This window comes from Pseudoalteromonas sp. 4NS20-0020 (assembly GCF_057554385.1).
Genome location: NZ_BAAJMI010000005.1, coordinates 115,344 through 173,014 on the forward strand (window position 1 = coordinate 115,344; position 57,671 = coordinate 173,014).

The window sequence follows — 57,671 nt, forward strand, 5'->3', positions numbered from 1 at the left end:
CTCAAGTTCGGTGGTGACTTAGCTTGGGTTGTTTTTATTTCCCTACAATTGCCACGCAATCTAAATCCAGAATCTTTATATTGTGTGTGAAGATGTTGTCAGTGTGAAAGGCAACTCAAGTTCGGTGGTGACTTAGCTTGGGTTGTTTTTATTTCCCTACAATTGCCACGCAATCTAAAACCAGAATCTTTATATTGTGTGTGAAGATGTTGTCAGTGTGAAAGGCAACTCAAGTTCGGTGGTGACTTAGCTTGGGTTGTTTTTATTTCCCTACAATTGCCACGCAGTCTAAAACCAGAATCTTTATATTGTGTGTGAAGATATTATTAGTGTGTAAACGGCTTAAATTCAATTATATTGAGTTTAAGCCGTTTTTATTTTTACTCTACCTATGCTTATTTCATCATAAAAACGCTGCAAAACGTGTAAATAATAAACTAAAACATATCAGCAATAGTATGCTTTTTGGCATTAACTAAACTTTTCTTAATTTCCATTCTTATACCTTCAGACTTGTTTTGGCTTAGTTTAAAATTACCGCTCCAATGAATAGGTTTAAAATTTATAAAGCATAGTTGCTGGTAAAGCTGTTCACGTAACTGGATTGGTATTTCATTTAGTTGCCATTTGGGCTCAAAACTTTCTTCAAAATGCGATGTTAGTCTCTGCATAATATGATGTTTTTGATTATTACACTCAACTATTTCAACCTTGGCAAGTACCTCTAATGAGCAGTAAAGCCAGCTTGGCAAAGTTTTATTATTACTATACGAAGGAGATAGATAACAGTTTTCACCGTTAAATAATAATTTTATAGACTGCCCAGCGCAGTACGTTAGCGGGTTACTTTTTGCGACGTGTGCAATAAATACATCGCGTGAGTGTTCATATAATACAGGCACTCGACATACATTATTTAAGTCACTTTGCGAGCAAGGCATTAAAATACTCGCTAGAGGGAACTGCTCAACTAAAGTCTGCAAACGTTTAATATTATGTTCTTGAAAATGCATCGGAGGGTACATTAAAGCCTCCTCTCTAGTTGTGATTTTATATCCGGCCATTGCTCATCGACTATGCTAAATTTTGCTGTGCTTCTAAAGCTACCATCACTTAGTAATCTATCTTTATGAGCCACACCTTCAAAACGTGCACCTAAGCGCGTAATTGCATTGCGTGATTTTTTATTATTTTCGTGGGTATTAAATAAAATACGCACTAAACCTAGCTTTTCAAATGCGTAATTAAGTAATAAGTATTTAGCATGTGAATTTATGTAAGTACGCTGCCAGTCATTACTAATAAATGTATGACCAATTTCAGCGCTTAAATTATGTGTATCTAACTTAAATAACCGTGTTGTGCCCACTACTTGCTGTGTGTTTTTATCAATAATGGCAAAAACAACTTGCTCGTTGTTATTAAATTGCGCCTGAGTTAAAAACCATTCTTTTAATATTTCAGGGCTTTTAGTGTAATTGCTTAATACCCACTGCCATACATCAGGGTGCTGGCCCGCTTTATATAATCCATTTAGGTGCTTATGGTTTAATGGCTCTAAAACGACCTTGTTTGTTTTATGTGTTTGCAGAGTAAACATTATTGGTTCCATTTTTGCAATTTGTGAGCAACAAATGTACGCTTATTTGGGTTGTTAAAAACAACCAGAATGTAACTTTTACCTATACCAGATTAAGGAAACATATGCAGCCGCTGAATATTGAGTTTAATGAGCAGCGCAAAGCAAAGTATTTGCAGCTAGCGCAAGCACTTCGTAGCGCAATTATTAAAGGCGATATTGCGGTAGGCACTAAGCTCAGCTCAGCCAGAAAAATGGCGCAAACCTACCAGCTAAACCGCCATACAATAATGAATGCTTTACAGCTATTAGTAGCTGAAGGCTGGGTTGAGTCTCATGAGCGCTCAGGATATAAGGTAACCCAAACCCTACCAATTCAAAGCAGTGCTAATACTAAGCAAGTACCTGTTGTAACGCCTAAACCCTATAAATTTGCCAAGGAGTTAGCAGTGCCTGGGCCTGCTATGAACCTAAATGATTTCAAATATAACTTTGCAGGTGGGCTTCCTGATCTTAATTGCTTTCCATATAAACAATTTAAACGCTCTTTAAGTTATGTCTTTAATCATGTAGATACCAGTAAGTTTCACTATGGTGATATAAGCGGAGTAAGTGAGCTAAAGCAGCAAGTAAGCAGCTATTTACACGAAGCACGTAACCTTAAAGTAACTGATTTACTAATATGTAATGGCTCTCAGGAAGCATTATTTTTAATTTCAAAGGTTTTTATAAATAAAGGTGATTTTGTTGCGGTTGAGACGTTAGGTTATCCGCCAGCTCGTAAAGCTTTTGCGGCATGCGGTGCACAATTAGTAGATATAAAACAAGATGAGCATGGTCTTTGTGTTGACGATTTAAAAGCACAACTTAGTCGATACTCAATTAAAATGTTGTACTTAACTCCACTGCATCAATATCCGACAACCGTAACTTTATCGCCTACACGGCGTATGCAAATTTATCAGCTGTGTTATAAGTATGGCGTGATGATCATAGAAGATGACTACGATCATGAGTTTCACTATAAATGTCAGCCACTACAGCCTATGGCGGCAGATGACCCTGCAGGTATCGTAATTTACCTCTCTACTTTTTCTAAAATTATGTTTTCTGCAGCTCGAATAGGCTACATTTGTGCACCGCCAGAGGTTATTGCGCAGCTAAGTGCTTGGAAACAGTTAATGAATCATAAAAACGATGTTGTTATGCAATTAGCTGTAGCGCACTTTATGAAGGAAGGGAGTTTTGAGACGCACTTAAAGCGAATGACCAAGCTCTACAAGAAAAGATTCGAGGCAATGGACAACGAGTTAAGCCTTATGCAATCAAAGGGTTTACCAATAGAATATGTAAAACCTGATGGTGGTATGGCTATGTGGGTTAATTTAAACAAACCAGTGCATGGCTTAAAAAGCGCATTGCAAATGCAGGGAGTTTATATTCAAGCAGAGCCTGAATTTTATTATCAAGAAGCCGCGCGTAGCCTAATACCAAAAAAGCAAAGTTATATACGGTTGGGATTTGCAGGGCAATCAACTCATGCCGCGCGAGAAGGGCTTGAGTTAATTGCTAAACATGTTTACTAGCTTATTTAAGTAAACTTTCGCCATCGTAAAAAAGAGGCTTTAAGGTTCCGCAGTTTATAAATTTATAAGTAAGTTCGTTTTCAGGAGGAACTCGTTTTGATGTGCGAACTTTCTGCATACAGGCATTAACCAAGTCCACAAAAATTAGGTGGTTGAAGCTTGGTGCTTTTTGAATTTTATGTACATAAATACGCTCTGTACCATTTAGTTCAATCATATCGTACTCATGCCATTGCGAAGATTCGCTTAGCTCATTGAGTTCTCTGGCGTACAGTTGCTTATCAAGCTCAAGTTGTTTAGCTTCATAAATTAAAGTGCCCCCTTGGCGGTAATCACCTTCGTAAATGTCGGCTGTAATTGTTATTTCATCCCCGCGCATTAAATGTTGAATATTAAACTTTTGCGGCTTAATAGTGATCATGTCGGCATTTTTCGCAAAGTTTAAAAAAGCAACGTTTGAATTTTTAACTTCGTAGACAATTTGCAAGTCATGTGGCGATCTATAAGAAGGAAGATTAATAGCAAAAATAGAAGACCCTCTATTCACAAGTGCCATTGGGTGAACTGCATTGTAGCTAGGGTCTAATGGTGGAAGTTCTACTTTTTCTTCTTCAGAAAACGCTGTAGTACTTAGCAAAAGCAACAATAAAGTAAATATTAAACGCATAATAACCCCAATTAATTTATGAGCTTAAATTGTAGTATAAAGTTTATATAACTCATATTTTAATGCGCATTAACTCCCTTAATTATTAAGCTATTTAGCTTTAATTGAGTTTAGTAGAGTGCGGGCTTTCAAATGTATATTTGCATTATCTGGGTTTGATGAATTGGTCACCCAAACAACATGCCCTTTTTCATTTATAAATAACGTAGTGGGTGTGCCGTGTATTCCTAGTTGTGTCGCAATTTTATCTGCTTGTATTGCGGTTTTAAATGTATAGCCTCTATTGGTTAATGCTTTGGCGGGAAAGGCGTTATCATCTTCTTTAAAACTTACAGCTATTACGTTTAAGCCCATGTCGTGTATTTTTTGAAGGGCGGGTTGTAACTTTTTGCAATAAGGGCACCATGTAGCCCAAAAGTGAAGAATATAAGGTTCGCCTAATAGGTTTTGTGTTTTTATACTTGTACCATCGGCCATGTTTAATGTTAAGGCGGGGAGTTCAGGATGGTTTGAGTCTTGAATAGATTGCTCTGCAAATACCGCAAAACTTAAAATGGTAAGTGTTATAACTATAAAAATGTGTTTCATTGTGGTGTCGTTTTTATTCTAGTTAGCAAATAAGAACGACAATATTAAGTTTTTATTTCATATTAAAAGCGTGCCGCTTGTTCAACTACAATGCCATGGCGCTGTGCAAGGCGAAGATGATCTTTATCGTAACCACCACCAATAACTGTTGCCACTGGTATGTTGTGCTCAAGGCAGCGTTTTAAAACCAAATGATCGCGTTTAGCTATCCCATCCCAACTTATATCTAATTTACCTAAGCCATCGTTTTGCCAAATATCTACACCGGCATCGTACAGTACTAAGCTTGGGTTCAGTTCTTTAAGTAAGTAGCTTAAGGTATCGTCAACAATGGCTAAGTATTCGGCATCTTGCATATGATTTGCTAAGCCAATATCTAAATCGCTAGCCGATTTCCTAAACGGGAAGTTTTTTTCGCAGTGTATTGAACAGGTATAAGCATAGGGCTGATGCGCAAGCATAGCAGCGGTGCCATCACCTTGATGTACGTCTAAATCAAAAATAAGCACGTTGGTTACTTCGCCGCTATTAATCAAGATCTGGGTGGTAAAGGCTAAGTCGTTCACCATGCAATATCCTGAGCCAAAATCAAAGTGCGCATGGTGCGTGCCTCCTGCTAGGTGACAGGCTATGCCGTGTTTTAGCGCTAAGCGAGCGGTTTGTAATGTGCCCTGCGGGGCAGTAAATGTGCGCGCCATTAATTGAGCTGACCAAGGTAATCCTATACGACGCATGGCTTTATCGTCTAAGCGATTGTTCCATAAATCGTGAATGTAGTTGTCGCAATGTACTAACTCTAAAGGCTCGGGAGAGCCTAAAACAGGTTGTGTGAGGTTATTACCAATTAAGCCTAGTTTTTTTACGTGTGCGTATAGATTAGCAAACTTACTCATTGCAAAGCGGTGCTTAGGATCAAAACTAAACGAGTAATTTGGGTGGTACACTAACGGTAAATGAGGGTTTAGAGTCATATTCACACAGGCTATAAAGTTTCCCCTATGGTAATCAACTCCCCTCAAAGTGTCTATTTTTGTGAGTCGTGAATAAGCATGGCTAATTCGCGGTGAAGTAATTCATCGTCCGCTAAGTTGAGTTCAATGAGTCTTTTTAGGTAGGTAATACTATCAATATCAATATGCTTACACTTTAAACCAATGTGATTGGCTTCTATATGGCAAATCGTTGTCTCCATTTTTATTTCAATTTCGCTGTCGGGTAAAATAAAACGCAGTATGGCATCATTCTCTATTTGATCATTTAACACATCACATTTACTAACTAGCGCGCCGTGCAATGAAATATCAAGCAAAGTACATGGGTACTCATTTTCTTGAAAAATTATATGCGCATCGGTTGAAAATAAAATACGTGAAAATTGACGACGTTCTTGCATGACTCTGCCTTATTGTTTTTTTAGTAATATCAATAGCATTAAATTAGTGTTCAGTAATAGTGCGAATAAAACAACTCATTAATAATCACTAAAATTACGGCATATGGTTGTTCTATGTGAATAATTTTTTATTTAGTTAGCGAGTGATTCAACATCAATCAAATGCATAATATTTTAAATAAAATTGGTATAAGCATAGCTTTAAATTACACAGTTGCTAGCTACAAACACAGATAGTTTATTTAAGGCATAAAAAACCCTGCGTAAAGCAGGGTTTTAAAGGTATTTCAGTTAATTTAGCGATTAACCAATTTTTTTGTATTTTATACGTTTTGGTTGAGCTGCTTCTGCGCCGTAGGTCTTTTTGAGCCACTCTTCGTATTCAGTATAGTTACCATCGAAAAAGTTAATTTGTCCTTCGTCGCGGTAATCTAAAATGTGTGTGGCAATACGGTCAAGGAACCAACGGTCATGCGATATACACATTACACAACCTGGGAATTCTAAAATAGCATTCTCAAGCGCACGAAGTGTTTCAACGTCCAAGTCATTGGTTGGCTCATCCAGTAGCACTACGTTACCACCGGCTTTTAATAATTTAGCAAGGTGTAAACGGTTACGCTCACCGCCCGATAAGTCTTTTACAAACTTTTGCTGATCGTTACCTTTAAAGTTAAAACGGCTAACGTAAGCACGGCTTGGGAATTCAAAGTTACCAATTTTTAAAACGTCTTGTCCGTCAGATATTTCTTGAAAAACTGTTTTGCTTTCGTCCATATCGTCGCGGAACTGATCAACCGTTGCTAGTTGTACGGTTTCACCAACGTTAACACTGCCGCTATCTGGCTGCTCTTCGCCACTTAACATTTTAAATAGTGTAGATTTACCCGCGCCGTTGGCACCAATAATGCCCACAATAGCGCCTTTAGGCATTGTAAAGCTTAAGTCGTCTATTAATACGCGGTCGCCAAAGCTTTTACGTAAGTTAGTAACTTCTAATACTTGGTCGCCTAAACGTGGGCCAGGTGGAATAAATAGCTCGTTTGTTTCGTTACGTTTTTGGTAATCTGATTGTTGTAGCTCGCTAAACTGCGCCATACGTGCTTTAGACTTAGCCTGACGACCTTTAGGGTTTGAACGCACCCATTCAAGTTCTTGCGCAATTGATTTTTGACGTGCTTTTTCAGATTTTTGTTCTTGCTGTAAGCGCGCGTCTTTTTGTTCTAGCCAAGAAGAGTAGTTACCTTCCCATGGAATACCTTCACCACGGTCAAGCTCTAATATCCAGCCAGCAACATTATCAAGGAAGTAACGGTCATGCGTTACTGCCACAACAGTGCCTTCGTAGTCATGTAAGAAGCGCTCTAACCATGCAACCGACTCAGCATCCAAGTGGTTAGTTGGTTCATCAAGAATAAGCATGTCTGGTTTTTCTAGTAACAAACGACAAATAGCAACACGGCGGCGTTCACCACCTGAAAGGTGCTCAATTTTAGCATCCCACTCAGGTAAGCGAAGTGCATCGGCAGCGCGCTCTAGTACGTTATCGATATTATGACCATCGTGCGCTTGAATAACTGCTTCTAATTCACCTTGTTCTTTAGCCAGTGCGTCAAAGTCAGCACCTTCCATTGCGTACTCATTGTACACCTCATCAAGGCGATTAAGGGCGTGTTTTACCTCGCCAACAGCTTCTTCAACTATTTCTCGTACTGTTTTGCTTTCGTCTAGTACTGGCTCTTGTGGTAAGTAACCAATTTTAGTACCAGGCTGAGGACGTGCCTCACCTTCAAAGTCTTGGTCAACACCGGCCATAATACGTAGCAATGATGATTTACCAGAACCATTTAAACCAAGCACACCAATTTTGGCGCCAGGAAAAAAGTGCAACGAAATATCTTTTAAAATTGTACGCTTAGGCGGCACAACTTTAGATACTCGACTCATCGAGAAAATAAACTTATCAGGTAAAACCATGGAGGAAAGCCTTCAAATAATAATAAAAATTTTAATGTTGTATTGTAGTTGTTGAGAGGTGAAACAGTCAACGAATGGCGGGTGGGAATATATCTTTATCGTTTTATCTCGTTAAATGTATAGTTTTATTTGGGTGTGCTAACGTATTTAAACCATAGTAAAAATAAGAAAAACCCATGACTATACAAAAAGTAATAACAATGTTGGCTTTACTTACGTTATTTACCACAAACCCCAAAGCTAACGCAGTCGATTCTCCTTGGCCCGAAATAAGAAAACAAAGAATAAATAAACTCCTGCCAAACGCTTTAAAAGCAGCTAAGGTAGATGCTTGGCTTATTGTTTGTAGAGAAAATAACAACGACCCATTGGCTGACCATATTGGCTGTGAAAACGCAGGTTCGCCAGCGGCATATTTATTTTATTTTAATAAAGGGGCGTTTCATTCGGTAGCCTACTCACCTTCAAGCGAAGCAAAAGCACTTGACGAGCTAAACATACATGAAAAAGTGATCTCGGTGCCACGCAGTGTGTCTGCGTTAAAATACGCGGCTGAGTTTATAAAAAAACAACCTTTTGAGCGTATAGCAATAAATGTATCTGACTTTAATGCACAGGCAGATGGGTTATCGCACTCGCAATACAAGCAATTAGCTAACTTATTAGGCGCAAAGCAAACAGCAAAGCTCGTATCGTCTGAAGAAGTTGTTTATCAATGGCTTTCAATTAAGTTACCTGCTGAAGTTGAAATAATGAAAGAGGCCGCAATGCTTTCAGCAACGTGGCAAATAGAGGCTTATAAAACTATTATTCCGGGTAAAACCACCGATGCCGATGTAGCTAAATTTTTAAAAGCTAAAATGAAAGCACGAGGTGTAACCGATGCATGGGCTGCCGACCAAAATCCTAACGTAAATTCAGGCCCTGACCGCGGGCATTCGCATTCTACAAATAAAGTCATTATGCCGGGCGACGTAATTCAAATTGATTTTGGCGTAAAGCTCTACAATCGCTGGGTAAGTGACATTCAGCGTTTTGCTTATGTACTTAAAGAAGGGGAAACCTCTGCACCAGCCAACATTCAGCAATATTGGGTTAATGCCCGAAATAGCGGTTTTGCCGCATTTAATGCAATGAAACCCGGCGTAAAGGGTATAGACGTGGATCAAGCTCAAACCGTATTAATGAATAAATACAACTCAGAGCCTGTGCCATGGAGTACCGGCCACCCAGTAGGGTATGTTGCACACGATACGGGGCCCAATTTAGGTGGCTCTCGCAGTGCCCAAGTAAGGCCTGCTGCTCATCGTAAACTTAAAGAAGGAATGGTGTTTGCTTTTGATGGTTTTTTTAGTTGGCCTTTAAACAACACCGAGTTTAAAACCATTTCGGTTGAAGAAATGGCTGTAATTACCAAAAACGGCGCTGAGTATTTAATTCCCCCTCAGCAAAATTTAATATTAGTGGGCAATAATTAGTTCATTATTTTAAATGCAGTGAGTTAAGCCTCTTTTTAAGGGGGTGACTCATTGCTTGCCACATACTTAAGTAATAATGAATAAATTTCATTTAGACATCTATACATCTAGAGGTTGATATTTTTTGCTTTCAGTTCATAATTAGCACAAGTTTTTATGAGTAGGAGTTAAAAATATGCCAATTACCGTAAAGGATGAGCTTCCAGCCATTGCACGTTTGCGCCAAGAAAACGTATTCGTAATGCCAAAAAGCCGTGCAAAAACGCAAGAAATCCGCCCAATGCGTTTGGCTATATTAAACTTAATGCCTAATAAAGTAGAAACCGAAGTACAGTTTATTCGTTTACTTGCAAATTCTCCTTTGCAAGTAAATGTAGAGCTGCTGCGCCTAGACACTCACCGCAGCAGTAATAACTCAGAAGAACACCTAGATACCTTTTATCGCTATTTTTCAGAGGTAAAAAATAACAACTACGATGCGCTTATTGTTACAGGCGCACCGCTTGCGCATTTAGAGTATGAAGATGTTGCCTACTGGGAAGAGCTTAAAGTCATTATTGATTGGGCAGAGCAACACGTTACCTCTACGATGTTTTCGTGTTGGGCGGCTCATGCAGCGCTATTCCATAGCTACAATTTAAAGCGCGACTTAAAACCCAATAAGCTGTGTGGCGTATTTACTCACCAATGCCATTTTAAACACGGGGCATTAACCCGCGGTTTTGATGATACCTTTTTAGTACCACACTCACGTTATGGGCACATTGATATAAAAAAAATAAATGCGTGTGATGATCTTGTTGTATTAGCAGGCTCTGAGCGAGTGGGTGCTTACTTATTAAAAAACAAATCGGGTAGCCAAGTATTTATAACAGGCCACCCAGAATACGATGCCGACACCCTAAAAGGGGAGTATGAGCGTGATTTACAAAAAAGCCCAGATGCGCCAAAACCTGAAAACTATTTTCCCGATGATGATGCAAGCAAGCAACCGTCAAAAACGTGGCAAAGCCATGCTTTTTTACTTTTTTCGAACTGGTTAAATTACTACGTGTATCAAACCACACCGTATGATATTAATTTAGTTAGCCAAGATGTGAGGACTAACAACTATGCCGAATAATACAGCCGCCAACAAACAAGCCGAACTAAGTGAAGCGCTTAAAGAGCGTATTTTAATTTTAGACGGCGCTATGGGTACTATGATCCAAACTCATAAACTTGAAGAAGAAGACTACCGAGGCGAGCGTTTTAAAGATTGGCACGTGCTAATTAAAGGTAATAACGATTTATTAAGCCTCACTAAGCCAGAGTTAATAACCGATATACACCGCGGCTTTTTAACTGCCGGTGCAGATATTATTGAAACCAATACCTTTAACTCAACCACCATTTCGATGGAAGATTACGACATGGCAAGTATAAGCCGTGAGGTAAACTTAGAGTCGGCAAAACTCGCGCGTGCTATATGTGACGAGTTCACCGCTAAAAATCCAGAAAAACCACGCTATGTAGCGGGGGTTTTAGGGCCAACATCTAAAACCTGTTCTATCTCGCCAGATGTAAACGACCCAGGTTACCGTAACGTAACGTTTGATAAGCTGGTTACTGCGTATGTAGAGTCTACCCTTGCATTAATGGAAGGCGGCGCTGATTTAATACTTATTGAAACCATATTCGACACCCTAAATGCAAAAGCAGCCTCATTCGCAGTAGAAGAAGCGTTTGAGCAAGCAGGGCGCACATTACCTGTAATGATCTCGGGCACTATCACCGATGCCTCTGGGCGTACGCTTTCGGGGCAAACAACCGAAGCATTTTATAATTCTATTCGCCATATTAAGCCTATTTCAATTGGCCTTAACTGTGCCCTTGGGCCAGATTTACTGCGCCAATACCTAGAAGAGCTTTCGCGCGTATGCGAAACATTTACCTCAGTACACCCTAATGCCGGTTTACCTAACGAATTTGGTGAGTATGACCTAGAGGCTCCTGAAATGGCAGCCGAGATTATAGATTGGGGCAAATCGGGCTTTATTAATATTGTGGGTGGTTGCTGTGGTACAACGCCTGAGCATATTCGTGCGTTTGCTAAAGGGCTTGAAGGGGTAAAACCTCGCGCATTGCCAGAGCTTGATGTTCGCATGCGTTTATCAGGCCTTGAAGCCTGTAACTTAAATTAAGGAGCCGCCAATGACCCAACAAATTGCAGTATTTACCAATGTCGGCGAGCGTACCAACGTAACCGGTTCTGCCATGTTTAAACGCTTAATCATGGAAGAAGATTACGAGACCGCCCTGAATGTTGCCCGCGAACAAGTAGAAAACGGCGCCCAAGTTATAGATATAAACATGGATGAAGCCATGTTGGACTCAAAAGCGGCCATGGTTAAGTTTTTAAACTTAATTGCCTCAGAGCCTGATATTTCTAAAGTGCCTATTATGGTCGACTCTTCTAAATGGGAAGTAATAGAAGCAGGCTTAAAGTGTATTCAAGGCAAGGCTATTGTTAACTCAATATCGCTTAAAGAAGGGGAGGAGCCGTTTAAACACCAAGCTAAAATTATTAAACGTTTTGGTGCAGCTGCTGTTGTTATGGCGTTTGATACCGACGGCCAAGCCGACACCGCAGACCGAAAATACGAAATATGTGCACGCAGCTACAAAATATTAGTAGAAGAGATTGGCTTCCCGCCAGAAGACATTATATTCGACCCTAACATATTTGCCGTAGCCACCGGTATAGAAGAGCACGATAACTACGCCGTAGAATTTATTGAAGGCACACGCCGCATTAAACAAAACTTACCGCACTGTAAAGTGTCGGGCGGGGTGTCTAATGTATCGTTTTCGTTTAGGGGTAATAACCCTGTACGCGAGGCCATTCACTCGGTGTTTTTATACCACGCAATAAAAGCGGGTATGGATATGGGTATTGTAAACGCAGGCCAGCTTGCAGTTTACGACGATATCCCCGAGGAACTTCGCAAAGCCGTAGAAGATGTAATCCTTAACACCGACCCCGGTGCAGGTGAGCGTTTAGTAGAGCTTGCACCTAAATATTCAGGTATGGCACAAGCTGAGCGGGTAGAAGATTTAGAATGGCGCACATGGCCTGTTGAAAAACGCCTAGAACACGCTCTAGTAAAAGGTATAACCACCTTTATAGATGAAGACACAGAAGAATGCCGCGCAGCTGCCGATAAACCTATTCACGTAATTGAAGGGCCATTAATGGATGGCATGAACGTGGTAGGGGATTTATTTGGCGCAGGTAAAATGTTTTTACCGCAAGTTGTTAAATCGGCCCGCGTTATGAAGCGCGCAGTGGCTTACCTAGACCCATTTATTGAAGCCGAAAAAGAAGAAGGCGCGACTAACGGTAAAGTGGTTATGGCCACCGTAAAAGGCGACGTGCACGACATAGGTAAAAACATTGTAGGCGTAGTACTGCAATGTAATAACTACGAAGTAATCGACTTAGGTGTAATGGTACCTGCCGAAAAAATACTGCAAACAGCCATTGACGAAAAAGCAGACATAATCGGCCTTTCGGGTTTAATTACCCCATCGCTTGACGAAATGGTACACGTAGCCAAAGAAATGACCCGCCGAGGCTTTGAGCTCCCACTTATGATTGGCGGCGCTACTACCTCTAAAGCGCATACTGCCGTTAAAATTGAGCCACAGTACGACAAAGGCGTAGTGTACGTAAATAACGCCAGCCGTGCAGTGGGCGTAGTATCGAGTTTATTATCAAAAGAGCTAAAACCAGCTTTTTTAGAAAAAACAAAAGCCGAGTACGTAAAAGTACGCGAGCAACAAGCGCGCAAAAAGCCGCGCTCAAAACCGGTTACCATACAGCGTGCCCGCGATAACGCAGCCCAGCTTGATTGGGATAACTACACGCCACCAGTGCCTAAAAAGCTGGGCGTGACTGAGTTTAAAAATGTACCAATCGCCACGTTGCGTAAGTATATAGATTGGACCCCATACTTTATGACGTGGTCAATCGCTGGTAAATACCCGCGCATAATGGATGACGAAGTCGTTGGCGAACAAGCACAAAGCTTATTTAAAGACGCTAACGACATGCTCGACGACCTCGAAAAGTCAGGTACTTTGCAACCTTTAGGTGTAATTGGTTTATTCCCTGCAAACCGTGTAGGTGATGACATAGAAATTTACACCGACGAAACCCGTAAAGAACTGTTAAACACCTCGTGCCATTTACGCCAGCAAACTGAAAAAACCGACTTTGCTAACTATTGTTTAGCCGACTACATTGCGCCAAAAGGCACACCTGATTACTTTGGTGCATTTGCAGTAACGGGCGGTCTTGAAGAAGACGACCTAGCCAATGCATTCGACGCGCAACAAGACGACTACAATAAAATAATGATTAAAGCGGTTGCCGATAGGCTCGCAGAAGCGTTTGCAGAATACCTGCACGAACAAGTGCGTAAAGAGTATTGGGGTTATGCACCCGATGAAAACCTCGGTAACGATGAGCTAATTCGCGAAAACTACCAAGGTATTCGCCCAGCGCCAGGTTACCCAGCCTGCCCTGAGCACACCGAGAAAAAGAAAATTTGGCAGTTACTCGATACCGAAAAACGCATTGGCATGCAGCTCACCAGCTCATATGCAATGTGGCCAGGAGCTGCTGTTTCGGGCTGGTATTTCTCACACCCAGAGGCAAAATACTACGCCGTAGCCGCTGTGCAAAAGGATCAGGTAGAAGACTACGCCAAGCGAACTAATATGACGCTCGCAGAGGCCGAAAGGTGGCTATCGCCGAACTTGGGGTATGAGCCGGAATCATAGCGAAGCGGTCAGTTTTTAGTTGTCAGCTATCAGTAAAAACAAAACGAGCCAAGTTGGCTCGTTTTTGTTTTTATTAAGAAAACTTATTTCTAAAGTATTATAAATAGTTAATATATCCATTATTTAAACATAAATTATAAGGAAGTATTTTGAGCTCTATTAAAGAATTTTTATTTGAAGAACAAAATAAGCAGGCTGAAAAGTGGGTACGTGAAAGGCTCAGCGATCAAGATTTAACAGTAGAATCGGATGAATGGCAAAGTTTACTCATTATGTATTCTGCTTATCAGGACCATTTAAATGATGAATATGAGTGGGTTTCAGAAATAAAATGGTTAAAGGAAAATGGCTCAGTTGATATTTATCAAAACTTTATGACAGAGTTAAGCAATGTAAAGGAGCTTGCAAAAAACTCACTCTCCCAACCAATTCCTCTAGATGAAAACTTAATAATTAAAATGTGTTATTCATACTCGGTAACACTTCTTGAAGCTTTTTTAGGGGACACAATAAAAGGCTTAATATCTGAAAACAATGTCTATCTAAATAATGCGATAGAGCGTTTGGAGCAAATAAGGAATACGAAATATTCATTGTTTGATTTATCTAAATCAGGAATAGATTTAAGTGGGTTGGCAATTAAGTCCGTTAGTGAAGTATTATTTCACAAAATTGATAAAGTCATGGAAATGTACGAAAAAGTACTTGGTTGTAAAATAAATATAGACACGACAAAAGTAAAATTAATTATCGATATAAGACATGATATTGTCCATAGAAATGGGTATACCAAGGACAACGAAGTAATAGTTATACTTCCAGATGACTTATATCAGGCAATTACTGAAATAAATCATTTAGCTAATCAATTGCAAAAAATAATTGAGGCAAAAGAAGTATCAAACTAATACGAACTGCTTCGATAAAAAAATGAGATAAAGGACTATTCATGAAGTATCTAAATTACATATTGCTTTGCCTATCCCTATTTTTCACATCGAACACATTTGCGCTTGAGCAGAAGTATCACGAGAGTGTTTTACCTGTTATTGCTGCTTTTAAAGCGCAGGATAAAACTGCGATTGCTGCGCATATTCGCTACCCTTTAAAAAGGCAATATCCATTGACTGACATTAAAAATGAAGCTGAGTTTATTAACCGCTTTGATGAAGTGTTTGACGACGAGCTAGTTGCCGTTATTGGCAGCTCTAATATTAATACCGATTGGGATAGCGTAGGTTGGCGTGGCATTATGCTAAATAACGGCGTGGTATGGGTTGATACCGACGGTAAAATTATCGGTATAAATCACCACACAGCCAAAGAGCAGGCATTTGCTATACGCTTAATAGAACAAGACAAGCAATCACTTAATTCAAGTATTAATACATTTGAAGAGCCAGTGCTTGATTGGAAAACGGCTAGCTACCATATTCGCGTTGATGATTTAGGTGATAGAAATTACCGTTATGTGGTGTGGAGTAGGGATAAAAGGCCAAAGGACAAGCCTGAACTGGTTTTATTTAACGGTGATATTACCTTTGAGGGTAGCGGCGGCAATCACCACTATACGTTTAAAAACGGACGTTATAGTTACATATTGCACGTTACTGTAATTGGCTGCGATACATCGCCACCTGGTTGGCTTGAAGTATATAAAAATGATGAGCAGTTATTAAAAGAGCGAGTTATAAGTGCTAAGTAGAGTCAACAAACCCTTCTTATTTATACCTAATAAAGCTGCTACTTAATAACAGCTATAAATTGGCGGTTCGCCGATAAAAATTTCAATAAACCAATCCTAAGTGGTAGGCTAAAAAAGTAGCAAGTATTCAAACCGTTCTCGCGCAACAAGGAATTCCTTTAAAGCGCTTTGCCAAGGAGTTAAATATGATCACGCTTACCGTTAATGGTAATAAACATGAGTTTACAGGCGATCCGTCAACGCCGGTGCTTTGGTATCTTCGAGATGAATTAAATTTAACAGGGCCTAAATTTGGCTGTGGTATGGCGCAGTGTGGTGCGTGCACCATACACATTGATGGCGTAGCGCAGCGCTCGTGCATATTACCTGTATCGGCTGTGGCTGGGCGTGCTATTACCTCTATTGAAGGGTTAAGCGAGCAAGGCGACCACCCTGTACAAAAAGCGTGGGTTGAGCATAAAGTGCCGCAGTGTGGGTTTTGTCAGTGCGGGCAAATAATGCAAGCGGCAAGCTTATTAGCCGCTAACCCCAACCCCACTGATGATGAAATAGTGAGTAATATGTCGGGCAATATTTGTCGTTGTGGCACGTATCCGCGTATTCATAAAGCAATTAAGTCGGCGGCTAAAACCATGGCGGGCGTTGAGTATTTTGACCCAAATGAACAAGGGGAAGAGGTATGAAAAACGACAATACGTACTTTGACCTAAACCGCCGCCAATTTTTAAAAACCAGCGCAATAGGCGCATTAGTATTAGGCACTTATTTTGTAGGCAGTGCACCACGAGCGTTTGCTGGCGTGTTAGAGCAACCCTCTGAGCAAGCAAAGCGCGCTAACTTATTTATAGCTCTGCGTCCCGATGGCATGGTTGAAATAACCTGCCACCGCTCTGAAATGGGCCAACAAATTCGTACCGCCATTGCTCAAATTGTGGCAGACGAAATGGAAGCTGCATGGGATAAAGTAGTGGTTATTCAAGGTAAGGGCGATCCTAAATACGGGGATCAAAATACCGATGGCTCGCGTAGTATTCGCTACAACATGCAGCGCCTGCGCGAAATGGGCGCAAGTGTACGCTACATGATGCAGCACGCAGCTGCTAAATATTGGAAAGTTGAGCCACAAACCTGTAAAGCTAATCAGCACGTGGTTACCCACAGCTCGGGTAAAACGCTGGCCTATAAAGATTTAATAGACCTAGCGCTTGGTATTACACCGCCAGAGCCTGATAAGCTAACACTTAAAACACGTAAAGAATGGCGTTATATAAATACCGGTATGGCGCACATAGATTTAACCGATTTAGTAACCGGTAAAGCCACATTTGCTGCCGATGTACGCGAACCAAAAGCGCTGGTGGCTATTATTGAGCGTCCGCCGGTAGTAGGTGGTGTGGTTAAATCGTTTGATGCCAGCGCCGCTAAAGCAATTAATGGCGTAGTTGATGTTATTGAAATGCCTGTACCAAAAGGTGCGCCGCAATTTCAGCCAAAAGGCGGTATTGCTATTGTTGCTAAAAATACGTGGGCTGCATGGCAGGCGCGTAAAGCACTAAACGTGGTGTGGGATGATGGTAAAAATGGCGATTATAATTCAGAGAGCTTTAAAAAGTCGTTACTGCAAACAGTGAATGAGCCGCAAGCGCATGTGCGCGAAAAAGGCGATACCACCAGCGTATTGGCTAAATCGAGCAATAAATTAGTAGCCGATTATTATGCGCCGCACCTAACTCAAGCACCTATGGAGCCACCTTGTGCCACTGCAATGTACAATAAAGACAGTGTAGATATTTGGGCTGCAACGCAAAACCCGCAAGCCGATATGAAAACTGTGGCCGCACTACTTGGTATGGACGAGAGTAAAATTAACGTACATGTCACCATGTTAGGTGGCGGATTTGGGCGTAAATCAAAACCTGATTTTTCGGCAGAAGCTGCTTACATTTCAATGAAAACTGGTAAACCTATTCGCGTTCAATGGACGCGAGAGGATGATATTCAGCACAGTTTTTATCATGCGGTATCGGCTCAACATATTGAAGCGTCACTCAATGAAAAAGGTAATATTGAGGCTTACTTGCATCGCACGGCGTTTTCGCCAATTATGTCTACCTTTCAAGAAGGGGCATCTGCACCTGGTGGCTTTGAGCTAGACCTAGGTTTTACTGATAATCCAATTTTAACACCCAATATGAAACTGGAACGAGGTGAAGCACCAGCAAAAGCTCGAATAGGCTGGATGCGCTCGGTCACAAATATTTTTCATGCGTTTGCCGTGCAGTCATTTATAAATGAGGCTGCCCACAAGGCGGGTAAAGACTCAAAAGATTATTTATTGGAAACCATTGGGCCAGCGCGTACTATCGATTTCGCAAGCCAGAACGCAAACTATAATAACTACGGTGGCGATAAAGCGGTTTATCCACTTGAAACAAGCCGTTTGCGTCATGTTATTGAAAAAGCAGCGAGTATGGCAAATTGGGGGAGAACACTTCCAAAAGGTCGCGGGTTAGGTATTGCTGCGCACCGCAGCTTTTTAACGTATGTGGCAACAGTGGTTGAGGTAGAGGTATCGGATACTGGTGATTTAAACGTGATTAAATCGTGGGTGGCTATTGATGCGGGTACGGTTGTAAACACCGATACCGTTAAAAACCAAACGCAAGGTGGCTCTATTTACGGTATTACCACTGCAATTAGCGACGGTATTACCTTTGATAAAGGCCGCGTGCAGCAAAGTAACTTTCATGATTACCGCGTGCCGCGTATGAGCGATTCACCTTTAGAGGTAGAAGTAGAAATAATACAAAGCGATGCACCACCTGCAGGTGTTGGGGAGCCCGCAACACCGGTTTATGCCCCTGCATTGTGTAACGCTATTTTTGCTGCCTGTGGTAAACGCATTAGGCAACTGCCTATAGGTAACCAATTAAAAGCGTAAATAACGTCCTTTTTTAGCCGTTAAACAAAAAAAACCGCCAAATGGCGGTTTTTTTAGAAGTTAGCGATTAGTGAGTTTTTTCAAACTCATCTACTTCACGCTCTGCTTCTTCTTTAGATTTACCATACTGCTGCTGGATTTTACCCACTAGTTCTGTACGGCTACCTTCAATTTTGTCTAAATCGTCGTCAGTAAGATCGCCCCATTTTTGTTGCGCCTTACCTTTAAGTTCGTTCCAATTACCTTTCATACGATCGCTGTTCATAAGTTTCTCCTTACTTAGATTTAATTAACGTTCGCTATAAAAGGAGCAAGGCGTGTACCAATAAGTTAAATTTAAATTTTGTATTTATAATCATGGTGTTATGTTTTTATTGAGGCAGTAGTAATTAATATAGCGCGCATGTCCTTAAAAAATGTACAGACCGGTCTGTAATTATTTCTGATTATGATGCCCTTTATAACCACAGAGCTTTAGCGGCGCGTTTATTTTTGGTTTTTGTTACAATGCATACAAAGCAATTTTGGGTAAATAGCAGTGCTGCCGGTTCAAAACATATATCAACAACTTCTAACTACATTACAAAGTAACCCCATAACGTTATTACAAGCACCGCCTGGTGCTGGTAAATCAACCTGGTTGCCGCTACAGCTTATGCGCGACGGCCATTTTAAACGTATTGTAATGCTTGAGCCGCGCCGCTTAGCAGCGCGCAATATTGCCAATTACCTAGCGCAGTGCCAAAACGAAAAAGTGGGGCAGAGTGTTGGTTTGCGAGTACGTGGTGAAAGCAAAGTAAGTAGTAATACGCGCCTTGAAATAGTCACCGAGGGTATGCTTACCCGCATGCTACAAAACGACCCTGAATTAAGTGATATAGATTTACTGATATTTGATGAATTTCATGAGCGCTCAATTGCAGCCGATACCTCACTGGCCTTTGCTTTAGAGACTCAAAGTGCACTGCGTGACGATTTAACCATACTACTTATGTCGGCCACCCTTGATACCGAGCGCTATACGCAATTTTTTGATTGCCCAGTTATACAATCAAGCGGGCGAAGCTACCCCATAGACGAAGTATATATACCCATAAAAGATGAAAGTCGCTGGCTTGATGCTATTGCACCTTTAATAAAACAAGCACTAAACGAGCAAAGCGGCAGTGCGCTGGTGTTTTTACCTGGGCAATTTGAAATATTACGCGTACAACAGGCCCTTAATGACTTGCCAAGTAACTGCCTAGTTGCCACGTTATTTGGCGAGCAAGATAAAGCCAATCAGCAGGCGGCGATTGCTCCTGCGCCTGAGGGCATGCGCAAAGTTGTGCTTACCACCAATGTAGCCGAAACCAGCTTAACCATTGAAGGCATTCGCATTGTTATTGATAGCGGTAAACGCCGCGCGGCCAGTTATAACTTAAAAACAGGCGTAACCGAGCTTACAACACAAAGTATATCGCGCTCCTCTGCCGTGCAGCGAGCAGGGCGAGCAGGGCGAATAGAGCCAGGTGTGGTGTACAGGCTTGGTTCAAAACAAACCTTTGAGCGACGTAACAGTCACGACAACCCCGAAATACTCACCTCAGACATAAGCCAACTTATGCTGGAGGCAAAACAGTGGGGCGCAAATATTAGCGAACTCACCTTGCTTGATACGCCAACAACGCAGCAATGCACACAAGCAATGAGCTTACTAACTATGCTTGAAGCCATCGACGGCAAAGGCAAGCTAACCAAGTTGGGCAGCAACATGCTGGGTTTTGGGGCGGATATTCGCTTAGCGCATATGCTTTTAAAAGCGCAGGCGCTTGAGACAGAACTCCCTGGTATTTATCGCTTAGCACTTTATTTAGTGGCGCTGCTTGAGAGCCGAATAAACAGCGCCAACGAGCTAAGCTTAGCGCTACATAGCCAACAGCAAAGGCCACACCCAGTATTTAAACAGCAGTTAAAATACTGGCAAAGCCGTTTAAAAGTAACCGACAGTAACAGCGAGCTAAACACCGAGTATTTAGGTTTGCTGGTGGCATTAGCTTACCCCGACCGCATTGCAAAAAAACGCGGCAATGGCTATTTAGTTGCCAATGGTGCGGGCGCTGATTTAAACACCGATTACTGGCATAACGATGACTATCTTGCTATTGCAAGCATGGGCGGCCATAAAGGCACGCGTATTTTTGCTGCCACCGCACTTAGCCCATTTGAGCTACAAGATTACTTACCGCATTTGTTTACTACGCTTACCCGCTGTGAGTTTGATGAAAAAACCGCGCGCTTTATTCATCAAGACGAAGTAAAGCTCGGCGCCATTACGCTTACAAGCCAACCGAGTAAACAAAAGCTTGATAAAACCGAGCGCGCCAAAGCGTGGCTTAATTTATTTACTAAGCATGGTTTTGCATTATTTAATGAACAACCCGATGCACAGCAATTATTAATACGCATGAGTTTAGCCAGTCAGTTTATGCCAGATACGTTCCCGGCAATAAGCGAGCAGCAACTTATAGAAACAGCTGATGATTGGTTAGGCGTATATTTACAGGATATAAAAACGCTGGAGCAGCTTAAAAAGTTTAACTACTTTGAAGCACTGCAAAATTGTTTTGACTGGACACAGCAAACAGCCCTAAAAACATTGTTACCGCTTAGGTTAACGGTACCGAGTGGCTCAAATATAAAAATTAATTACCAGTTAGATGGCCCCGCAAAACTTAGCGTGCGCATGCAAGAAGTGTATGGCTTAACAAGTACGCCAATGCTTGCAAATGGCAAGCTGCCACTGCTTATGGAATTACTCTCGCCAGGTAAGCGTTCTTTACAACTTACGCAAGATCTAGCGCACTTCTGGGCTAGTAGTTATCGCGATGTACAAAAAGAAATGAAGGGTCGTTACCCTAAACATTCTTGGCCCGACGACCCAGCCAACAGCGCGGCAACCAATAGAGTAAAAAGCAAAATGTAGGTTTATTAACTTAAAAATATTTGTTTTATTTTTGAGCATATGAATATAGTGTACCTATAAATAAATCAATACTTTTAACTACAAGGAAGAAGTGATGAAACGACTATTTACATTTGGTTTGCTATTAGTGAGTACCTTTTTGGTTGATGCTGAAGAGGCACTGGACTTAAACAAATTTGCACAGCATTACTACAGCGCCATGACCGCAACGCAAGCGCCTAACGCAAGTGAAAAAGAGCTTGAAGCCTACCTTAGCTTATTAACGGACGATGTTGGCAGTCAGCACATACCGTATCAAGTAGATGACTCTCGCACTGCCGATGGCAAAAAACTAATGCGCAAAGGCATGAGCTTTTACTTAGGCGCGCATACCCACTATGAAAGTGAGCTACTCAATACCTTTATATTTAACAATAGTGGCTTTGCGATTCGTTATAAAAATCATGCTAAGGGCATTCACCCACAAAGTAAGCAGCCAATAGAGTACACATCAGTAATGATGGAAGTAATAGAAGTTGAAAACGGTAAAGTGGCGATGATCCGTAAATATCATGAATAAAACCATGCATTTACTTTTTATTAATTAGCGCCTTTGAAAGTAGGGGTATTGATAAAAATATACTACGCTTTAATTATAAACTAGTACGTTATAGCTTTAGGTGTAGTAGATGCATGATTTAAAAATCAATATTCTTATTATTGATGACGACGAACTGCTGTTACGTGCGTTAATACGCACGCTTAACCGTTTATGCCCCAGTGCTCATGTGTGCACAGTTCAAGTTGCTACTCAATTTGAACAGCAAATAAATAACAATGCCTTACCTGATATTATTTTTTGTGATTCGATGATGCAACTTCCTACCGGGAAAAACGTTTTAGAACAAGCTAAAGAGCTCTGCCCATCTGCGCTTAGGTGTTTATTAACAGGTGATATGAGTGGAAATTACCAGCTACAATTAAATAATGTAATCCATTTTCACCTAGTTAAGCCTTTTGCTCAGTCTCATTTAGAGAGCGTAATAAATAGTGCTGTTGTTTTAAAAACACTACCTATTAGCTGTGAGCATCGCATTATTTTAGGGCAACTCTCTGAGCTTCCGTTTTTAGGTGAGGTAACGCAAAACCTACTCAATGAGCTCAATAAAAGCGAGCCTAATATTTCTATTTTAGAAAAAGATGTTAGGCACGACCCTTTACTGGCTGGTAAAGTTTTACAAATTGCTAACTCGGCTTTTATGGGGTTTGATAGTACTACCTCGAGTGTTAAAGAAGCGATTGTAAGGATTGGCTTAATAAACCTCAGAGCAATTGTGGTTTTTTCAGAGTTATCTCATCAGTTACTTATTAAAAATAAACAAAAAGCAATTAATCACTTAATAGACAAAGGCTATAAAAAAGCAGAGTTATCGCAATCGTTAGCAAAATATATAAAGCAAGATCGCCAAACTCAATTACTCGCATGTGCTGTAGGGTTATTAAGTGTTATAGGTGAGTTAATTATAACGAGTGATCCTCATGGCGACTTAGATAACGAAGTTGTACCTAAGTTTGTGTTAAGTGCTTATTTACTGGCGCTTTGGGGGTTTGAACAAAAAATAGTCGACGCGCAATTGATTGATGAATTACCCTCAAAAAAAAGCATATCATTAACCGTGATCCACATGATTGTTGAACATGTGTTTTGCAATAATGCGTTTAACTTTAATCTTGAAGAGTTTGATTTTATAGATGACTTAGCGCTATTTCCCGACATAGAGCAATGGTGGTTAAGTAATAAATAAGGATAAAACATGAAAGGCATAATTTTTAGAGGCTTAGAAGCACTGGTTATTGAAAAGTGCGGTATGGCGGCATGGGATGATTTACTTGAAAAAAATGCCCCTGATGGCCGTGTGTATATTTCTGCACAAAGTTACCCAGATGAAGAGATAATTGGTTTAGCCCAGGATGTAGCGACAGCCCTATCGATGACTATGCCCGAAGTATTAAAAGCATTTGGTGAGTATTTGTTTGGCCACTTAAACAGAAGCCACCCAACGGTTGCGAAAGGCTTTAATAGTTTTGCAGAGTTAATTATGGGGATTGATAAGGTCATTCATGTTGAAGTCGCTAAGCTATACCATGAACCAAACCTACCAGAAATAGAGTCTAAACTGATTGAAGATGGATTTATTTTAATGCATTACCGTTCTAAAAGGCAGTTATGTATGTGCGCAGAAGGGCTTATTTATGGTGCGGCTTCGCACTACGGTATTGATGTTTCTTTAAACCATGTTGAATGTATGCATGACGGCTGCGACAAGTGCGTTATTGAAGTGAAGTATGAGGCTTTAAATGGCTGAAGACGACTATAACTACAAAAAAGCGTATTTGCGTGAAAAAGCGGCAAGAGATCAGTTAGAAGTTTTACTTGAAGATAAAACACGTAAGTTATTTTGCGCTAATCAAGAGTTAAAAGAAAAGCTGAGCATGCTAAAAAGCCAGCAGGTAACCATAATGCAAACCGATAAAATGGCAACACTCGGTACGTTATCGGCAGGCGTAGCACATGAAATAAATAACCCGCTTGCTTATGTAATGAGTAATGTAGAAAGCATTAAGTACTTTAAACCAACACTTCATTCATTAATGCAGATATCTAAGCAGTTCATAGATAAGTCTATCTCGGCTTCAGAGCTTGAAGCACAATTGGTTAAGCTCGACCAAGAAACGAATATAGATTTTATTTTAGAAGATTTAGATGAACTGCTCGGCGACACTCATGAGGGACTTCAACGTATCGCTGCCATAGTAAATAATTTGCTTAACTTTGCCAGACCGAAAAATAACTTATTGGCTATGGCTGATATTACTGAGTCATTAAATGGTGCCATTAAGTTACTCGCCAATCAGCTAAAAAGTTGTCAGGTGGAATGTGATTATGAAGAGCTGCCATTGAGTTATTGTAATTTATCGGCAATTAACCAAGTGTTTGTAAATATACTGCTAAATGCAAAATATGCGTGTGATTTAGTTGATGGCAAGCAAGGTAAAATAGTCATCAAGTTATTTTCAGACGAAAAAAATATTTATATTGAAATTGCTGATAATGGCTGTGGAATGGACGAGCAAACTAAAAGCCATATTTTTGAACCATTCTATACAACAAAACCAGTAGGGAAGGGAACGGGGATGGGAATGGCCATCGTTTATAACGTGCTAAAAGAGCATAATGGTTCAATTGAGGTAGAAAGTGAGCTTGGCGAAGGTACGCTAATGCGCTGTACTATGCCAATAACATTAATGCCGGAATCATCATTAAACTAGTTATATTGGCGCAGAATAAACCCAAGCACACTTAAAAAACTATAGATAAGCGCTATTCAGAAAATGAATTAAGCTACTTCACACCCTAGGGCCTAATAATGACATTAAGATTTTTTGTAATAATAGGTACTTTAATTTTAATGTGCTTTGTAACTAGTTTATTGGTTAGCTATCGATACTTTTTTACGTTACCAACTATAAATGAAAACATTAAAGACTACCAAAATAGAGAGCTATTGAGCCTAGAAATTGCTTTAAACAGAGAGTTTGTTTTCTTAAAAACCCTAAATTACGATTATGCGGTGTGGGATGACTCTTACGATTACATGACGAGCTTTGATAAAGACTATATTGAGTCAAATTATGTGGACGATACCTTTAAATCACTCAAAATAGATGGTGTATTTATTTACGACATGAACTTTAAACAAGTTTATGGGCATACTTTTGATTACATTCAGGAGCAATCCTTTGAGCTGCCAGAATTTGATCTAAATACTCATTTACCTAACCGTACTATCCTACCTTATAAAAAAAATACGTCAGAACGCTTCGGCTTTTTAAGAACAGAGCATGGTCCTGTTATGTTTGCATCCCACGCAATTCAACGAACAAATAAAACAGGAGAGCCTGTTGGTAGTATTGTTTTTATTAAAAAAGTAAGGAAATCACAAGTTGCTATGATGGCAGAAGTAGCGCAAGTAAAACTTAGCTACTCAATAATAAATGACGATAGCGCAACACAAAATTTACTTGTTTTAAATGGTGGAATCCAAAATGAGGGAATAGCCACTGAGCGACAAAGAATATTGCTAGACATAAATGGTAACCCATTACTGACAATGAATATTGAGCATCACCATCAAAGGTTGCCTGTGTTATTTGACTTGTATTTAATTATTATTTTAATAATGTTTTTTGTAGCCTCTTTAATAGGTTTTTTTGTTGTTAATCGTTTTTTTATTACACCATTAATTAATGGTGCATCGGCAATCAATTTAATGTTACTTAAAAATGACCTTCAACCGCTTCATTTTAAAAATCAGTTTTTAGAAATGCGTGTACTTATAAATGGTTTTAATTCCTTAATAAAAGAGGTCAAAAAACAAAACGAACAACTTGAAAAAATAAGTAAAATAGACGAGTTAACGCAAATTTATAACCGACGTGCCTTTGAAGAAATTTACACATTACAGTGGCATGATGCCCACAATCAAAAAACAACGTTGGGATTAATGCTAATTGATGTTGATTACTTTAAGTTGTACAACGACTGTTATGGTCATCAAGAAGGAGATAGTGCCTTACAAGCACTATGTAGTGTTTTAAAAGAAACCGCCCAATCAAATAATGGTATAGCAGCACGCTATGGAGGTGAGGAATTTATACTGTTGTTTAACCAGCTTTCGTTTGAGCAATTTGAACTAATATCTCAACAATTACGAAAAAATGTAAATGCGCTTAAATTACCTCACAAAGGCTCTAAAGTAAGTGATGTTTTAACTATAAGTGTAGGCTGTGCTTTTGCAACGGCAAAGGCTATGGATAATGAAAGCATCACAGCCAAATCATTAATCAAAGATGCAGATGTTATGCTGTACGAGGCAAAAAACACCGGAAGAGACAGAGCCTTAATTAAATCAATATAATTAAACCACCATCGCGAATTGTTACTATTAATGCTAAAAAGTTTAATACATATTACGCTGCGCTAAACTTCTTTTCCTCCATGTTGCTCGGCTAGATCATCAAGTTCGGCAATGGTATAATCGAAGCCTGTTTCGTCGTAATCATAGCTTACTTTTACGCTATCACCTCCATTAAAAAGACGTGTTTTAACATCGTTCACTGGCCAGTTTTTTAACTCATGTAAAAAACGGTTGGCCACTTGCGATGATTCAAAACGATAACTAATTTCTGTTTTCATGTGTGAGTCTCTGGCTGTTTAACCCCCGTAGTTTGTGCAATTTTGAACGTTAGTCAAGTTTCGATTACAAAAAATAAAAGGAAAAAATGTAAATTTTGTGTTTCAATTAATGCATTAAACTAAGTAGGCAATTGCTTACTTAAACCAAAATATCATGGCGATTTAACATGCATTATAAATTAGTTTTGATAGTAAGCTCAGTCTTTTTTCTTAGTGCTTGCGGTGGTTCTGGCTCAGATGATACTCCAACCGTTAATGGTAACAAACTTCCTTCTTTAACCCTGTCGGGCTTACCCAGTGATATCATAAAAAGCCAAACTATTGAGCTAAAAGCAACAGCCAGCGATGCTGACGGCAGCATCGCAAGTGTAATTTGGCAACAAACTTCGGGGCCTACGGTGTTAAATGAGCCAGTAAACGCAAGCTCAGTTAGCGTTAAATTGGCTGATGCACTAACTTACACGCCTTCAGAGTATGCGTTTAATGTTACCGCGACCGATAACGAAGGGGCCACTACCGTTAAAACGGTCAATTTTTTTGCCCGCAATAGCATGGATGCATTTTCTGCAGCTCGGTTGTTGCATCAAGGAAGCATGGGGCCAACGCTAGTAGAAATACAAAACGCGCAAGGTCAAAGTGAGCTGCAATGGCTTGATGCCCAACTGGCATTGCCCATTAACTATCATCGTGACTATATGGTGTTTAGTAATGACGATGAAGATTTTAGGTATATAAGCCGAATAGACGCGTGGTGGAAAGCCGTAATGCAAAGCGACGATCAACTACGCCAGCGCGTGGCCTTTGCGCTGAGTGAAATACTTGTAGTGTCTGATCTCAATAACGATTTACGCTCTCAGCCAGAAGGCATGGTGACCTATTACGATTTACTGCTAACGCATGCATTTGGTAATTTTCGTGATTTACTTGAGGCGGTAACTTTATCGCCAATCATGGGCACTTATCTTAGCCATTTGGGTAACGAAAAGGCCGATGATGCACTTAATATTCGCCCCGATGAAAACTATGCCCGTGAGGTTATGCAGTTATTTACTATCGGGCTTGATGAGCTAAACCAAGACGGTACCGCTAAATTAGACGCTAACGGTAATACTATTGCAACGTATGGCCAAGCAGAAATAGAAGGGTTTGCTCGTGTATTTACAGGGTGGACATTTGCAGGCAGTGAAACATTTAAGCGCAAAAGTCGTGATTATGTTGCGCCTATGCAAGCATTTGAAGAGTACCATTCACAAAAGCAAAAAACGTTATTAAACGGCGACATTATTCCCCAAGGGTATAGTGCGCAAGAGTCGTTACAACTAGCGCTTGATAATTTATTTAACCATCAAAATGTAGCGCCTTTTATCAGTAAGCAGTTAATACAACGACTAATTACATCAAACCCTACACCGCAATATGTAGAGCGAATTGCCAGTGTGTTTAATGATAATGGCGAAGGCGTTCGAGGTGATCTAGCAGCAGTAGTAAAAGCTATATATTTAGATGATGAAGCTCGTCATTATGGCAGTGTATTAAGCTACCAAGGCAAAATAAAAGAACCGCTTCTTAAAACAGTCCAATTTTGGCGAAACCTAAACGCAAGGTCACCCGAAGGTTATTACAAAACATGGAATTTAGTTGACCGATACGGGCAAGGGCCTATGCAGTCGAGTTCGGTGTTTAACTTTTTTAGACCTGACTACCAGCCTGCTCAGTTGCGAATAAATTCATTAGTGGCTCCTGAGCTACAAATAGCCGGCGATGCAACGCTCATAGGCACTATGAACGAACACTTTGCCGATTTGGTGTGGAGCACTGCCGAGGCGCACACTGATTTAAACCCAAATGGCATTTATGTTTACATCATTAACGATATGAATACCTTGCAAAGCAATGGGGTTAACTACTTACTCGATCAATACAACGTATTGTATTTTGCAGGCTCTATGAGTAGTGACACACGCCAAGCATTATTAGATCTAGATGCCTATTTTGATGACGATCAATATCGCGAACGGGTATCGTATTTACTTTATATGATTGCTATTTCACCTGAATTTAATTTGCAGTACTAGGAGAGACATAATGAGCATTAATAGAAGACAATTTTTGTCGTTATGTTTAAAAGGCGGTGTATCGGCAGCCGCACTGACTAGTTTGCAACTACAAGCGCTTACAGGCTCTGTTAATGCAGTTGAACTAGGCGACTACAAAGCACTAGTATGCATTTTTTTATACGGCGGTAACGATTCACTCAACATGTTGGTACCCCTTGAAGGTGAGCAGCGTAGTTTGTACGAACAAAGCCGACAAAATTTAGCGGTTGCATCGCCAATTACTTTAAATACTGCAACCCAGTTTGCAGGTGGTGTAGGGTTGCATCCATCATTGTCGCCTATTCAACGTGTTTTTAATGAATCTAATTTAGCGTTTGTTGGTGGGGTGGGTACCTTGCTTGCGCCAACAAGTTATAACGATTACAAAAATAATGCAGTGGCATTACCTAAGCACTTATTTTCTCATAATGATCAGCAAGCATCTTGGATGTATGGCCGTGAAAAACAGTCGCTGAACAGTGGTTGGGGAGCACGTTTGTTAGAGCGCTTAAATCAGCAGGAGCAGTTTGCTGCCAATGTGTCGTTAGATGGAACTAATCTGTGGCAAACAGGCAGCCAAACAAAAGCGTTTGCACTAAATAAAAGTGGGATTAGTCGTATAAATGCATTTGGCGATTATCAACCACGCACAGACCACGTAACTAACATTATGAATCGTATAATGGGCAATACTCATCATCCGCTTAGTGATGCTTATGCAAAAAGCTTTAATTCGGCTATTAACAATACTCAAACTATGAACAATGCGTTAGAGACTGCCCCAGAGCTGATAACACCATTCACCGATTCTAGTGTTTCTCAGCAATTGGCCGCAGTGGCAAAAGCAATTAGTGTGCAGTCTACTTTAGCAACACAGCGCCAAGTGTTTTTTGTTTCAATGGGCGGGTTTGACACCCACGACAACCAATTAGAAACCCACCCGCTTTTGTTAAATTCATTAGCGCAAAGCTTGAGCGAATTTAATAGCGCAATGCAAGAGCTAAATATGGCAGACAAAGTAACGACCTTTACGATGTCGGACTTTGGCAGAACGCTGACCTCAAATGGTGATGGCACCGATCATGGTTGGGCTGGCAATCAACTAGTAATGGGAGGAGCGGTTAAAGGAGGCGATATCTATGGTGAATTTTTAACGCAGCATTTAGACGGCCCGCAAGACGTTGGCAGTGGCAGGCTCATCCCAAGCGTGGCAAATGAGCAATACTTTGCCTCATTGGCGCAATGGTTTGGCGTTTCATCATCTGAATTGAGCGATATATTTCCTAATCTGACTAACTTTGATCGCACAACATTGGACTTTTTTATGTAATTAGTTGCTAATGGTAAACCATAATCAAGCACGCGCAGTATAAGTGCTGTTTACAAAATAACAATTACACACAAAATGGAGCACAAGAATGAAGATTTTAGTCAGCTTGGTGAGTTTAATCGCCTTTTTACTGGTTGTATTACCAGGCCCTTTATACAAGTTTGGCGTGGTTGATTTAGGCCTTGCTTTTACAGGCTTTAGATACGGCGTGTATGTGGGTGGTGCAGCACTTGTTTTACTGCTAGTACAGTTAATATTTATGCGTAAAACCGCTTCATTTGGTAGTGCTATCGTTGCTGTAGTATTTTCTGTGGTTGCTATTGCTATGCCGCTTAACATGATGAATAAAGCCAAAAATGTGCCGCCAATTCATGATATTTCAACCGACTTGGTTAACCCGCCTAAATTTGTTGCTATTGCACCACTTCGCGCTGACGCACCAAATCCAGTTGAATACGCAGGGGAAGAAACCGCGGTACAACAACGTAAAGCTTACCCAGAACTAACAACCCTTAACTTTGCACAGTCGCAAAGTGATTTAATTGCAGCAACCGAGCAAGCAATTAAAAACTTAGGCTGGGAATTGGTAAGCGCTAATAAATCACTTGGTTTAATAGAAGCAACAGACACCACAACGTGGTTTGGCTTTAAAGACGATGTTGTTGTTCGTATTGTTGATGAAGGTACTGAGCGATTTGTTGATATAAGAAGTAAATCTCGTGTTGGTCGCAGCGATTTAGGTAAAAATGCCGAGCGCATTAATACTTTAATTGACGAAATTAACGCAGAGCTTACTAAGTAACACTACCTTAATTATTAGTATGTGATTGAGCCCAAATAATATTTGGGCTTTTTTGTGGCTGCTTTTCAGTTTGTATTCACTCCTCAAAGTACATACTCAATGCGTTTTAAATTTTTAAACAACTATGGAGTTATGATGAAAACAGTAGGATATGCAGCAAAAAGCCAAGGGTCTGAGCTTACAGAGTTTGAGTTTGAACGCCGCGATTTACGAAATAACGATGTAGAAATTGAAATTTTATACTGCGGAGTGTGCCATTCAGATTTACACGCCGTTAGAAACGATTGGGGCGGTGTAAAATACCCACTCGTGCCAGGCCATGAAATTGTTGGCAAAGTTAAGTCGGTTGGTAGCGATGTTAAAAAATACAAACAAGGTGATACCGTTGGCGTAGGCTGTATGGTTGATTCGTGTAAAAGCTGCGATCAGTGCGGCAATAATGAAGAGCAATTTTGCCGTGAGGGCATGGTTGGCACATATGCCGGTAAAGACAGAGAAACCGGAGAAATGACCCAAGGTGGGTATTCTAAGCATGTTGTAGTTCGTGAAGAGTTTGTACTTTCAATACCACAGAGTTTAGATCTCTCACGCGTAGCACCGTTGTTATGTGCAGGTATTACTACGTATTCTCCACTACATAAATGGGGCGTTAAAAAAGGCAGCCGTGTTGCAGTTGTAGGCCTGGGTGGCTTAGGTCATATGGCGGTAAAAAATGCCGTAGCAATGGGTGCTGAGGTAACTGTTGTAGGCCGAAGCGAATCTAAAAAAGAAGATGCTGTTAAACTTGGTGCCCAGCATTACTTAGTTTCAACAAATGATGACGAAATGAAAGAATCACAGTCAGCATTTGATGTGATCATTGATACAGTGCCAGTTAAACACGACCTATCAATTTATACACCGCTATTAGACATAGATGGAGCATTAATTATTGTTGGTCAAGTGGGGCCTGTTGAAGAGTTAAATACAGTGCCATTATTAATGGGACGACGTCAGGTTGCAGGTTCACTTATAGGTGGTATAGCAGAAACTCAGCAAATGCTCGATTTTTGTGGTGAAAACAATGTATTGCCTGAGTGTGAAATGATTAACATTGACGAAATTAACACCGCATACGAACGTATGGAAAATTCAGATGTACGTTATCGTTTTGTAATTGATATGGCGTCGTTAGATTCGTAAAAATTAATGATATGAAAGTAAAAGAGCGGCTTATCAGTCGCTCTTTTTGTGTTGTGATTAATTAACTGTGTTTAAATCGGGAGACTTATTAAGTTGTAAATAGCTCAGTAACCACATTCCTAAGCCACCTAAAAATAATGCCGCAGCGACATAGCCAGTTTGATTTGGCGCAGCCCCTTTGGCAATCGCGATTCCACCTACCCACGGGCCAATTGCGTTTGCTGTATTAAATGCACATTGAACTAATGCGCCTATCATCGCGTGACCCTCAGGTGCTACATCCATGAGTAGGCTTTGAATTAATGTCGCCAAACCGACACTACAACCGATGAAAAAAATAACCGCATAAAGCACCCAAATATTATAACTTGCCGTAACATAAGCAAATGCAAAAATAATGGTGCATACAAGCGCAAAGCCTGTCGTTTTTATTGCCGACTTATCTGCAGCTTTTCCTAAAACGTAATTACCCAGTGTACAGCCAATGCCAAACATTACCATTGCCACCGAGATAGTATAAGGCGCTGTATTTGTTACATCTAAAATGGTGTCAGCAATGTAGGTATAAATACAAAAAACACCACCAAAGCCAATAATAACAATGCCTAGAATTGACCATACGAGCTTGTTTTTGAGCACACCAAACTCGTTTAATAAGTTAGAGGGTTTAGCGTTGTCTATGTTGGGCACGACTTTATAAACTAAAATAAATGCAACAAAAGCAATCGCTGCAGCACCAGCTAAACAGTAACGCCAACTTAAATTTTGGCCTACCAATGTTACAACGGGCACACCAACAATAGTTGCAATGGTTAATCCCATAAATACTTTTGACATAAAGCTGGCTCGTTTACCTTGCGGCGCAATATCAGATGCAAGCAAAATGGCAGCACCAAAATAAGCGCCATGAGGCAATCCACTTAAAAACCTAAATATGATTAACTGCTCTAACGACGTAGCCAATGCACTAAGCCCATTAGATACACACATTAAACTTAAAAAAATCAGCAGTGCTTTTCGTTTTCGCATATTAGCCGTTGTAAGCATTAACACAGGTGCACCAACCACTACGCCTATAGCATACGCGCTTATAGCATAACCACTCTGAGAAGGTGTAGTACCAAATGTTTCGCTTATAAGGGGCAACATTGGCATCATCGAAAATTCAGATAAACCTAAAATAAAGGTGCCTAACGCCAGCACAATTAAAATAGCCGTTTTATTTAGCTGATTGGGTATAGATGTAACATCAGGTTTCATAAACCCCCTTTGAATTAGATGTTTAAATATAAAAAAGTAACGCCAGAGCAAAAAAGCACTATGGGTTATAAATGCAAAAATTTATGAAATGAATATAGAAAAACTTGAGGCAATTAGTTTAAGTGAAGCGGTAGGCTAAGTCATTAGATAGAGTTAAATAAATACGATTTATATTATTTAATGCTGGTGGGCATAACTTTTGGATGCTATTAAAAACAGTGGAAGCTAAGTAAAATTGTTTTTTAATGGAGCGGATGAAAGTGCCAGCATTTATGCTGGCACAATTTTATTGGCGTATTATTTTAGGCTCTCTGCAAAAAATTCAGCCATTTTTGTGTAGAAATCAGAGATGTTTTTAGGTTGATGAAACCCATGCCCTTCGTCTCTCACCATTGACTCATATGGATAGCCTATTTTATCAAGCGCTGATGTTAATGCTTCATATTGTTCCATAGGAACCCTTACATCGTCCTCGCCATGGGCAATAAATAGCTTAGCTTTGATTTTATCAACATTAAATGAAGGAGAGCGAGCTTGCATATCTTCCATGTCGGTACCATGAACCATGTCTAAATACTTTCGACCTGACTCTCTGGTGGGGATATCGCCGCTTTCTTTCATTTCTGGAATTGAATATACACCCACATAACCAATTGCACACTTGTACAGGTCTGGCTCCCTAATAACGCCCATTAACGTAGTGTAACCACCGTAGCTACCACCATAGATACATATTTTATCTTTATCTATTATTCCTTCATTAATAGCCCAGTAAGTGGCATCGGTGACGTCGTCTTGCATTTCGCGTCCCCATTTTTTATAACCACTCTTCTGAAATTCGCTGCCATAGCCACCAGACCCTCTAAAGTTTACTTGAAGCACAGCGTAACCTAATGAAGCCATGTACTGAGTTTCAGGGTTGTATTGCCATAAATCTCTAGGTCCATGTGGGCCGCCATGCAAGTATACAATTGCAGGTAAGTTTTTATCAGCAGCTCCTTTTGGTATGGTTAAATAGCCGTTTAATTCAACGCCATCTCTTGCTTTAATTTTAAAAGGTTCAGTCATAGAGAGGCTTTTTTTATCTATCTGAGGGGCGCTTGAGGCAATAAAAGTCGCTTTTTTATTTTTAGTATCGTACAAGTAAAAAGTAGTTGGCGAATTATCAGCTTCTACAGAAAACACAGAAAGACCTTTTTCTTTAGAGTGGCTTGTAAATTGTAATCGGTAATTTTTAAATGTGTCACTTAGCTCTTTAAATATTGCATTTTCACCCTTTGCATCAAAGTATTGATATTGAGGGTAATCAGGGTCAAACGTAGCCCCTATAACATCTCTGTTAGGGCCAAATATTGGCGTTGAAATATCAACACTGTCATTTGACGCTAAAAGTGTCAGTTCTTCACTTTCAAAGTTAAGGCTGTAAATAGCAGTAGTTTTTCTGCCCGAGTCACTCATTAAGAAGGCCTCGTTACCCTCTAGGTTCATACCTAAAAAACCTAATGCATCTCCTTTTTCGTAGCTTAGTTTAGCAAGATTTAAAGACTGCCAATCGCTGTTCACTTTTTTCTTAAAATAAACACTTAAATCGCCTTTGCCAAGCTCTTGCTCTTCATCTTCTTCATAATGAAATGCCAATCTAGGGTTACCCGAAATATCGGTAGTTATACCAAAGACATCGTCTTTGGGTTGGCCGCCTACATAATCCATTTTTCCGTTATAAATATTTAATTTATGAACATTAACGGCAAAGTCATCATTAAAGTGACCTTTGGCGACTAGAATATTTTCTTTATCATTTGGAAGGGTGCTAATGACTTCTAAAACGGACGTGTTTGAGAATAGAATTTCACGTCTTTTTGAACCATCGTAATTAGCAACAACATAATATGGGCGTCCGCCTTTGGTATCTAAAAAGCCAACTGTTTTAGCTACTGACATCATAAATCTTTCGTCATTTAACCAGGTAACATTACGTATTTTTTGATTTTCACCAAATGCAAATGCGGCCGTTGTTTTTCCTGATTCTCTTTCAAGGATGACCAGCTTTACTTCGGTATCCTCTCTGTAAGTGAGTGAATAATATTTCCCACTAGGTGAAATTTTAACTTGAACGTATCCGCTTTTATCAAAGAAATCTTCTAACGTATTTTTACTATATGAGTTAAAGCTTAATAACAATAAGCATAAAACTATAAGCCTTGTAATTAACATTTTATATCCTTAATTTTTTAGAGTATTTATTAAATATCATGGCTACTTGTTACTTAATATTTAATAACGTAATTCTATTGTTATTTTTATCTTTTTAGAAGTGCTGCTGGATACATTTTACTGGAGATTTGTAACACATTGTAATGTCAATAAAGCCAATCTTTATGTAAAGCTTATTTGACTTGCGGTTGTTTTTGTACAAGTATAGTAAAGTACACTTTACTTTTTGAGAGGGTTAAAAAATGCAAACACAATTAACGTTAAAGCAGCGTCAAAAAATAAACACGACTAATTTAGCTAAGTGGACGCTTATTTGGTTACTATCGCTAGCCATTTGCTCGTTTGGTCCGGTTTTAATTTGGGATCATAATAACGCAATGAGTGGCTTTTTTATTGTCGTAAATGTTGTTGTGGGCATTGCAATGATCATAGCTAATAAACGCAACTTACAGGGGCTTGATGAGTTACAGCAAAAAATACATTTAAGTGCAATGGGTTTTACGCTTGGGGCGGTTGTGGTTGGCGGGCTTGCATATAGTAATTTGCAGCTAAGTGGGATTATCGACGTGCGAGCTGACATACCAGACATAATGTTTTTAATGGGCGCGGTTTATTTAATTAGTACCTACATACTTAACAAACGCTACAGCTGTGATGAGGGCGACGAATGAAAAACCGCTTAAAAGTACTCAGGGCTGAACGAAATTTAACACAAGCCAAACTAGCAGAATTATTAGATGTATCACGCCAAACTATTAACGCAATAGAAAAAGGCAAGTTTGATCCCAGTTTACCTTTGGCGTTTAAAGCAGCGCGGTTATTTGAATTAAAAATAGAAGATATTTTTGATGATGAATAACGCCGTCGTATTTAAAATAAAATGAGTAAAGTGCGACAATTTGTCGCGCTTTTAATATGGCTACACGAATTATAATTAGTTCAACTATTACAGTGGCATAATTATAAAATGGCAGATTTAAGCACGACTCCAAACACACATTTATTAACTCCCTTGGCTTTATTTATAAGCAGTATATTTTCTCCTGTAGTTTTTGCAGACGACACCTCCTTAGAAATTATTGAAGTTCAGGGACATTCGCAAAATAAACATCTTGCACTTGGCTCTGCAGAATCATTACTAAATGATTTAGGTGTGGATTTTTCTGCTGCAGGTGGGGTGTCTAATTTGCCTATTTTAAATGGCTTGATGGGGGATAGAGTAAAAGTATTAGTCGATGGGGCTGATGTTACAGCGGCATGTGCTAATCATATGAACCCTCCGCTTTCGTATGTTTCTGCTAATCAAATTACGGCTTATCATGTCATTGCGGGTATATCAGCGGTGAGTGCCGGTGGCGATAATATTGCTGGGGTAATAAGCGTAAATACTATTTCACCACAGTATAGCCAAAGTAATGAGCTTCACTGGCACTCAGGCTATGTATCTGCTCAATATAATAGCGTAAACAATGCGCGAAAAATGGGGGTAGGAGCACGTATTGCGAGCAATACCCTGAGTTTTAATTACCAAGGTGCGTTTAGTGATGCCAAAAGTTACGACGACGGAAATGGAAATTTAGTATTTGATACTTTATATCGCGTTCAAAACCATGCGCTTTCTGCAGCAATACGAGACGAAAAACAACAGCTTGTTGTTAAGTTAACCCACCAAAAAATACCTTATCAGGGCTTTGCTAATCAGTATATGGATATGACTGATAATACAAGTTATGGCGCAACGGTCCAGTACAAGCGTGTATTGGAAAACAGTGAATTGGAAGCCCAACTTAATTGGCATGAGGTTAAACACGAAATGGGGTTTTTTAGCCCTGAAAAAACAGGCATGATGCCAATGAATACCGATGCGCGCGATATAAGCTCTCAAATTAAATGGCGTTTAAACCTAGATAGCAATAGCAGCCTATTACTTGGGCAAGCATTTTATGATTACCGAATTGATGATTGGTGGTCTGCTGTTGAAGGTTCCGCCATGATGGGCCCTAACGATTACATTAATATAAATAATGGTCAGCGTAAGCGTATTGCAGCATTTGCAGAATTTGAGAGCCAAATAAATACTAAGTTGTGGTTAAATTCAGGTATACGTGTTGAACATGTGAAAACACGTGCTGACGATGTTCAGCCTTACAATGAAGGCATGGCAATGATGAATATGAACGCCATGCCAATGCAGCCGAATAACGCAAATGCCGCTGCTGCTTTTAATGCCATTGAGCACAATAAATCAGATACGGTGGTTGATATAAGTGTATTACTTAATTATCAGCTCACTCATACTGACGAGCTACAGCTTGGTCTTGCTCGCAAAAACAGAGCACCTAATTTGTATGAGCGATACAGCTGGGGTGTGAGCAATATGGCAACCACCATGATTGGTTGGTACGGTGATGGCAATGGCTATATAGGCAACCAAAATTTAGAAGTAGAAACCGCGCATACAATAAGCTCTACTTATATTAAATCGGCTCAAAACGACGACTGGCAAGTAAGTGCTAACATTTGGTATACCAATGCATCTGACTACATTGATGCAGACCTCGTCAGGTCTTTTAATCGATTTGGCTTAGAAAACACAACACGTAACATACTTAAATTTACTAATACGGATGCCGTATTGTATGGGGTTAAGTTAGATTTAGCCGCTAATATTCATCAATCTAAAGCACTCGGTAATTGGCAATTAAATGCAAATATTACTAATACACGTGCAAAGCGAGATGATACCAACCAGCCGCTTTATCAAATAAAACCACTGCATACCAAGCTTGCAATTAACCATCAACTCGGCCGCTTTGAAAATACGCTATCGTGGCAATGGAATGATGCTAAAACCCGCGTCGATAACAACCGATTAGAAAACCAAACCGACAGCTACAATATTGTAAATTTAGGTTCAAAAGCGTCATGGGGCGACTTAACGTTAAGTGCACAAGTGAGTAATTTATTTGATGAGTACTATCAACTACCGCTTGGTGGGGTGAGTATTGCGCAGCTTAAAAAAGGCGAAAGTACTGGTTTTGAGCAGCTCGCAGGGCAGGGGCGTTCATTTAATATAGGGATGAGTGTCGCTTTTTAAGGTGATTTTATAACTATAACCAAGAGTCGGTTATTCCTGCTCTTGGTTATCATCGCTTTGAGTTATTGAATTTTGCTGCTCAAGCTTTTCTCGATCAGCTTTTGACACATACGCAGGCTTATTACTTTTATGTAATTTAGCGTTAGCGCGTTTGTCTTTCTTTTGAAATTTAGTGACTATTTTTTTACGACGATTCACACAAATCTACCCCAATTATTTTAAGCCACCTATTATACCGCTATCCATATTAAAGCTGCCATATAAATATTTACACTTAATAGTTTGTTAAATTACCGCAAAGCGCTATTTGTAATGCTGTGTGGGCGCTATAATTAAAGCCCTTAGTTATTAATTAAATGGAATAAGTTTTGAAAAAGTTAGCTTTAGCCAGTGCTCTTTTGTTCGCGTTTAGCGCGCACGCACAGTTACATAAAAATATTGATAATGTTGCCGATTACGCTGTAAATACCTACCAAAATGCGCAAGTACACACGCTAACTAACTTAGTTGCTTTTCCTACAGTAAATAAAGATTCAATACCCGCACCACAAAACCCAGATTTTATTAACTTTAAATCGGTATTAAAAATGAAAGCTGCAGAGCTTGGGTTCGACTACCAAGACCTTGGTTACACCGTGCTTATTGGCATGGGTAAACAAACAGACAAGGTAACAGTGGTAACACACGGTGATGTGCAGCCAGCTAATGCGAGTAAGTGGAAGCAAAACCCCTTTATTATTGATACCTCAGAGCCGGGTAAATTAGTTGGCCGTGGTACCGAAGATGACAAAGGCGCTATCGCTACTGCGCTTTACGCCATGAAAGCGATTAAAGATAAAGGCATAGAGCTTGATAACCGCATTGAGCTGATGATTTATCTGGCTGAGGAGTCTGATTGGGGCCCACTTACTGAGTTCATGAAAACATACGAGCAACCAAAGTATGCAGTAACCATTGATGCATCATACCCGGTTGTGGTTGCTGAAAAAGGTTGGAGCTTAATTTCTACTACATTTAATGCCATATCAGATCAAAAAGCAGTGTATGTAAGCGACCTTGCTGGTGGTGCTTTCAAAAGCCAAATACCAGAAGATGCAAGTTTAGTACTGCATAATGCTAATGAGAGCTTAATTGACTCACTAAAAGCGAAAGCTAAAACGCTTAGTGATGTTGAGTTTAATTTTGAAGAGCAAGGTAAAGGCTTAAAAATAAGTATAAAAGGAATGTCTGCGCACTCATCTGAGCCAGAATCGGGCGTTAATGCTATCGCACACTTGAGCGAGTTATTTAAAGACGTAGCGCTTGAAAACAACAGCGATGGACAGCTTATTAAATTTGTAAATCAACTGATAGGGTTAGATCTTCACGGTAAGCAGTTTGGCGACATTGCCTATAAACATGACTTTATGGGCCCAATGACCGTAGCTCCAACCGTCATTGAACGCAGCGGGAATAAACTAACGTTAGCTGTTAATGCTCGTCGCCCTGTTGGTAAAAGTGAAGATGTATTAAAGCAACAAATAGAGACAGCCGTTAATCAATGGCAAGCTAACAATAACGTTACACTCGAGAGTATAGATACAGTGATAGGTAAGCCTATGCTGTTAGACAATGCGCCGCATGCGCAAAAGCTACTAGATATATTTAAGCACTTTACCGGCGACGAAAAAGCCGATTTTGTATCAATTGGTGGAGGCACTAACGCAAAACTATTTGATAATGCAGTATCGTTTGGACCTTCAATGCCAGGAAAACGTTATACAGGCCACTCTGAGCATGAATTTATTACACTTGAGCAATTAGAGCTTAATTTACGCATGTATACCGCAATGATGATTGAGCTTGGTAATATGTAAGCTCATAAGTGTTTTAATATGAAAGCCGCCTTGCTTAACTAGTAAGGCGGCTTTTTTGTATCTGTTAAAGTTGGGCTACGAAGCGAATATTGTATTGATCGTCGTCATTATTATCGGTGTAACTTGCAGTGATATAGTAGCTAGCGTTAAAAAATTATAAGTGCAGATAGAACACTTCAATCTAAAAGTAAGTGAGCTAAATTGACCATTGAAAAATGCCTACAAATAGTGGGTTTATAATGAGGTAATTAAAATAGAGGTGAGCTATTTACAATTCTTTATAAACCACTGGCTAATTATTATAAAAAACTTAACAAACTCTCTTCAAAATGTTAAAAATCATACTGTGTAAATGTATTAATACAGATGGATAGCAGTAATATGGACTTTTTGAATTTAGCACTTACGTTTCCTACCATTATTTTCACGGCCCTGCTTTTGGTTGTAATCCTTTTTTGGGTGATCACTTTATTAGGCTTTGCTGACATTGATATGTTTGAATCTGATTTAGACATAGAGCCCAGTTCATCTAATTCAAATAGCGCCCATTCAGCGTCAAACTTTGGTTTTGGCAGTATTCCTATTACGGTATCAATTAGTTTAGTGGTTATGCTTAGCTGGCTAATTAGTATTTATGCACATAAGTTTTTTGCTTACCTACTTGGTGATGGTGTTTTATTTTATGTGTTTGGCTTTGTAATGCTGGTAGTAAGCGCGATTATTGCTTTACCAATTGCAGTTATTATTTCAAAACCATTACAACGCTTTTTCTCAAGTGTAGAAACTTCTCGCAGTAGCGACTTATTGGGTCTTGAATGCACCGTTGTTACTGGAAAGGTGACGCCAACGTTTGGTCAAGGCAGAGTTAATTTTCAAGGCACTGAGCAACTCATTGAAATTAGATCGCATGACGAATACCCCTTCAGCGCAGGTGATACGGTAATATTACTTGAGCATATAAAAAAGCAGCATTGTTATATTGTTACTGCCAAACCTTGGTAACACAACGCCGTTTTTTACTGTAAATAACACATAATAAATCGATAATTACGTTAGGACATAACATGGAATTTTTAGATAACTTACTACCTATATTAACGTTTGTAGGTATAGCGATAGCGGTCATTTTTGCTATTTTGTTAATTGTTGGCAAGTTTTATCGCAAAGTGGAACAAGGCCAAGCTCTCATTATAAATAAAATGAAAAGTGAGCCAGACGTTACCACTACCGGTGGCATTGTGTACCCTGTTATCCATAAAATGGAAGTGATGGATATTTCAACAAAGCGCATGGTACTTGAACGTAAAGACAAAGGCGGCTTGATTTGTAGAGACAATATACGTGCCGATATCGCCATTACGTTTTATATTCGTGTTAATGAAAACAAAGACGATATTTTACGTGTAGCAAAGCAAGTAGGTTGTGCACGTGCATCAGAGCATGAAACGCTGCAAGAATTATTTGAAGCTAAGTTTTCAGAGGCACTTAAAACGGTTGGTAAGCGAATGGATTTTGTTGAGTTATTTACTCACCGAAACGAATTTAGGGACAACATTAAAGAAGTGATAGGGCAGGACTTATCTGGCTATACACTTGAAGATGTTGCCATTGATTACCTAGAACAAACGTCGATTGAAAAGCTTGATTCACAAAATATTCTTGATGCAGAAGGTATTCGCCGTATTACCGAAATGACGGCAGCGCAAAATGTATTAACCAATCAGTTAAAATGTGATGAGCGCGCAAAAGTAGAAATACAAAACCAAGAAGCCACTGAGAAATCACTTGAAATAGAACGCCAAAAGCAAGATGCAATGTCGCGTCAAGTTCGTGAAATTGAAACCGTTAAAGCGCGTGAACACGCCGAAGCTGAAAAAGTACGCCACGAAGAGCGTTTAAAATCAGAGCAGGCGCGTATTCAATCTGAAGAATCAATTGGAATTAGCGAGCAAAATAAGCAGCGTGAACTTGATATTGCAGAGCAAAACCGACTGCGAGTACTAGGTATTGAAGAAGAAAAAGTTTTACGCTCTCGTGAAATAGAAGTGATTGAACGAGAAAGAGAAACTGAAATTTTACGTATTAACAAAGAAAAAGCACTTGAAGTAGAACGCAAAGAAATTGCTGATGTAGTGCGCGATCGCGTAATAGTAGAAAAATCGGTAGCTGAAGAGCAAGAGCGTATTAAAGATGTGCAGGTTTTAGCAGGTGCAGAACGTGAAAAAGACGCCATTATAATCCGAGCTAAAGCGGAGGCAGAAGAAGCACTAGTTAAAGATATTGAAGCCGCTAAAGCGCAAGAGCAAGCCGCTGAATTTAAAGCTCGTGAACTTGAAACAATGGCCAATGCAGAACTGCGCATTGCTAACCAGCAAGCAGAGTCTAAAAAAATACTTGCTCAAGCTCATCAAGTTGAAACCGCAGCACAGGGCTTAGCTGAAGCTGACGTTATAACAGCTAAAGCACAAGCAAACGCAATGCAGGGTGAAGTGGATGCCAAGGTACTTCGTCAAAAATTAGAAGCCGAAGCGCAAGGTAACCGTGAAATAGGGCTATCTCAAGCGCAAGTACAAACAGCGATGGCTGATGCGAATGAGAAACAAGGTGAAGTTGAAGCCATTAACCTTGAGCGTAAAATGCTTGCTGAGGCCAAAGGTCTTGAAGAAAAACTACAGGCGCTTAATGCGATGGATCAAGATGCCCGTGACTACGAAAGCTTTACACTCCAACTAAACCAGCAAAAAGAATTAGTGCTGGCTAAAATTGAGGCAGGTAAAGACATAGCAGAGCATCAAGCTCAAGTGATGAGCAAAGCGCTAGGCGATGCCGATATTAATATTATGGGTGGCGATGGCCAGTTCTTTAACCAGTTTATGAGTGCTATAAGCTTAGGTAAATCAATAGATGGTTTAGTAGATGAAAGCAAAACAGTACAAACTGTATTTAAAGATCACTTAAATGGAGATCGCAATTTAATTGAGGATTTGAAAGGAGTATTAGCGGGCGCTAACGGCTCAGCTGAAACCATGAAAAACCTTAATATGAGTAAATTATTAAAGCAATTGAGTAACACCACAGCGGCTGAAAAAAGCCAATTACTAAGTATGCTAGGGAGCAATATGGGCAGCGGCCTTGACGAGAAAATAAAACTCGACCCGCAAGACTAACTCCCTCTCAATCTATAGCCGTAATTTATAATTTACGGCTTTTTTGATCACACATACAAAAGTAATACTGCAGGAAAGGTTTAATGACGGACTCAACACAACATGCTTTAGAGCAGGGATCGTACGATTTAATCAAGCGTCGCTTAAATAATTTTGGCGCAACACTCAAAACGCAAACAGATAACGTTAATTCGCAGCGTATTAGCGAGTTTGGTAGTACAGAGCTTCAAGTTAAAGGGCGCGTGCGTGCGCGAACCGAGCAAAACTGTACGCCTCGCGATATTGTGATTGTAGGCGACAAGGTTATTTTTGCTTACAACGTGTTTTTGGGTCTGAAAAAAGAAACCTCAATTGATGATGTATTTAGTGTGCACAAATTGGTTCAGCAAGAGGACCACTTTGAGATTGAACCCTACCCAGAAAAAACCTTATTTTTAAACGATACTCGCTTTATTCGCGATTTTGAAGAGCTTTATACTTACTACAAGCAAACTAAGCTGCAGCACCTATATCAGCAAAACGGTAAGTTATTTGCGCTGTTTCAGATTGGTGAAAAGCTCTCTGACGTGCGAGTGTTTAGATGGGAGATACACCCAGATAACACTATTCATTATATTGATAATCGCGGTGAACGCGATATAAAGCATGCACACGATTATGATTTTGAATGGCAACAAACAGACCGCAGTGACCATGTTGAAGGGCGTCACGGTCATATAAATATTGCTGATACCGTATTTGTTGAAACCATTGGTGGCACACTCACCATAAAAATAGAAAACAGCACCGAAACCGGCGAAGGCATTCATCAAGAACCTGTTGAAGATAAAAACCAATCGCTTGCTGATAGCGAGGTTGAATACGCGCAAGTGGGTGACTTGATTTTACTTAAAATTTTGCCATACCGAGAAAAGCAGTGGCGCTATTTTATTTTTAACAGCCGCACTTTGCAGGTTACGCGTCAAGATGCCATTGGTAGCGCATGTGTTACGCTGCCTGAAGACCATGGTATTATTTTCCCCGGTGGTTACTATTTGCAGTCGGGACAGGCTCGCTCATTTGAAGAACAAATTGATGATTTAGAATTTCATCGCCAAGTTAAATCGCCCAATGGCGAAGATGTATTGTATGTATTTTATGAGCCAAGCGAAGGACGCTATGCTTTATTTGCTTACAATATTATTGATAAAAACTTACAAAACCCAATCTACTGTCACGGTTATGGTATTTACAACGATGGCATAGCGTTAACCTTCAAAGCCGATAACGAACAAGCTGAACGCGTACACCCGATCCAAATATGGCAAAGCCCATTTGTATCAGCTGAGTTTGCCGCCAATGCACCTGCTTTAACGAGTTTTTTTGGAAAAATTGGTAACCCCGATTTAGTACGCGGTATTTCAGATTTATATAGTGTATGCAAAGCGATTAACGAGCAAAGCCCAAGTTTGTTTCACTACGAAGATATGATATCGCTAAGTCGAAATATATTTGATCGCTATCATTGGCTTAATGAAAATGAGTTTGCTGACATAGCGCAAAGCTTGCACAGTATTTTTGAGACAGCAGAACAAGTACTTGATGAGTTTGAAAAAGTAACTGAAATACAGAACAAAGCTAAGCAAGCACTTGCAGATATAACTAAACAGTACACAGAAGTAACACGAGAGGTTCGCCCCGATAGCTTTAAAGCAGTGTCTGAATTTGTTACGGCAATAGACGCGTTAAAAGTACTGAAAGGGCAAATAATCAGCCTTGAAGATATTAAGTACATAGACACCGATGCACTTAACCAGTTACAAGCTGATGTAGATGAGCATTTGAGCGGTGTAAGCCAAGCTACTGCTGCTTTTTTACAGCAATCAACAGCACTTGAGCCGTATCATAAAAAGTTAAAAGAGCTCGAAGAGTTAAGTGCTAAGAGTGAAAGCGTAACCGAACTCAAAACCTATGTTGCCGAGCTTGATAAACAAAGTGTGGAACTTGATTTACTTAACCACACAATGCTTGATTTAGACATAGACGATAGCCGTATTCGCACTCAAATTTTAGAAGATATTAGCGGTGTATATGCGTTAGTTAATAGGGCAAAAGCAGGTATAGAAATACGTCAAAAAAGCTTAGGTAGTGTTGAGGCTAAAGCTGAGTTTGCCGCTCGTTTTAAACTATTTTCACAAAGTATTACTAATGCATTAAATAATGCAAAAACCCCTGAGGCGTGTGACGATCAATTATCGCGTTTGCTAATACAGCTAGAAGAGCTCGAGTCGCTATTTAGCGATTTTGATGAATACCTTAGTGAAATAATAGCCAAGCGAGACGACGTTTACGAAAGCTTTGAAGCGCATAAGCAAAGTTTAATAGACGCGCGTCAGCGCCGTGCACTTAATTTAGCGAATGCCGCAGAGCGTATTTTACAGGGTGTTAATCGACGATCGCAAAGTTTCACTGAGTTAGATGCGTTAAACACCTACTTTGCAGCTGATCCGATGATCAGTAAGTTGCGTGCACTTACGCAAGAGTTAAAAGATATTGGCGACGAAATACGTGCCGATGATATTCAGTCAAAACTAAAAGCAAGTAAAGATCAGGGCATTCGCTCATTACGTGACAAACAAGATATATTTACCGATGGCGGTAATACGGTAAGTATAGGTAAGCACGCATTTAGTGTTAATAAGCAATTACTTGATTTGACATTACTGCCTCGCGATGAGCAGCTAATGCTGCATTTAACAGGGACCGATTACTTTGAGCCGATTACCGACGCAAAAAGTGTTGAAACATTAGCGCAAAGCCGTCACTTGTGGCAGCAAGCGCTCGTGTCTGAAAACAGCACTATTTATCGTGGTGAATATTTAGCTGCGCAAATTTTATTAGCCTGCGAAAATAGTGAGCATACACTTACATTTACACAATTACAGCAAGCTAAAGACAACGGTACGCTTTTAAATGTAGTGCAAAAATTTGCAGAGCCCCGTTACCAAGAAGGTTACGAAAAGGGCATTCACGATCATGACGCAAGCGCAATAATAGAGTCTTTACTTAATCAAAAAAGCACCCTTGATTTACTCATTTACCCAGTGAGTTGTAGGGTAGTAGCGCAGCTTTACAGCGCACAATTGTCAGCAGAACAGTTGGCTACTTTTTATCACCAAGCAAAAAATGCATTGTTGATGGAAACGCACTTTGGCGCAATTAACTTTATTAGCGCTTTAACATCTCAACTGAGTGAATATATCAGCGAGTTTTTAAATACGATACCTCGTATGCTTGTGCACTTTAGTAATTTATCAAGTGAACTCAGCGCAGCATATTTAATTAAGCAATTAGCGCAGCAAAAAAGTGCAGATGAACCTCTGTTTATAGTATCTCAGCAAGCTAAAAACCTCGCCGAGCAGTTTAATAGTGATGCAAATAGTAAGGGGTTTAGCAAAGAGCTAACCCAAGCTAATACCACACTTAATAGCACAGATGAGCGCGGTCTACTTTATTTAAGTTGGCTAAATGCCTATTGTTTACAACACAGCAATATTAGCGCTGAAGTTCAAGCTGAAGCTGCGAATTACCTTCATTTAACAGCCTCTACTTCTTTCAAATACAGCGTTTTAGATGTAAATGCCGATTACACTGTTAGTGGATTAATGGGGCAGCATAAGCAAATAAGTGAGCAAACACTTCAAGTTGATTATGCGTCGTTTTATGCACGCACGCGAGAGTATATTACTGAACAAGTCCCTGCTTTTGAGCAATACCATTCTCTACGTAGTGAAATTTTAGCTAAACAAAAAGAGCGCTTACAATTAGATGAATTTAAAGCGCGGCCTTTGAGTTCATTTGTGCGAAACCAGCTTATTAATAAAGTGTACTTTCCAATTATTGGCGATAACTTAGCAAAACAAATTGGCTCAGCGGGTAAAAACAAACGCACCGATTTAATGGGGATGCTATTACTTATATCGCCGCCTGGTTATGGTAAAACCACGTTAGTTGAATACGTGGCTAACCGCCTAGGCTTAACATTTGTAAAAGTAAATTGCCCGTCAATAGGGCACGACCAAGTATCACTTGACCCATCTCAAGCCATTAACGCAACTGCCGAAAAAGAGATTGCTAAAATCAATCAAAGCTTTGAAATGGGCAATAACGTAATGCTTTATTTAGATGATATTCAGCATACAAACCCTGAATTTTTACAAAAGTTTATTTCGCTATGTGATGGCTCGCGCCGAATTGATGGCGTGTGGAATGGCAAAAGTAAAACGTATGATTTACGCGGTAAAAAGTTTGCTGTGGTTATGGCGGGTAACCCCTATACCGAATCGGGTGAGAGCTTTAAAATACCGGATATGCTTGCTAACAGGGCCGATATTTATAACTTAGGTGATACGTTAGCAGGGTGCGAGCAAGAGTTTGCAATGAGCTTTATAGAAAACGCCCTTACATCTAACTCCGTGCTTGCACCGCTGGCAAACAGAAATATGGACGATTTATACAAATTTGTGCGTATTTGCCAAGGTGAAGATATACCACTTAACGAGCTTGAGTATGGTTATTCACAAGCTGAGGCAAACGAAATTAAAGCGGTAATTAATAAACTGATCACTATTAGAGACACCGTATTAAAAGTAAATGCGCAATATATTGCTTCAGCTGCGCAAGATAACAACTACCGTACAGAGCCGCCGTTCAAGCTACAAGGTAGCTACCGTAATATGAATAAAATGGCTGAAAAAGTTGTAGCAGCTATGAATGACGAAGAGCTCGAGAATTTAATTTGCGATCATTACCGAGGTGAGGCTCAAACACTCAGTAAAGGCTCTGAAGAGAATCTACTTAAGTTAGGTGAACTGCGTGGTACCGCTACAGCGCAAGAACAAGCGCGCTATGAGCAAATTAAAGGTGACTTTGTTAGGTTAAATAAACTTGATGGTGCAGGTAGCCCGGTAATGATGGCGGTTGAGCAAATGGGATATTTGCATGAGGCGTTAGAGGGCATTGCAAGTAAGCTTAGTAAAAGTAACTTAAGTTATGATTACAATGCATCAATTGGCACGGTTGGCGAAGGTTTGGCCAATTTAGATAGCTCTCAGGGCTTTAATGTACTTAATGAAACACTTCAAAGCTTATTACACCAAGCGCCAGATAAAAGCAGTGTTGCAGAGCTAGTTAGTGTCATTGAGAAAAGTAGCGCACATTCTCATTTAAGCGAACTCAATAAAACACTCAATGCTAATAATGTTAATCAAACAATTACGATGTTTGGGCAGCAGTTAGGTGAGGTTATTGCACAAAATACTAATCAGGACGAAATTAAAGTGTTAACTGAAACCCTAAGTCAGGCAATTGCTAATAATGATATAAAACAGCAATTAACCCAATTAGTGCAGGCATGGTCAGGTAAGCAGTAGGTTAGACTTAACAGATTAATGCCGTTTTACAATGAGCGGCATTGATCAAGCTTTGTATAAATTTAAGGTGTGCGATTATTCTCTACTTTACAAATCAAGGTTCACATTGGGTAAGCACTCAAAGCCAGGCTTTGCAAATAAATACCCCTGCATGAGCTCAACCCCCGCGTGTTTAAGCCACACGTATTCTTCTACTGTTTCTATACCTTCAGCCAGTGCAGTAATATTTAAATCTTTAAACATATTTAAGCAATGGGTTACTATTAACTGGCGTTTTTTATCGCTGTTTATATCTCGTATAAGTGCCATATCTAGCTTAATGATATCTGTTTGAAAGTCAGCAAGTAGATTTAAGCCAGAGTAACCTGCACCAAAGTCGTCTGTGGCGGTTTTAAAGCCTAATGATTGATAATAATCAACTACACGCTTTATATGTGCAGTATCTTCTACTTTTTCTACCTCGGTAAATTCAAACATGATGTTTTGAATAGGAAAATTATACTTTTTAGCCGCCTCTAATGTAGTACGTATGCAGCGCTCAGGCTTATAAATAGCGTTGGGTAAAAAGTTAATGCTTAGCATTGAGGTAATGCCTAGTTTGGCAGCAAGTTCAATTGCTTTAATACGGCAAAGCTGGTCAAACGCATAGCGGTTACTTTCGTTTACCTTAGAAATAATAGAATAAGCAGATTCGCCGTTTAGTCCCCTCACTAATGCCTCGTAGCCAAAAATATTGTTGCTTTGGCAATTTATGATCGGTTGAAACGCCATTGAAAAATCAAACTCAAGTGCGTTTGCATCTTCACAGTTACTGCAGGTAACTTTTATGCAATTTGTTGATTTTTCATTCATTTAGTTCGGCCTTTTTAATATAAGCATTTAAGGTTAGTTTAAGTTCGATCTTAACACAAACAAGTTAAAGTATGAGTTTTTATATTTTAAGTAGTAAGAAGTAACTAATAAGTAAGCCCTAATTAATGACACTTGTCATAATATTGAGTGACTTTTAACAGCTGTATTTGTTTTGTTTATGCTTAAAAATAACCCTATACATAAAGAGGAGAGTAAATATGAATACATCAACATTTTTTGAAAATCTAAAGCGTTATTTAGCTGTATTAGCATTGTTAACAGTCATTAATTTAATTACCTCGCCAAATTATTTATGGGTAGTTTGGCCTGCGTTGGGTATGGGGATTGCACTACTTAACGATTTATTAGATTTAAACAACTCAAAAAGGGTTGGCTAATGAATGCAAAGCCAAGTAAAAAACTTACTTGGCTTAAGTTGCATATTATTGAAAATAACTATGGTTTGGTTATGAGGCGCTATCGAGTGTTGCTTTAAGTGAAATTTCGGTATTAAGCAGCTTTGAGATAGGGCAGCCTTTTTTAGTTTGCTCACATAAGGCCTGAAACTGCTCATTAGCTATGTCACTAATACGTGCTTTTACTTCAAGTGCTATATGCGTCACTGCAAAGCCATCGTCTACTTCATCAAGGCTTACCGTTGCTTTGGTATCAATTTTATCGGCTGTAAAACCAGCATCACCTAATGCAAGCGACAGCGCCATGCTAAAACAGGCACTGTGTGCGGCACCTACTAGCTCCTCAGGGTTTGAGCCTGGCTCATCTTCAAAACGGGTATTAAAGCCGTACGGCTGTTTATCAAGTGCACCACTTTGCGTTGAAATACTGCCTTTGCCTGTTTTAATATCGCCAGACCAGGTTGAGTTTGCCGTTTTTTTAATCGTCATCATCTTCTCCTTGTTTAAATGTAAGTTTTTCAGATTAGGTAAGCGTTATTTACAAAAAGCTTAAATAAAACCGAAAAAACATTAATTTCAGATGATGTTGCAAAATAGACGCCAGTAAATTGCAATCACTTTTTATTTCGTTTACACCGCTCTGAGCAATAAATGACATTGTCCCAATCTCGTTGCCATTTTTTACGCCACGCAAACGGTTTATTACAGATAGGGCAAATTTTTTGCGGTAGGTTTAGTTTTTTATGCGCCATAGTTACTTAACCTGAGTGTTATTTTTAGCGGTGTTTTTATTTTTTACTTTGCTTGTGTTTGGTGTGATTGCAACATGCTTTCTAAGTATTTTCCCTATGGCACGTTTAACTTCAGGACGATCTCGGTATTGCCATAATCGCTCGCGGGCGTCTTTTGAGGCGAGTGTTAAATCAAGCATAGGCTCGGGGTAATCTTCACCCAGTTTAAAATCGTTAAAAAGCGCTTCCATTGGTGTTTGCTCCCACGGTTCGTGTAAGTATTCAATAGGGAGCTTTTCAAGTTCAGGGCACCACTTTTTTATAAAGGCGCCGGTTGGGTCCTGATCTTCAGATTGCTTTATCGGGTTGTAATGGCGAATGGTATTAATACCCGTAACCGATGCCTGCATTTGAATTTGCGGATAATGAATACCCGGTTCAAAGTCTAAAAAATAATTAGCTAATGGAAAGCTTGCTTGCTGCCAGCTTATGTTTAAATGGTGTGTTACAAAGCTCACCAACATAGCGCGCATTCTAAAGTTAATATAACCGGTGGCCTTTAAACAGCGCATGCATGCATCTATTATAGGCACGCCTGTTTGCCCCTGCGCCCAACGCTCAATATCATGCTTTACATGTTTATCGGTACGATACGGAAATGAATGATAGCCCGGGTTTAGTGCTTTAAACTCCATAGTGCATTCGCTTTCAAATTTTTGCATAAAGTGGCAATGCCAATGCAAACGAGATACAAAAGCAGCAAGCGGGCGCTTCCAACCTTTTTTATCGGGATGGTTTGAATGATAAGCGTCTATCGCAGTTTGATAAACTTGCCTAAGGCTTATATTTCCCCATGCTAAATATGGCGATAGTCTAGAGCAATGGGTGCGGCTTAAGCTAGGGCTAGATATTCCTTTTTGATAGCCTTTACCGCGCTGGGTAAAAAAACTTTGCATAACTTCTCTTGCATGAAGCGGGCCGCCCTGCTGAAAATTGTCATCATCTTGAGTGTAAGTTTCAGGTAATTCTGGATTGTTATAATTTTTAAGTTTGACGGTATTAACATTCTTCCAATTGGGTATAGCAAGCGGAGCCTGCATTGTTTTTTGCCAGCGTTCGTTCCAATTGTCACGGTTTTTTTTACCACGAATAACAGCGCCTGTTGGCGATTCTTGCCAGTTAATATGGTTATGGTGGCACCAAGCTTTAATTGCTAAATCGCGTTCAAAGGTATTATTTAGCCCTATTTCTTGGTGGCTAAAAATATTTGATATTTCAAACTGCTCATTAAGCTTTTGAAGCAGAGTCTGCATGTTCTCTTTAAATATATACACCTTTGCATTAAAGCGCGCTAATTGAGAGTTTAAATCAACAATAGACTGATACACAAAGCGCCAGTGTCGTTCATTATAATGAGCATCCTCCAGCAGAAGTGGTTCAAAGTTGTAAATTAGTAAGGTAGGTAGGCCAGTGTCAAACGCACTTTTTAATGGCTGATGATCGCTTAAGCGTAAATCGCGTTTAAACCACACTATATTTATTTTTTCACGCATTTAATTTACGACTCTTAGCTTAAATTAGTATATTGATGTTCACGTTATTTGGTGTTTTATTGCGTTTGTATTTTTATTAACGGGTACTGTTTGCTACAAAAAACGCACTAAAATAAAAAAGTTAAAGTTGTTAGTACGTAAAGGTTTTAAATTGCGATTTAGTTTTAATAATAAAAAGGAAAAACATGTTTTTAGATTTAACTAGCAATGCTGATCACAATGTATATTCATATTTAGTGGGCGGTATAAGCCCGCGCCCCATTGCATGGATCAGCACGTTAAGCGAAAAAGGGATTGCGAACATTGCTCCGTACTCATTTTTTACCGTAGCAAGCTGTAATCCTCCTGTATTAAGTGTTACTCAGGTAAATCCGCGTGATCACGCTAACAAAGACACGTTAACTAATTTACTGGCGACTAAAGAGTGTGTGGTCAATATTGTTAGCCATAACTTAGTTAAACAAATGAACCAAAGCTGTGCCAATTACCCCAATAACGTAAGCGAGTTTGATGAAGTAAATATACAACAGGCGCCAAGTACATTAGTGAGCCCGCCAAGTGTCGAGGCTTCTAAAGTACGCTATGAATGTACCTTGCGTGAGGTAATTACGGTTTCAGAAAAAACCGGTGGCGGAAAAATGATGTTATTGGATATAGTTGGTATATGCGTTGATGATGCAATATTAGTAAACGGTTATATTGATCCTGCTCGATTAGAGGCTGTAGGGAAAATGGGTGGCGATTACTTTAGTACGACAAAAGATAAATTTGTTCTTAAGCGTCCTCAGTTATAGAATACGGACCTGATTTAAAAACATAAAAATAAAAGGACTTTTGATGCGTAAACTTATTGCTGCTGCATTGATCACGCTTATTAGCTTTAATACTCTCGCCGAACAAGATAAAAAATTGCCGATAGAAGCCTTTGCGGGCTTAAAAGACTTTAGCCAAATTAAACTATCTCCCAATGGTGAGAACCTTTCCTTTGTTCGAAACCACAAAGGCACCTTAGTGTTAATGGTTAAAAATCTCAAAACAGGAGATACAAAAGCAATTTTAAATGCAGACAACCGCACTGTATTTTTTGATTGGTATAGCTGGGCTAATGATAACGTTATTTTGCTGGGTGCTAGGTTTATTAAGTACCAATTTGGCGGGGCTAAATATACATCTACACTTTTGTACTCGTACAATCTCACAAATAAAGATGGGATTAAATTAGCGTTTAGAGCTGTCCCTTCTCGAGATGAGCGTCAGCCACAATTTGCAGACCGTATAGTGAGCTTTCTACCAGAACAAGAAGATAAAATTTTGGTACAGGGTGATTTTACAGTGCCAAATAACCCTGCTGTATACGAGCTAGATCTTAATACATTGCGCAAAAGTAAAGTACAAAGACAGCGCAATAACGTAACAGATTGGTTTGCCGATAGGCAAGGTAATGTGCGAATCGCTAAAAAAATGGACGAAACACAATTTACTTATGAATTACTTAATGCTGAGACCGGAGACTGGGACACGTTATTTGATTACGAAGTATTTAGTGAGCAAAGTATTTCTATATTAGGGTTTGATAAAAACCCTAACCTTTTATATATCTCGGCGTTGCACAACGGGCGAGATGCATTGTTTAGACTTAACCTAACTACCAAAGAGCGCGAGTTAATTTACAGCAATGATAAATACGACTTTGATGGTTCTATTTTTTATTCTAGCAAAACAGGTGAGGTTGCAGGGTTTACTGATTCTCACATAGAGGACGGGGTAAACTACTGGGATGCAGATTTAGATAAACTTCACCGCTCTTTAAGAGTATCGCTTCCTAAAGACGACTACGATATTGATATTTTAAGCACCACTAAAGATCAACAAAAATACATACTTTACGTTAGTTCAGCAAAGTCGTCAGGTAGTTATTTATTAGGAGATAGAACAAAAAACCAGGTCAGCGCAATTGCCGATGCTTATCCGCAAATTGATGAAACAGTATACGGCGGTAAAGAACGCATTAGTTACAAAGCGAGAGATGGATTAACCATTGAAGGTTATTTAACGTTGCCTGTAGGGTATAAAAAGGGCGACAAATTACCCACTATAATATTTCCGCATGGTGGTCCAATGGCGCGAGATTACGCTAACTTTGATTATTGGACTGCATTATTGGCTTATCATGGTTACGCTGTATTACAGCCAAACTTTAGAGGTTCAAGCGGATATGGTTATGAGTTTTTAATGCAATCTATTCAGGGTTTTGGTTTAGCCATGCAAGACGATTTACAAGATGGCGCCAATTGGCTTATTGAACAAGGTATTGCACAACCTGAAAAAATTTGTATTGGTGGCGCAAGTTATGGTGGTTATGCAGCGTTAATGGCGGTTGTTAAGCACCCTGAAACATTTAAATGTGCTGCCAGTTTTGCAGGCGTAAGTGATTTAGAACACCTTGTTTTTAAAGCGCGTTACTTTACCAATAAAGAAATAGTCAGAAAGCAGTTTGGTACAGACGACGATATGCTAGAAGCTAACTCTCCTGTAACGTATGCAAAGCAGATTAACCGACCTATATTATTAGTTCATGGCAGCGATGATAGTGTAGTGCCTGTTTACCATAGCCGGGAAATGGAAGATGAATTAGACGATGAAAATAAAGACGTTACTTATATTGAGTTAGACGATGGCGATCATTATTTATCGCATCAAGCACATCGCGTTAAAACGCTGCAGGCTTTTTTAGATTTTTTTGATAAACATTTAAAAAACTAAACAATACAAAGGCGACTTAGGTCGCCTTTTTTGTACAATTTTTTTAAGTAGGTGCACATTGTTTGCACGTTTAGTTGTTAAGCTTATTTAAATATGGCCAAGTTATAAGTGGCGGTTTAATTTTAAGGTGAACGCTTGCTCATGAAAATTCACAATAAACTTTTTTTAATTTTGTTTAGTTTTACCTTTAGCATTATTGCGGGGCTGGTGGTGCTTATACAATGGAGCATAGGCCAAGGTGTTATTGATTATGTGAATGCAAAAGAAATAAAAGCACTTGAGCCGCTTGTTACAAAGCTCGCAAAGCAATATGAAAGCAGTGCCTCGTGGGACGAAGTCATCCGTGACAATAAAAGTTTTAGACGCCTTGTTGAAGCCGAGTTACAAAGCAGCCAATTTTCTGAATTTGCAGAGCGCCCAAGTCCTAGAGGCCGGTTAATGAGGCCACCACCACCTGAACGCGGTCGCTTTGATATGAAAGGCCCTCCCAGACCAAACGATATTGCTCATTACGCGTTACTTGATAAAAATAAGCAACCGATAAGAGGGCGTTATCTCGATGAACTCACCTATATCAATACGCCAATTACTGTTAAAAATATAGTCATTGGTTATTTAGCTGTTTCAAAAAGAGATAATCTGGTTGATGGCTACGAGCTTGATTTTTTAGAACAGCAAACAGACTACTTATGGTTTATTGCTATAGCTGCTGCGTTATTTACGTTGCTGTTAACTTTTTTACTATCACGGCATTTAGTAAGCCCGGTAAAAAAAATAGCAACCGGGATGCATCAGCTTACGCAAGGTCACTTCACTACTAAGCTGACTCTTGATAGAAAAGACGAATTAGGCCAATTGAGTGAAGATTTTAATACACTGGCCTTTACACTAGCTAAAGATGAGCAAGTACGTAAACGCTGGTTAGCTAATATTTCTCACGAATTAAGAACACCAATGAGTATTTTACTGGGTGAACTTGAAGCAATGTTACTTGGCGTACGTGAGCCTAACACCCAAAATATTAGTTCAGCTAATGATGAGGCGATGCATTTAAAGCGCCTAATAGATGATTTACATATGCTAAATAGTGCCGAATTAGGGGGGATGCACTACACCATGCAGCCAACCGATTTAACAATACTGTTAAATACAATCGAGCAAAAATATCAGGTTATATTTGAGCAGCATACAATCAAACTTTATCTATTAAATAGTGCTCAATACGCCAATGTTGAGGCTGATAAAACACGGCTACTGCAGTTGTTTGATAATATTTTAATGAATGCAGTTCATTATGCTCAGTGCACGACTATTTCAATAACTGCTAAAAACATAAGTAAAAAAGGGCAGTCATTTATTGAGCTGAGTATTGAGGATAATGGAGTTGGGGTAGAGTCTTCACATTTAGCGCATTTGTTTGAATACCTGTATCGAGTTGATGGTGCGCGTAACCGCCAAGAAGGTGGTTCAGGCCTTGGTTTATCAATCTGTAAACATATAGTTGAGGGTCATAACGGTGAGATAGTCGCAGAAAAAGCGGACCTAGGTGGTTTAGCTATTATTATACGCCTGCCAACCATTTAACAATGTTTAAACCTAATCTTTAAATTGCCTACTTTATTAAGTGGTTTTAATTTACGTTACGAATAGAGGTGCCAATGAGTGAACACATTTTAATAGTTGAAGATGAAGAAAAGTTGTCTAATTTAATGAGTGATTTTTTAATGAATCATCATTTTAATACTCATCAAATACACCATGGGAATGACGTACTTCCATGGCTTGAAATTAATAGGCCAAGCCTTATTTTGCTAGACGTAATGTTACCAGGTCAAAGCGGAATCGAATTATGTAAAGCGATTAGGCGTTTTTCCAATGTGCCTATTATTATGGTATCGGCCAAAGTAGAAGAGATAGATCGCTTGCTAGGGCTTGAGTTAGGCGCAGATGATTATATTTGTAAGCCGTTTAGTTACGCAGAGTTGGTTGCGCGGGTAAA

Annotated in this window: 47 protein-coding genes (1 of these 47 only partly in view); 31 read left to right on the plus strand and 16 right to left on the minus strand. The window is 39.7% G+C overall.

The window, feature by feature from the left end; translation table 11 throughout:
- Window positions 1-437 precede the first annotated feature (437 nt).
- Window positions 438-1,025, minus strand: coding sequence for an FMN-binding negative transcriptional regulator (locus tag AC27JL_RS13750; protein ID WP_487195841.1), 588 nt, complete (start codon window positions 1,023-1,025; stop codon window positions 438-440).
- On the minus strand, window positions 1,025-1,600 hold the full coding sequence (locus AC27JL_RS13755) for a GNAT family N-acetyltransferase (protein ID WP_487195842.1): 576 nt from the start codon (window positions 1,598-1,600) through the stop codon (window positions 1,025-1,027). Before AC27JL_RS13755 ends, AC27JL_RS13750 begins: the two co-directional genes overlap by 1 nt.
- A 104-nt stretch (window positions 1,601-1,704) precedes the next feature.
- On the opposite strand from AC27JL_RS13755, the gene pdxR reads away from it, so the two are divergent.
- The gene (gene pdxR, locus AC27JL_RS13760) at window positions 1,705-3,165 is read left to right on the plus strand and encodes a MocR-like pyridoxine biosynthesis transcription factor PdxR (protein ID WP_487195843.1); all 1,461 of its coding nucleotides are present in this window, start codon (window positions 1,705-1,707) and stop codon (window positions 3,163-3,165) included.
- 1 nt (window position 3,166) lies between these two features.
- Here pdxR and AC27JL_RS13765 read toward each other — a convergent pair whose 3' ends face one another.
- The 5 genes from AC27JL_RS13765 to ettA form a co-directional block, all read right to left on the minus strand.
- On the minus strand, window positions 3,167-3,832 hold the full coding sequence (locus tag AC27JL_RS13765) for a hypothetical protein (RefSeq protein WP_487195844.1): 666 nt from the start codon (window positions 3,830-3,832) through the stop codon (window positions 3,167-3,169).
- Between the two features lie 90 nt (window positions 3,833-3,922).
- Entirely contained in the window at window positions 3,923-4,420 is a 498-nt protein-coding gene (locus AC27JL_RS13770) for a TlpA family protein disulfide reductase (protein ID WP_487195845.1), read from the minus strand.
- A 62-nt stretch (window positions 4,421-4,482) separates the two neighbouring features.
- The gene (locus tag AC27JL_RS13775; RefSeq protein WP_487195846.1) at window positions 4,483-5,391 is read right to left on the minus strand and encodes a histone deacetylase family protein; all 909 of its coding nucleotides are present in this window, start codon (window positions 5,389-5,391) and stop codon (window positions 4,483-4,485) included.
- A gap of 53 nt (window positions 5,392-5,444) precedes the next feature.
- Window positions 5,445-5,813: a PilZ domain-containing protein gene (locus tag AC27JL_RS13780; RefSeq protein ID WP_006791483.1), complete on the minus strand. Its 369-nt coding sequence runs from the start codon at window positions 5,811-5,813 to the stop codon at window positions 5,445-5,447.
- Between the two features lie 303 nt (window positions 5,814-6,116).
- Entirely contained in the window at window positions 6,117-7,790 is a 1,674-nt protein-coding gene (gene ettA / locus AC27JL_RS13785; protein ID WP_006791482.1) for an energy-dependent translational throttle protein EttA, read from the minus strand.
- A 176-nt stretch (window positions 7,791-7,966) separates the two neighbouring features.
- Here ettA and AC27JL_RS13790 point away from each other — a divergent pair, with 176 nt between their 5' ends.
- From AC27JL_RS13790 to AC27JL_RS13825, 8 genes are all read left to right on the plus strand, one after another.
- Complete coding sequence (locus AC27JL_RS13790) at window positions 7,967-9,268, plus strand: M24 family metallopeptidase (protein WP_487195847.1); 1,302 nt, start codon at window positions 7,967-7,969, stop codon at window positions 9,266-9,268.
- A gap of 175 nt (window positions 9,269-9,443) precedes the next feature.
- Entirely contained in the window at window positions 9,444-10,391 is a 948-nt protein-coding gene (metA, locus tag AC27JL_RS13795) for a homoserine O-succinyltransferase MetA (RefSeq protein WP_487195848.1), read from the plus strand.
- The gene (locus AC27JL_RS13800) at window positions 10,381-11,451 is read left to right on the plus strand and encodes a homocysteine S-methyltransferase family protein (RefSeq protein ID WP_487195849.1); all 1,071 of its coding nucleotides are present in this window, start codon (window positions 10,381-10,383) and stop codon (window positions 11,449-11,451) included. Before metA ends, AC27JL_RS13800 begins: the two co-directional genes overlap by 11 nt.
- A 10-nt stretch (window positions 11,452-11,461) precedes the next feature.
- The gene (metH, locus tag AC27JL_RS13805; RefSeq protein WP_487195850.1) at window positions 11,462-14,095 is read left to right on the plus strand and encodes a methionine synthase; all 2,634 of its coding nucleotides are present in this window, start codon (window positions 11,462-11,464) and stop codon (window positions 14,093-14,095) included.
- Window positions 14,096-14,244: 149 nt separating this feature from the next.
- Entirely contained in the window at window positions 14,245-15,003 is a 759-nt protein-coding gene (locus AC27JL_RS13810) for a hypothetical protein (RefSeq protein ID WP_487195851.1), read from the plus strand.
- 41 nt (window positions 15,004-15,044) lie between these two features.
- Complete coding sequence (locus AC27JL_RS13815) at window positions 15,045-15,800, plus strand: hypothetical protein (RefSeq protein WP_487195852.1); 756 nt, start codon at window positions 15,045-15,047, stop codon at window positions 15,798-15,800.
- 185 nt (window positions 15,801-15,985) lie between these two features.
- Window positions 15,986-16,483 (plus strand): (2Fe-2S)-binding protein, encoded by a 498-nt coding sequence (locus tag AC27JL_RS13820; RefSeq protein WP_138686131.1) that lies wholly within the window; start codon window positions 15,986-15,988, stop codon window positions 16,481-16,483.
- Window positions 16,480-18,741: a xanthine dehydrogenase family protein molybdopterin-binding subunit gene (locus AC27JL_RS13825; RefSeq protein ID WP_487195853.1), complete on the plus strand. Its 2,262-nt coding sequence runs from the start codon at window positions 16,480-16,482 to the stop codon at window positions 18,739-18,741. The genes AC27JL_RS13820 and AC27JL_RS13825 overlap by 4 nt, the downstream gene beginning before the upstream one ends.
- A gap of 67 nt (window positions 18,742-18,808) precedes the next feature.
- Here the strand turns inward: AC27JL_RS13825 and AC27JL_RS13830 are convergent, their stop codons facing one another.
- Window positions 18,809-19,006, minus strand: coding sequence for a CsbD family protein (locus tag AC27JL_RS13830; RefSeq protein WP_002958133.1), 198 nt, complete (start codon window positions 19,004-19,006; stop codon window positions 18,809-18,811).
- Window positions 19,007-19,279: 273 nt separating this feature from the next.
- Between AC27JL_RS13830 and hrpB the strand changes: the two genes are divergently transcribed.
- From hrpB to AC27JL_RS13860, 6 genes are all read left to right on the plus strand, one after another.
- Window positions 19,280-21,706, plus strand: a complete 2,427-nt coding sequence (gene hrpB / locus AC27JL_RS13835; protein WP_487195854.1) for an ATP-dependent helicase HrpB — start codon at window positions 19,280-19,282, stop codon at window positions 21,704-21,706.
- Between the two features lie 94 nt (window positions 21,707-21,800).
- Window positions 21,801-22,265 carry a nuclear transport factor 2-like protein gene (locus AC27JL_RS13840; protein WP_487195855.1) on the plus strand — a complete coding sequence of 155 codons (465 nt, stop codon included), beginning with the start codon at window positions 21,801-21,803 and terminating at the stop codon, window positions 22,263-22,265.
- A 109-nt stretch (window positions 22,266-22,374) separates the two neighbouring features.
- Entirely contained in the window at window positions 22,375-23,490 is a 1,116-nt protein-coding gene (locus tag AC27JL_RS13845; protein WP_487195856.1) for an HDOD domain-containing protein, read from the plus strand.
- Between the two features lie 9 nt (window positions 23,491-23,499).
- Window positions 23,500-24,051 carry a heme NO-binding domain-containing protein gene (locus AC27JL_RS13850; protein WP_058429587.1) on the plus strand — a complete coding sequence of 184 codons (552 nt, stop codon included), beginning with the start codon at window positions 23,500-23,502 and terminating at the stop codon, window positions 24,049-24,051.
- Entirely contained in the window at window positions 24,044-25,015 is a 972-nt protein-coding gene (locus AC27JL_RS13855; RefSeq protein WP_008132344.1) for a sensor histidine kinase, read from the plus strand. The genes AC27JL_RS13850 and AC27JL_RS13855 overlap by 8 nt, the downstream gene beginning before the upstream one ends.
- A 98-nt stretch (window positions 25,016-25,113) precedes the next feature.
- A complete protein-coding gene (locus AC27JL_RS13860; protein WP_487195857.1) occupies window positions 25,114-26,664 on the plus strand; it encodes a sensor domain-containing diguanylate cyclase in 1,551 nt (516 codons plus the stop codon).
- Between the two features lie 62 nt (window positions 26,665-26,726).
- Here the strand turns inward: AC27JL_RS13860 and AC27JL_RS13865 are convergent, their stop codons facing one another.
- Window positions 26,727-26,942, minus strand: a complete 216-nt coding sequence (locus AC27JL_RS13865; RefSeq protein WP_006791468.1) for a hypothetical protein — start codon at window positions 26,940-26,942, stop codon at window positions 26,727-26,729.
- A 167-nt stretch (window positions 26,943-27,109) separates the two neighbouring features.
- Here AC27JL_RS13865 and AC27JL_RS13870 point away from each other — a divergent pair, with 167 nt between their 5' ends.
- From AC27JL_RS13870 to AC27JL_RS13885, 4 genes are all read left to right on the plus strand, one after another.
- Complete coding sequence (locus tag AC27JL_RS13870) at window positions 27,110-29,017, plus strand: DUF1800 domain-containing protein (protein WP_487195858.1); 1,908 nt, start codon at window positions 27,110-27,112, stop codon at window positions 29,015-29,017.
- 10 nt (window positions 29,018-29,027) lie between these two features.
- Complete coding sequence (locus tag AC27JL_RS13875) at window positions 29,028-30,368, plus strand: DUF1501 domain-containing protein (RefSeq protein ID WP_487195859.1); 1,341 nt, start codon at window positions 29,028-29,030, stop codon at window positions 30,366-30,368.
- Between the two features lie 88 nt (window positions 30,369-30,456).
- Window positions 30,457-31,170, plus strand: coding sequence for a DUF1499 domain-containing protein (locus AC27JL_RS13880; RefSeq protein WP_008132338.1), 714 nt, complete (start codon window positions 30,457-30,459; stop codon window positions 31,168-31,170).
- 135 nt (window positions 31,171-31,305) lie between these two features.
- Window positions 31,306-32,352 carry an NAD(P)-dependent alcohol dehydrogenase gene (locus tag AC27JL_RS13885; protein WP_010557026.1) on the plus strand — a complete coding sequence of 349 codons (1,047 nt, stop codon included), beginning with the start codon at window positions 31,306-31,308 and terminating at the stop codon, window positions 32,350-32,352.
- A gap of 57 nt (window positions 32,353-32,409) precedes the next feature.
- On the opposite strand, the gene AC27JL_RS13890 is transcribed toward AC27JL_RS13885, so the two are convergent.
- Both AC27JL_RS13890 and AC27JL_RS13895 read right to left on the minus strand, forming a co-directional pair.
- On the minus strand, window positions 32,410-33,612 hold the full coding sequence (locus tag AC27JL_RS13890) for an MFS transporter (RefSeq protein WP_305400853.1): 1,203 nt from the start codon (window positions 33,610-33,612) through the stop codon (window positions 32,410-32,412).
- 297 nt (window positions 33,613-33,909) lie between these two features.
- Window positions 33,910-35,826 (minus strand): alpha/beta hydrolase family protein, encoded by a 1,917-nt coding sequence (locus AC27JL_RS13895; protein ID WP_487195860.1) that lies wholly within the window; start codon window positions 35,824-35,826, stop codon window positions 33,910-33,912.
- Window positions 35,827-36,068: 242 nt separating this feature from the next.
- On the opposite strand from AC27JL_RS13895, the gene AC27JL_RS13900 reads away from it, so the two are divergent.
- The 3 genes from AC27JL_RS13900 to AC27JL_RS13910 all read left to right on the plus strand — a co-directional run bounded on the left by AC27JL_RS13900 (window position 36,069) and on the right by AC27JL_RS13910 (window position 38,923).
- Entirely contained in the window at window positions 36,069-36,497 is a 429-nt protein-coding gene (locus tag AC27JL_RS13900; protein WP_039037762.1) for a hypothetical protein, read from the plus strand.
- Window positions 36,494-36,685: a helix-turn-helix transcriptional regulator gene (locus tag AC27JL_RS13905; RefSeq protein WP_008132333.1), complete on the plus strand. Its 192-nt coding sequence runs from the start codon at window positions 36,494-36,496 to the stop codon at window positions 36,683-36,685. The genes AC27JL_RS13900 and AC27JL_RS13905 overlap by 4 nt, the downstream gene beginning before the upstream one ends.
- A gap of 108 nt (window positions 36,686-36,793) precedes the next feature.
- Complete coding sequence (locus AC27JL_RS13910) at window positions 36,794-38,923, plus strand: TonB-dependent receptor plug domain-containing protein (protein WP_487195861.1); 2,130 nt, start codon at window positions 36,794-36,796, stop codon at window positions 38,921-38,923.
- 30 nt (window positions 38,924-38,953) lie between these two features.
- Here AC27JL_RS13910 and AC27JL_RS13915 read toward each other — a convergent pair whose 3' ends face one another.
- Window positions 38,954-39,121, minus strand: a complete 168-nt coding sequence (locus tag AC27JL_RS13915) for a DUF2986 domain-containing protein (protein WP_410899056.1) — start codon at window positions 39,119-39,121, stop codon at window positions 38,954-38,956.
- A gap of 170 nt (window positions 39,122-39,291) precedes the next feature.
- On the opposite strand from AC27JL_RS13915, the gene AC27JL_RS13920 reads away from it, so the two are divergent.
- The 4 genes from AC27JL_RS13920 (at window position 39,292) to AC27JL_RS13935 (ending at window position 49,357) form a co-directional block, all read left to right on the plus strand.
- Complete coding sequence (locus AC27JL_RS13920) at window positions 39,292-40,779, plus strand: dipeptidase (RefSeq protein ID WP_487195862.1); 1,488 nt, start codon at window positions 39,292-39,294, stop codon at window positions 40,777-40,779.
- A gap of 381 nt (window positions 40,780-41,160) precedes the next feature.
- Entirely contained in the window at window positions 41,161-41,781 is a 621-nt protein-coding gene (locus AC27JL_RS13925; RefSeq protein WP_010557033.1) for an OB-fold-containig protein, read from the plus strand.
- A gap of 62 nt (window positions 41,782-41,843) precedes the next feature.
- Entirely contained in the window at window positions 41,844-43,946 is a 2,103-nt protein-coding gene (locus AC27JL_RS13930; protein WP_138739782.1) for a flotillin family protein, read from the plus strand.
- Window positions 43,947-44,029: 83 nt separating this feature from the next.
- Window positions 44,030-49,357, plus strand: a complete 5,328-nt coding sequence (locus AC27JL_RS13935; RefSeq protein ID WP_487195863.1) for a DNA repair ATPase — start codon at window positions 44,030-44,032, stop codon at window positions 49,355-49,357.
- 87 nt (window positions 49,358-49,444) lie between these two features.
- Here AC27JL_RS13935 and AC27JL_RS13940 read toward each other — a convergent pair whose 3' ends face one another.
- Window positions 49,445-50,209, minus strand: coding sequence for an EAL domain-containing protein (locus AC27JL_RS13940; protein ID WP_487195864.1), 765 nt, complete (start codon window positions 50,207-50,209; stop codon window positions 49,445-49,447).
- A gap of 218 nt (window positions 50,210-50,427) precedes the next feature.
- Here AC27JL_RS13940 and AC27JL_RS13945 point away from each other — a divergent pair, with 218 nt between their 5' ends.
- A complete protein-coding gene (locus AC27JL_RS13945) occupies window positions 50,428-50,607 on the plus strand; it encodes a 2TM domain-containing protein (RefSeq protein ID WP_487195865.1) in 180 nt (59 codons plus the stop codon).
- Between the two features lie 69 nt (window positions 50,608-50,676).
- Here AC27JL_RS13945 and AC27JL_RS13950 read toward each other — a convergent pair whose 3' ends face one another.
- The 3 genes from AC27JL_RS13950 to AC27JL_RS13960 form a co-directional block, all read right to left on the minus strand.
- Window positions 50,677-51,114 (minus strand): OsmC family protein, encoded by a 438-nt coding sequence (locus tag AC27JL_RS13950; RefSeq protein ID WP_243533716.1) that lies wholly within the window; start codon window positions 51,112-51,114, stop codon window positions 50,677-50,679.
- Window positions 51,115-51,239: 125 nt separating this feature from the next.
- Complete coding sequence (locus AC27JL_RS13955; RefSeq protein WP_006791449.1) at window positions 51,240-51,377, minus strand: DUF2256 domain-containing protein; 138 nt, start codon at window positions 51,375-51,377, stop codon at window positions 51,240-51,242.
- Window positions 51,378-51,379: 2 nt separating this feature from the next.
- Complete coding sequence (locus AC27JL_RS13960; RefSeq protein WP_487195866.1) at window positions 51,380-52,909, minus strand: cryptochrome/deoxyribodipyrimidine photo-lyase family protein; 1,530 nt, start codon at window positions 52,907-52,909, stop codon at window positions 51,380-51,382.
- Window positions 52,910-53,094: 185 nt separating this feature from the next.
- Between AC27JL_RS13960 and AC27JL_RS13965 the strand changes: the two genes are divergently transcribed.
- From AC27JL_RS13965 to AC27JL_RS13980, 4 genes are all read left to right on the plus strand, one after another.
- Entirely contained in the window at window positions 53,095-53,703 is a 609-nt protein-coding gene (locus tag AC27JL_RS13965; protein WP_487195867.1) for a flavin reductase family protein, read from the plus strand.
- Window positions 53,704-53,746: 43 nt separating this feature from the next.
- On the plus strand, window positions 53,747-55,672 hold the full coding sequence (locus tag AC27JL_RS13970; RefSeq protein WP_487195868.1) for an alpha/beta hydrolase family protein: 1,926 nt from the start codon (window positions 53,747-53,749) through the stop codon (window positions 55,670-55,672).
- Between the two features lie 141 nt (window positions 55,673-55,813).
- Complete coding sequence (locus AC27JL_RS13975; protein WP_487195869.1) at window positions 55,814-57,256, plus strand: ATP-binding protein; 1,443 nt, start codon at window positions 55,814-55,816, stop codon at window positions 57,254-57,256.
- 74 nt (window positions 57,257-57,330) lie between these two features.
- Window positions 57,331-57,671, plus strand: the 5' portion of a protein-coding gene (locus AC27JL_RS13980) for a response regulator (RefSeq protein WP_006791444.1). Its footprint extends 331 nt past the window's final position; 341 of the gene's 672 nt are visible here — the first part of the coding sequence; its start codon is at window positions 57,331-57,333; its stop codon lies off the right edge, out of view.

Coding starts and splice junctions, on each gene's coding strand:
- AC27JL_RS13905 (WP_008132333.1), top strand. CDS start 36,494: ATGAAAAACCGCTTAAAAGTACTCAGGGCTGAACGAAATTTAACACAA.
- AC27JL_RS13925 (WP_010557033.1), top strand. CDS start 41,161: ATGGACTTTTTGAATTTAGCACTTACGTTTCCTACCATTATTTTCACG.
- AC27JL_RS13855 (WP_008132344.1), top strand. CDS start 24,044: ATGGCTGAAGACGACTATAACTACAAAAAAGCGTATTTGCGTGAAAAA.
- AC27JL_RS13875 (WP_487195859.1), top strand. CDS start 29,028: ATGAGCATTAATAGAAGACAATTTTTGTCGTTATGTTTAAAAGGCGGT.
- AC27JL_RS13755 (WP_487195842.1), bottom strand. CDS start 1,600: ATGTTTACTCTGCAAACACATAAAACAAACAAGGTCGTTTTAGAGCCA.
- AC27JL_RS13960 (WP_487195866.1), bottom strand. CDS start 52,909: ATGCGTGAAAAAATAAATATAGTGTGGTTTAAACGCGATTTACGCTTA.
- AC27JL_RS13940 (WP_487195864.1), bottom strand. CDS start 50,209: ATGAATGAAAAATCAACAAATTGCATAAAAGTTACCTGCAGTAACTGT.
- AC27JL_RS13775 (WP_487195846.1), bottom strand. CDS start 5,391: ATGACTCTAAACCCTCATTTACCGTTAGTGTACCACCCAAATTACTCG.
- AC27JL_RS13845 (WP_487195856.1), top strand. CDS start 22,375: ATGCATGATTTAAAAATCAATATTCTTATTATTGATGACGACGAACTG.
- AC27JL_RS13935 (WP_487195863.1), top strand. CDS start 44,030: ATGACGGACTCAACACAACATGCTTTAGAGCAGGGATCGTACGATTTA.
- ettA (WP_006791482.1), bottom strand. CDS start 7,790: ATGGTTTTACCTGATAAGTTTATTTTCTCGATGAGTCGAGTATCTAAA.
- metH (WP_487195850.1), top strand. CDS start 11,462: ATGACCCAACAAATTGCAGTATTTACCAATGTCGGCGAGCGTACCAAC.
- AC27JL_RS13975 (WP_487195869.1), top strand. CDS start 55,814: ATGAAAATTCACAATAAACTTTTTTTAATTTTGTTTAGTTTTACCTTT.
- AC27JL_RS13880 (WP_008132338.1), top strand. CDS start 30,457: ATGAAGATTTTAGTCAGCTTGGTGAGTTTAATCGCCTTTTTACTGGTT.
- AC27JL_RS13900 (WP_039037762.1), top strand. CDS start 36,069: ATGCAAACACAATTAACGTTAAAGCAGCGTCAAAAAATAAACACGACT.
- AC27JL_RS13815 (WP_487195852.1), top strand. CDS start 15,045: ATGAAGTATCTAAATTACATATTGCTTTGCCTATCCCTATTTTTCACA.
- AC27JL_RS13865 (WP_006791468.1), bottom strand. CDS start 26,942: ATGAAAACAGAAATTAGTTATCGTTTTGAATCATCGCAAGTGGCCAAC.
- pdxR (WP_487195843.1), top strand. CDS start 1,705: ATGCAGCCGCTGAATATTGAGTTTAATGAGCAGCGCAAAGCAAAGTAT.
- AC27JL_RS13840 (WP_487195855.1), top strand. CDS start 21,801: ATGAAACGACTATTTACATTTGGTTTGCTATTAGTGAGTACCTTTTTG.
- AC27JL_RS13770 (WP_487195845.1), bottom strand. CDS start 4,420: ATGAAACACATTTTTATAGTTATAACACTTACCATTTTAAGTTTTGCG.
- AC27JL_RS13825 (WP_487195853.1), top strand. CDS start 16,480: ATGAAAAACGACAATACGTACTTTGACCTAAACCGCCGCCAATTTTTA.
- AC27JL_RS13890 (WP_305400853.1), bottom strand. CDS start 33,612: ATGAAACCTGATGTTACATCTATACCCAATCAGCTAAATAAAACGGCT.
- AC27JL_RS13790 (WP_487195847.1), top strand. CDS start 7,967: ATGACTATACAAAAAGTAATAACAATGTTGGCTTTACTTACGTTATTT.
- AC27JL_RS13765 (WP_487195844.1), bottom strand. CDS start 3,832: ATGCGTTTAATATTTACTTTATTGTTGCTTTTGCTAAGTACTACAGCG.
- AC27JL_RS13945 (WP_487195865.1), top strand. CDS start 50,428: ATGAATACATCAACATTTTTTGAAAATCTAAAGCGTTATTTAGCTGTA.
- AC27JL_RS13870 (WP_487195858.1), top strand. CDS start 27,110: ATGCATTATAAATTAGTTTTGATAGTAAGCTCAGTCTTTTTTCTTAGT.
- AC27JL_RS13800 (WP_487195849.1), top strand. CDS start 10,381: ATGCCGAATAATACAGCCGCCAACAAACAAGCCGAACTAAGTGAAGCG.
- AC27JL_RS13830 (WP_002958133.1), bottom strand. CDS start 19,006: ATGAACAGCGATCGTATGAAAGGTAATTGGAACGAACTTAAAGGTAAG.
- AC27JL_RS13780 (WP_006791483.1), bottom strand. CDS start 5,813: ATGCAAGAACGTCGTCAATTTTCACGTATTTTATTTTCAACCGATGCG.
- AC27JL_RS13930 (WP_138739782.1), top strand. CDS start 41,844: ATGGAATTTTTAGATAACTTACTACCTATATTAACGTTTGTAGGTATA.
- AC27JL_RS13860 (WP_487195857.1), top strand. CDS start 25,114: ATGACATTAAGATTTTTTGTAATAATAGGTACTTTAATTTTAATGTGC.
- AC27JL_RS13820 (WP_138686131.1), top strand. CDS start 15,986: ATGATCACGCTTACCGTTAATGGTAATAAACATGAGTTTACAGGCGAT.
- AC27JL_RS13850 (WP_058429587.1), top strand. CDS start 23,500: ATGAAAGGCATAATTTTTAGAGGCTTAGAAGCACTGGTTATTGAAAAG.
- AC27JL_RS13895 (WP_487195860.1), bottom strand. CDS start 35,826: ATGTTAATTACAAGGCTTATAGTTTTATGCTTATTGTTATTAAGCTTT.
- AC27JL_RS13885 (WP_010557026.1), top strand. CDS start 31,306: ATGAAAACAGTAGGATATGCAGCAAAAAGCCAAGGGTCTGAGCTTACA.
- AC27JL_RS13965 (WP_487195867.1), top strand. CDS start 53,095: ATGTTTTTAGATTTAACTAGCAATGCTGATCACAATGTATATTCATAT.
- AC27JL_RS13950 (WP_243533716.1), bottom strand. CDS start 51,114: ATGACGATTAAAAAAACGGCAAACTCAACCTGGTCTGGCGATATTAAA.
- AC27JL_RS13955 (WP_006791449.1), bottom strand. CDS start 51,377: ATGGCGCATAAAAAACTAAACCTACCGCAAAAAATTTGCCCTATCTGT.
- AC27JL_RS13970 (WP_487195868.1), top strand. CDS start 53,747: ATGCGTAAACTTATTGCTGCTGCATTGATCACGCTTATTAGCTTTAAT.
- AC27JL_RS13910 (WP_487195861.1), top strand. CDS start 36,794: ATGGCAGATTTAAGCACGACTCCAAACACACATTTATTAACTCCCTTG.
- metA (WP_487195848.1), top strand. CDS start 9,444: ATGCCAATTACCGTAAAGGATGAGCTTCCAGCCATTGCACGTTTGCGC.
- AC27JL_RS13750 (WP_487195841.1), bottom strand. CDS start 1,025: ATGTACCCTCCGATGCATTTTCAAGAACATAATATTAAACGTTTGCAG.